39 protein-coding genes and 6 pseudogenes are annotated in these 45,421 nt (G+C 41.2%); 4 read left to right on the top strand and 41 right to left on the bottom strand.

Going from position 1 to position 45,421, the window contains the following annotated elements; all coding sequences use genetic code 11:
* Positions 1 to 821 precede the first annotated feature (821 nt).
* The 16 genes and pseudogenes from KTG12_RS17275 to KTG12_RS17345 all read right to left on the bottom strand — a co-directional run bounded on the left by KTG12_RS17275 (position 822) and on the right by KTG12_RS17345 (position 14,764).
* Positions 822 to 1,796 (bottom strand): NAD-dependent epimerase/dehydratase family protein, encoded by a 975-nt coding sequence (locus KTG12_RS17275; RefSeq protein ID WP_173022540.1) that lies wholly within the window; start codon positions 1,794 to 1,796, stop codon positions 822 to 824.
* 8 nt (positions 1,797 to 1,804) lie between these two features.
* Positions 1,805 to 3,607, bottom strand: coding sequence for an ATP-grasp fold amidoligase family protein (locus KTG12_RS17280; RefSeq protein WP_149935947.1), 1,803 nt, complete (start codon positions 3,605 to 3,607; stop codon positions 1,805 to 1,807).
* The gene (locus tag KTG12_RS17285) at positions 3,604 to 4,590 is read right to left on the bottom strand and encodes a glycosyltransferase family 2 protein (RefSeq protein ID WP_117945674.1); all 987 of its coding nucleotides are present in this window, start codon (positions 4,588 to 4,590) and stop codon (positions 3,604 to 3,606) included. The genes KTG12_RS17280 and KTG12_RS17285 overlap by 4 nt, the downstream gene beginning before the upstream one ends.
* A gap of 9 nt (positions 4,591 to 4,599) precedes the next feature.
* Entirely contained in the window at positions 4,600 to 5,556 is a 957-nt protein-coding gene (locus KTG12_RS17290) for a TIGR02452 family protein (RefSeq protein ID WP_173022541.1), read from the bottom strand.
* A gap of 16 nt (positions 5,557 to 5,572) precedes the next feature.
* Entirely contained in the window at positions 5,573 to 5,971 is a 399-nt protein-coding gene (locus KTG12_RS17295) for a hypothetical protein (RefSeq protein ID WP_117945672.1), read from the bottom strand.
* Positions 5,972 to 5,981: 10 nt separating this feature from the next.
* On the bottom strand, positions 5,982 to 7,061 hold the full coding sequence (locus KTG12_RS17300) for a glycosyltransferase (RefSeq protein WP_119962098.1): 1,080 nt from the start codon (positions 7,059 to 7,061) through the stop codon (positions 5,982 to 5,984).
* Positions 7,058 to 8,815, bottom strand: coding sequence for a polysaccharide deacetylase family protein (locus tag KTG12_RS17305; protein ID WP_117945670.1), 1,758 nt, complete (start codon positions 8,813 to 8,815; stop codon positions 7,058 to 7,060). Before KTG12_RS17305 ends, KTG12_RS17300 begins: the two co-directional genes overlap by 4 nt.
* On the bottom strand, positions 8,812 to 9,450 hold the full coding sequence (locus tag KTG12_RS17310) for a dimethyladenosine transferase (RefSeq protein WP_122115791.1): 639 nt from the start codon (positions 9,448 to 9,450) through the stop codon (positions 8,812 to 8,814). The genes KTG12_RS17305 and KTG12_RS17310 overlap by 4 nt, the downstream gene beginning before the upstream one ends.
* Positions 9,426 to 10,295, bottom strand: a complete 870-nt coding sequence (locus KTG12_RS17315) for a radical SAM protein (RefSeq protein WP_155144180.1) — start codon at positions 10,293 to 10,295, stop codon at positions 9,426 to 9,428. The genes KTG12_RS17310 and KTG12_RS17315 overlap by 25 nt, the downstream gene beginning before the upstream one ends.
* On the bottom strand, positions 10,292 to 11,407 hold the full coding sequence (locus KTG12_RS17320) for a radical SAM protein (protein ID WP_122115790.1): 1,116 nt from the start codon (positions 11,405 to 11,407) through the stop codon (positions 10,292 to 10,294). The genes KTG12_RS17315 and KTG12_RS17320 overlap by 4 nt, the downstream gene beginning before the upstream one ends.
* A 1-nt stretch (position 11,408) precedes the next feature.
* Entirely contained in the window at positions 11,409 to 12,221 is an 813-nt protein-coding gene (locus tag KTG12_RS17325; RefSeq protein ID WP_227225950.1) for a radical SAM protein, read from the bottom strand.
* A gap of 892 nt (positions 12,222 to 13,113) precedes the next feature.
* Positions 13,114 to 13,425: a helix-turn-helix domain-containing protein gene (locus tag KTG12_RS17330; protein ID WP_004295270.1), complete on the bottom strand. Its 312-nt coding sequence runs from the start codon at positions 13,423 to 13,425 to the stop codon at positions 13,114 to 13,116.
* 8 nt (positions 13,426 to 13,433) lie between these two features.
* Positions 13,434 to 13,898, bottom strand: a complete 465-nt coding sequence (locus KTG12_RS17335; RefSeq protein ID WP_005650024.1) for an IS5 family transposase — start codon at positions 13,896 to 13,898, stop codon at positions 13,434 to 13,436.
* The gene (locus KTG12_RS21865; RefSeq protein ID WP_226769917.1) at positions 13,852 to 14,139 is read right to left on the bottom strand and encodes a transposase; all 288 of its coding nucleotides are present in this window, start codon (positions 14,137 to 14,139) and stop codon (positions 13,852 to 13,854) included. Before KTG12_RS21865 ends, KTG12_RS17335 begins: the two co-directional genes overlap by 47 nt.
* Positions 14,075 to 14,329, bottom strand: a complete 255-nt coding sequence (locus tag KTG12_RS21870) for a hypothetical protein (protein ID WP_005650026.1) — start codon at positions 14,327 to 14,329, stop codon at positions 14,075 to 14,077. Before KTG12_RS21870 ends, KTG12_RS21865 begins: the two co-directional genes overlap by 65 nt.
* A 118-nt stretch (positions 14,330 to 14,447) precedes the next feature.
* Positions 14,448 to 14,764, bottom strand: a pseudogene (locus KTG12_RS17345) (helix-turn-helix domain-containing protein).
* A 73-nt stretch (positions 14,765 to 14,837) separates the two neighbouring features.
* On the opposite strand from KTG12_RS17345, the pseudogene KTG12_RS17350 reads away from it, so the two are divergent.
* Positions 14,838 to 15,014 (top strand): annotated as a pseudogene (locus tag KTG12_RS17350) (Ppx/GppA family phosphatase); the annotation flags it as partial.
* Positions 15,015 to 15,142: 128 nt separating this feature from the next.
* Positions 15,143 to 15,271: pseudogene (locus KTG12_RS17355) on the top strand (transposase); the annotation flags it as partial.
* A gap of 210 nt (positions 15,272 to 15,481) precedes the next feature.
* Here the strand turns inward: KTG12_RS17355 and KTG12_RS17360 are convergent.
* The 14 genes and pseudogenes from KTG12_RS17360 to KTG12_RS22335 all read right to left on the bottom strand — a co-directional run bounded on the left by KTG12_RS17360 (position 15,482) and on the right by KTG12_RS22335 (position 27,772).
* On the bottom strand, positions 15,482 to 16,018 hold the full coding sequence (locus KTG12_RS17360; RefSeq protein ID WP_004295275.1) for a methylglyoxal synthase: 537 nt from the start codon (positions 16,016 to 16,018) through the stop codon (positions 15,482 to 15,484).
* A 54-nt stretch (positions 16,019 to 16,072) separates the two neighbouring features.
* Positions 16,073 to 16,882 (bottom strand): arginase family protein, encoded by an 810-nt coding sequence (locus KTG12_RS17365; protein ID WP_004295276.1) that lies wholly within the window; start codon positions 16,880 to 16,882, stop codon positions 16,073 to 16,075.
* A gap of 16 nt (positions 16,883 to 16,898) precedes the next feature.
* Positions 16,899 to 19,457, bottom strand: a complete 2,559-nt coding sequence (gene glgP / locus KTG12_RS17370) for an alpha-glucan family phosphorylase (protein ID WP_004295277.1) — start codon at positions 19,455 to 19,457, stop codon at positions 16,899 to 16,901.
* A gap of 21 nt (positions 19,458 to 19,478) precedes the next feature.
* Entirely contained in the window at positions 19,479 to 21,725 is a 2,247-nt protein-coding gene (locus tag KTG12_RS17375) for a cation:proton antiporter (protein WP_216945491.1), read from the bottom strand.
* 13 nt (positions 21,726 to 21,738) lie between these two features.
* Positions 21,739 to 22,722 (bottom strand): 6-phosphofructokinase, encoded by a 984-nt coding sequence (gene pfkA / locus KTG12_RS17380; RefSeq protein WP_004295279.1) that lies wholly within the window; start codon positions 22,720 to 22,722, stop codon positions 21,739 to 21,741.
* Positions 22,723 to 22,747: 25 nt separating this feature from the next.
* A pseudogene (locus KTG12_RS22330) lies at positions 22,748 to 22,822 on the bottom strand (RNA polymerase sigma factor); the annotation flags it as partial.
* A complete protein-coding gene (locus tag KTG12_RS17385; protein WP_005641942.1) occupies positions 22,788 to 23,243 on the bottom strand; it encodes an RNA polymerase sigma factor in 456 nt (151 codons plus the stop codon). The pseudogene KTG12_RS22330 and the gene KTG12_RS17385, both read right to left, overlap by 35 nt.
* Before the next feature lie 85 nt (positions 23,244 to 23,328).
* Positions 23,329 to 23,757, bottom strand: a complete 429-nt coding sequence (locus KTG12_RS17390) for an Hsp20/alpha crystallin family protein (protein ID WP_004295281.1) — start codon at positions 23,755 to 23,757, stop codon at positions 23,329 to 23,331.
* Positions 23,758 to 23,824: 67 nt separating this feature from the next.
* Positions 23,825 to 24,574 (bottom strand): 2,3-diphosphoglycerate-dependent phosphoglycerate mutase, encoded by a 750-nt coding sequence (gene gpmA, locus KTG12_RS17395; RefSeq protein ID WP_004295282.1) that lies wholly within the window; start codon positions 24,572 to 24,574, stop codon positions 23,825 to 23,827.
* Between the two features lie 13 nt (positions 24,575 to 24,587).
* Positions 24,588 to 25,637, bottom strand: coding sequence for a class I fructose-bisphosphate aldolase (locus KTG12_RS17400; RefSeq protein ID WP_004295283.1), 1,050 nt, complete (start codon positions 25,635 to 25,637; stop codon positions 24,588 to 24,590).
* Between the two features lie 28 nt (positions 25,638 to 25,665).
* Positions 25,666 to 26,148 (bottom strand): ferritin, encoded by a 483-nt coding sequence (locus KTG12_RS17405; protein ID WP_004295284.1) that lies wholly within the window; start codon positions 26,146 to 26,148, stop codon positions 25,666 to 25,668.
* 50 nt (positions 26,149 to 26,198) lie between these two features.
* On the bottom strand, positions 26,199 to 26,846 hold the full coding sequence (locus KTG12_RS17410) for a MarC family protein (protein WP_005650034.1): 648 nt from the start codon (positions 26,844 to 26,846) through the stop codon (positions 26,199 to 26,201).
* Positions 26,847 to 26,948: 102 nt separating this feature from the next.
* On the bottom strand, positions 26,949 to 27,401 hold the full coding sequence (locus tag KTG12_RS17415) for a ferritin-like domain-containing protein (RefSeq protein ID WP_005641945.1): 453 nt from the start codon (positions 27,399 to 27,401) through the stop codon (positions 26,949 to 26,951).
* 161 nt (positions 27,402 to 27,562) lie between these two features.
* A complete protein-coding gene (locus KTG12_RS22335; RefSeq protein WP_004295287.1) occupies positions 27,563 to 27,772 on the bottom strand; it encodes a hypothetical protein in 210 nt (69 codons plus the stop codon).
* A gap of 1,379 nt (positions 27,773 to 29,151) precedes the next feature.
* Here KTG12_RS22335 and KTG12_RS17420 point away from each other — a divergent pair.
* Positions 29,152 to 30,174: pseudogene (locus KTG12_RS17420) on the top strand (site-specific integrase); the annotation flags it as partial.
* A 68-nt stretch (positions 30,175 to 30,242) separates the two neighbouring features.
* Here the strand turns inward: KTG12_RS17420 and KTG12_RS17425 are convergent.
* The 9 genes and pseudogenes from KTG12_RS17425 to KTG12_RS17465 form a co-directional block, all read right to left on the bottom strand.
* On the bottom strand, positions 30,243 to 30,782 hold the full coding sequence (locus tag KTG12_RS17425) for a flavodoxin (protein WP_004295290.1): 540 nt from the start codon (positions 30,780 to 30,782) through the stop codon (positions 30,243 to 30,245).
* A 42-nt stretch (positions 30,783 to 30,824) separates the two neighbouring features.
* On the bottom strand, positions 30,825 to 31,856 hold the full coding sequence (locus KTG12_RS17430) for an alpha/beta fold hydrolase (protein WP_005641952.1): 1,032 nt from the start codon (positions 31,854 to 31,856) through the stop codon (positions 30,825 to 30,827).
* A 7-nt stretch (positions 31,857 to 31,863) separates the two neighbouring features.
* Complete coding sequence (locus KTG12_RS17435) at positions 31,864 to 33,036, bottom strand: aldo/keto reductase (RefSeq protein ID WP_216945492.1); 1,173 nt, start codon at positions 33,034 to 33,036, stop codon at positions 31,864 to 31,866.
* A 126-nt stretch (positions 33,037 to 33,162) separates the two neighbouring features.
* A complete protein-coding gene (locus tag KTG12_RS17440; protein ID WP_005641953.1) occupies positions 33,163 to 33,720 on the bottom strand; it encodes a PPC domain-containing DNA-binding protein in 558 nt (185 codons plus the stop codon).
* 97 nt (positions 33,721 to 33,817) lie between these two features.
* Positions 33,818 to 34,183 carry a Crp/Fnr family transcriptional regulator gene (locus KTG12_RS17445; RefSeq protein WP_016270714.1) on the bottom strand — a complete coding sequence of 122 codons (366 nt, stop codon included), beginning with the start codon at positions 34,181 to 34,183 and terminating at the stop codon, positions 33,818 to 33,820.
* Positions 34,184 to 34,192: 9 nt separating this feature from the next.
* Positions 34,193 to 35,809, bottom strand: a complete 1,617-nt coding sequence (locus KTG12_RS17450) for a RagB/SusD family nutrient uptake outer membrane protein (RefSeq protein WP_005641955.1) — start codon at positions 35,807 to 35,809, stop codon at positions 34,193 to 34,195.
* A gap of 12 nt (positions 35,810 to 35,821) precedes the next feature.
* A pseudogene (locus KTG12_RS17455) lies at positions 35,822 to 38,520 on the bottom strand (SusC/RagA family TonB-linked outer membrane protein).
* Between the two features lie 1,169 nt (positions 38,521 to 39,689).
* The gene (locus KTG12_RS17460) at positions 39,690 to 41,297 is read right to left on the bottom strand and encodes a carboxymuconolactone decarboxylase family protein (protein WP_008765338.1); all 1,608 of its coding nucleotides are present in this window, start codon (positions 41,295 to 41,297) and stop codon (positions 39,690 to 39,692) included.
* A 24-nt stretch (positions 41,298 to 41,321) separates the two neighbouring features.
* A complete protein-coding gene (locus KTG12_RS17465) occupies positions 41,322 to 42,476 on the bottom strand; it encodes a lactonase family protein (RefSeq protein ID WP_016270711.1) in 1,155 nt (384 codons plus the stop codon).
* Between the two features lie 279 nt (positions 42,477 to 42,755).
* Between KTG12_RS17465 and KTG12_RS17470 the strand changes: the two genes are divergently transcribed.
* Positions 42,756 to 43,676 (top strand): AraC family transcriptional regulator, encoded by a 921-nt coding sequence (locus tag KTG12_RS17470; RefSeq protein ID WP_128576956.1) that lies wholly within the window; start codon positions 42,756 to 42,758, stop codon positions 43,674 to 43,676.
* Positions 43,677 to 43,744: 68 nt separating this feature from the next.
* On the opposite strand, the gene KTG12_RS17475 is transcribed toward KTG12_RS17470, so the two are convergent.
* Complete coding sequence (locus KTG12_RS17475; RefSeq protein ID WP_155144183.1) at positions 43,745 to 44,671, bottom strand: site-specific integrase; 927 nt, start codon at positions 44,669 to 44,671, stop codon at positions 43,745 to 43,747.
* A 7-nt stretch (positions 44,672 to 44,678) separates the two neighbouring features.
* On the bottom strand, positions 44,679 to 45,421 hold a 743-nt coding region (locus tag KTG12_RS17480), incomplete at its 5' end, for a hypothetical protein (RefSeq protein WP_254189046.1).

The raw sequence follows: 45,421 nt of genomic DNA on the forward strand, positions 1-45,421 counted from the left end.
ATTTGAAAGAGATCGCTGACATATGCGGTATCAATAAACCACTGAGCACGCATGTTGCGAAACATTATATATTCGCTATTTAATTGAAAATCAAATAGTTACTTCTATTAAATTAATAACAGGTAACGATTTAGAAACGAGCGAATTACAAAATTCTGTTTTCTTTTGCCTCTGTCAAAGAACGATTCTTTCAATGCAAATATACACTTTACTTGTGACAAAAGCAATCCTTTTCCACATTTAATCGACTTACAGTCAATCCTAAAGAGGGTATCTGATCTCATTCCACCTCTCTTCCTCAAAAATAATATAGCAGTCTAAATTGGTTTATGTATGGGATAGGTCTTGTTCATTCGATCCGGTAGACTACTGTACATGAAAGTATAAAGGCGAGATACGACAAGGAGATGCCCTACTTTTGTGTAAGGGGAATCTCTCTTAGCTTATCGTAGACCATGTATAGCCAGGTGTTTTTTCGGGCACCCGAAATATTTCCAGCGCCCCAAAACTACTTGCTAAAACCTTTCCCTCCAAAGTTGGGGAAATAGATTGAAAATTGGTTATCAAATCGTATCGAAAATAGATACAATCCAGATTGCCTCAAAGAAATCCAAGGAAACAACATAAAACGATTCTTATGGACTAAACCGTCTTCATTTATCATTGACTACACACTATAGGAATAATTCTGTAACCCGTTAACTTAGAATGAGGAGACACAAGACTGTCATAGAAACATTTTCTATCGTGTTCCCATGTCCATATCGCTAAATCTCTAATTACAAGCTCCGACCATAATGCTTTGTATTAAATTTTAAAAATTAGAACAGATACTCTTTTATCCATTTGCAAAACAATGATATACCTTCCGAGAAGTTAGTTGCGGGAGGTAATGTATAATTTTTCCGAATTAGGTCTGTTGATGCACATGTGTATTTGACATCACCTTCAAGTGCTTTTGAAGAAATATAGTTAGCTTTTATGCCTAATTTATGTTCTATAGTATGGAGTAATGTAATTACCGAATGTGGATTTGATGAACCAACATTATAAATTGAATAATTTTTGTCAATATCTTGCTCCAACACTGCGGTTATTGCAGAGGTTACATCATCAATATATGTGAAATCACGAATCATTTTACCTTCATCGTATAAGGTGATTACCTTATTTTCAAGAATGGATTGTGCAAAAATCCATGGAGCCATATCAATCCGTCCAAATGGACCATATACTGAGAACAAGCGTAATCCGATTGTCTTGATACCAAATGCGGAGGAATATACATATGCTAGTAATTCGTTAGATTTCTTAGTCATTGAATAAACACTCTGTGGATGATTTGTATCCATATCTTCAGTTAATGGTATGATTGCCCCATTTGTAATCACATCCCCATAAACACTACTTGAACTTGCATAAATAAATTTACCTATTCTAGCACAATGACAAAGATCAATAACATTCGCAAAGGCGTGAATATTATTTTGCATATATGGCTCAGGTGTTTTCATTGATTGTCGTACACCAGGAGAAGCAGCTAAGTGAATTACAACATCGGCTTGTGAAAACACATCTATTAAGTTATTATTCATTAGCGAGAGATCTACATTCACAAACTTGAATGCCTTGTACTCCTGAAGAATTTCAAGCCTACGTTGTTTTAAGCGTAGGTTTTCTCCAGACCCAAACATTGCATCTATTCCGATAATTGAATATCTTTTATTAAGTAGTTTATCAGCTAAAGAATAACCGATGAACCCTGCTACTCCAGTAATAATAATAATGTTATTCATATTTAGCATTAAATATTCTTACCAATTAAACATAGCAACTCTTGAGAAAAGTTGTTGATTCTTCCTGCTGCTGGCATTAATGTCATTTCGCTGAAATACACACGTCCATGATATTCATATAAGTCCACACGACAAAATGAAATCTCAGACGAGAGTCTTTCTACCACCTCCAACATCTTCATTAAAGAAGTTGGTTGCGGTATCTTCATCCGTCCTTCATTTTTAAGAATATATCCGGGACATTGAATCCAACCATTGGTCTCATATATTTGAGATTTCTGCTCATCATAACATTCAGTGTCATAAATGACTTGACAAAATTTGACCTTCCCATGAACTGAGAAAAATTTATAAGAAACAAGTCCTGATGAGAACTGCTTGTCATTCTCAAGCAACTCTTCAGCAAAAACAAAGGGCTTGATGCCCAGATAATGCGGCTCTGCAGTTTCAATGCCGAAAGGTAGCGATAGTTTTCGGCGATAAAAGTCTTCAATGAATGACTTATCTACAGAAAACTTATCATACACAAGAATAGTAGAACCGTTATCGTGATTGCACTTTAAGACAAATGAATTTGGTAGTGATGAAAAATCAATAACCCCAACATTATCCCAATATTTATAAACGGTCAGCAGTATATCTGCACATCCTTTAGATTTTACAAATTTTCTTACAGCCAATTTATCCGCAAGAGTTGTCCATATATCAACTGGATTAAAGAATGCAAGATTAAAAAGCTTTCGATTTAGAGAATTAATAGGCTCATTTTCTATAGAATAACCAAATTTTTCTTTAAATAGTATTTTTGCTAATGACATAGGATTGAACTTTCCAATAATGATATTTCTATAATGATTGTATAGTTCCTTAAATGTAGTTATTTGTGGCTGAAATATCCCATCTTGCATCTTAACAATCACATAGGCTGAACGCGCATCTTCATAGTCCCTGGACAGATTAAAATTGGCATCAATATTTGTTGACAGCAATAAATTAGAAGGTATTGTTCTATGCCAATTTTCCAAATACCATTGCATCTCGTCGATGTCTAATCCTCGTTCTTTAATCTTGTACAAAAATTCTCTTCGTGCGAGATTATTAACAGGCATATTTTTTTTAGAACAGAAATGGAGAATTTTGGCATTAGCTAAATATAATGCACCAAATCGAATTTGACAATTCCATATGCCATTCATTTCACAAATGATTCCGCCCAACTCCTCATTGGTTTTAGCCAGCGGTGGTTCGTCAAGTTTAACTCCTGATTTCAAAGATTCCAGATAATTATTATACCAATGAGCATAGAAATCATGAGAAGATTCATCATCCTTTGAATACATGACACCTCCACTATAATATGAAAGGACTTCATCAAAATTATAGTTGAGATGTTGATTCTGTTTCTTAAAATATGAACGCATTGGATGGGACTTAAGCGGTTGATGCCCATCCAAAACAGCTCCTATCGAAAAAGTAAAATTATCAATTTCTGATAAGTCATTTACAATTATCGTATCACAATCTATGTATAGGAAATCTCCTTCAACATATTTTCGGAGATTCACTTTCATTAATCTAGATCTTTCGACCTTATTTACTGGCCTTTCAAATTGTATGGATTTCAATTCATTGATTAGCAACTTAATATCTTGTCGATTACCATTTAGTGAACTTTCAGTCGTGTCGTCACAAACAAGAACGACATATGCTTCTGGATTATATTTCCTAAGGAATTTTAGTGAAATAAGACATTGCTCAAGAAAATAATCTTCTTGAGAACTTGCGAGAACATATACAATTTTAGTTTTCATTTGCGTTGATGATTATATAATTCTCTTATACTGCTGTCATTAAGAAGCCAATCATGTTCCTTGTTACCGAAGAATTGTTCTATTACATTCATTTTAAGATCACTTATGGCCTCTATGAAAGCATCAATTTCTGTTTCTGTCAATTTGCTTAAGTAATTCTTGTACTTTCTCAATACTTTAAGATAGTATGACGAAAGATGATTTTTAATGTTTGGAGATGCATGCTTTTCTAATAGAAATTGAAGGGATTGAGTGCAAAAGCGAATAGTATCAGCGTATTTCTTTCCGCTCTGAACGCCCCTCATGTCCGAATTGGGGGTCTGAATATAGATGTATCCGATAACCGGGTGATAAATAACTGTATCAGCAAGATAAAATGCTTTTAAAGTGTGGACTACATCCTCCCAGAAAACACCTTCCTCATAAAAGAGATTATTGCATAACAGATATTCTCGGCGAAACCATTTGGACCATGATGCTCTGATTCTGTTTGAATAGGCATTCATTGCTTCAAATTCCAAATAGTCAATTCCTGACATAGGCCCAATTGGCTTTTCCCAATAAGGTTCAATGACGATGTTATTGGATTGGTCTTTCGATGCCGCATGGAACTGAAATATATCAGGGGTAGAACTAAGTTCTGATGAATGTAGATATTTTAGGATTCCATCGCCAATAGAATCATCGATATCAACAAACCACACATAATCTCCATTAGCAACACGCAATCCAGTATTACGGGCTGCCCCTTGTTTCCTATTAGTGTGATGACATATCACTTTGCCATTACTTAGATTAAGATGATTGAAATATTCTAAAGTTCGTTCTATTGTATTATCAGATGAGCAATCATCTACAATGATTATCTCATATTCTGATTGAGATATTCCTGACCTGATAGCTTCATTATTTATGGACAATAAACACCTCTCAACATATTGAGCAGCATTGTATGCCGGGATTATTATGCTAAGTCTAATCATATTGGTATATTATTTGTCAAATAATTCTTTAAACGGCAACAGATTTCCGTCATCTTTCTTTCTACTCAAAGATATAGAATCATCAAGAATCGCAAATACTACTTTTTTATATTTATTAAAAAACTCTTCTTCTAAAAAGACCTCTTTGAATAATCTAGCAATATCTCGTGGTGGGTTATGAAATATGCCACAACCCCATGCCCCGAGAACTAAAGCGTCATGAGAATTTATCAATCCAAGGCGTAGGATTGTCCGGATTTTATCCTTCGCTATAATGATATCTCTTTTATTGAGCATTCCGTCATTTAAAATTGGTTCTCTGATTGCCGGAACAGAAATAAAAGACATATTAAACGGATTTTGAAGCAGTTCATATCCTTTATTTTCGGCTTCCCTGAAAATAACAGCATCTCTTACGTATATGCCGTCAAAATTGCCATTTAGCGGATATTGAGGATGTTTAGACTGCAAGTTACACTCTAAGGCATGGGGCGAATAAGGATAAAGATACACATAAAGATTACTGCGTCTAAAAAGGCTTTCCTCTTGACCATAGCATCCTCCAATTACCCCACCTCCAGGACCGTCCTCACATGCCATATTTAAAACAGCTGGATGATAGCCCTCTTCTTGAAGCATCTTACCTGCATCTATACAATCCATATTCAAAACTCCGAATATGGTTTCTGCTTCAATTCTTCTAATATGATTAACAGTTATCGGTTGCTTATATATTTTATCATATGATTGAAAAATCGGCATATTTACCAATCCTTGATGAGTAACATAATTGCCTTTATTGAGAATAAACTTATTCGCCGCAAAAACTATGGCCCTTAGTTTTCTCATAGATCTTTTACGAGAATCGCCATCAGTCATATTTTTAACATCCTCCATTAACCGAGACCATTTCTCTGCATTCCAAGAGTTTGTAATAGAAAATTCAGATATAAAATTGTCTATCATATCGATAATGTTATTGTTATCTAATATTAAACATTGCAAATATGTCGTCAGTTGTTGCATCTTCAATTTTGAAACACCCAAGTTGAGACGGATCTATATAAATATAGCCTATACAAGAAAGTTTGCTATATTCATCACAAAATTCCGGGAACTTATTTCGCACCAACGTTTCGGTATTCGCATCAATCTCTTCTCTATGAGAAATAATCTCACATTGTATTAGCCCCGCATTATCCCTTTTATTGGAGTTGCTTGTAAATAATCTAGTACCTCTTGGAATGCTTATAATAATAGAATCTGTACATGCAGACACAAAAGCATATGTTATAGAAGCCTGCACTTCAATACTGCTTTTTGCTGTTAGCACAATAAAGGGAGCATGCAACTGAAATAGAGGTTGTGACAACTCGTTCATAATGTTGTGGTTATTTAGTCGGCATTGATGATGTATTGTTAAGAAGAATCTCCATTGCTATTGCATTCCCTGGAATAAAACTTCCAATTTTATCACTTTCTTTAGGTATGTTAAGCCGTTTTATTAGTCGTACGAGTTCATCTTTTGTCCAATTGGACTCAGCCATAAGGCAACAATCATCATGAAGCAAGTTTACATTTTGTCTCTGTTCTACTACTCTGTACCTATCGCCAGTCACAAACGTAATTGCAGGAATATCAAGATATTTAATCTCGCTCAATGTATTTCTCCCAGAACGGGTAATAATGAGTGAGGCATGCGCATAATAGTACTGAGGGCTAATGATATCCTTATATAGGAATACATTGTCCGTGATACTCATTCTGTACAGAGCATCATATATATTTGCACTTGAACAAACGATATGCATTCGATATTCTGATAACTCCTCGGCAACTTTGATACATAATTCCCCAATACGTATTGAAGATTCGGTAAATTGACAACTCACATTAACGGTCCCGCCTCCTAAAATGCAATAAATATCTTTGGACGGGATATTTTTGAGTTTAAGAATCTCCCTGCGCAGAATCGTGTTAAGTGAATAGAACTGTTTATAATCGTAAAACAATGGCTTTCTGATTTTCCGAAGCCCATGAACGATGGCAACATCTGCCATAGAATATAATGAATTAAAGTAGTCCATCGCTTCTTTGTCATTATATGAATTGTCGACATCAGAAGGATTTAATAACACTACAATTTTCATTCTCGGGAAAGACAATTTAATGGAATGAACTATCAAGGGCTCACCATCTATCAATATTAAATCCGGGGTATATTCTTTAATTGTGGTATGAATGTATGCTCCCATCTTATTTGTCGGGACTAAGCCAATCGAACAATAGTCCATGGGGGTGGCTTCGTGCAAATCTGCATAGCCCTTGGACTTAAGATATTCATTACCTTGAAGATAACTAATCATACGAATATTAGCTCCGTATTGATCTCGAAGTTCCTCCAATAAGGAGACTCCTGCTACAACTCTCCCAAGTCCGGGAAAACCGCGAAATATTCCAAGAATCCTCATAAACCGTTTATTATTTGATTAATCTCCGAGATGTAATATCTATGAATTTTATGCGCATCTGTGTTCAAAAACACTCCGCCTTGCGTTAAAAGGAACGCATAATCGTAGTATTTTTTCACCTGTGTCTCAATGTAGGGGCTTATATCTCCATAAGGGTAAGCATAAGATATTACCGGACCGAAAAGCTCTTCAAGAATCTTTTTGGATTCTTTTAACTGCCATTCTATATCGGCATCATCCAAACGTAACAGAGACTCGTGAGTTACTCCATGCGAACCGATTTCCCAACCGGCACAAATTAATTCCTTAAGTTCTTCTACATTCAGATGCATTCGTCGAGACTTATCCTTAAAATTCCAATCATTGGATTTTCCCAAATAATCTGTACATACATAGACCGAAGCGGTAAAACCGTATTTGTTTAGAATAGGTAAAGCATTATCAAGTAACCCTGTATAACCATCATCAAAAGTGCAGACAATCCACCTTTCTCTTTCATCTATCGATTTCTGTACATAAGACTTCATAGAGCATAAACCAAGTCCCTTCTGATGGACTCGATCTACAAAAGATTCAAAGACTTCTACTGGCGTTGTGATATTATCATGCTTATCACCACTTACATCGTGCAATGTAAGAGATAAAACCGCGCTAGGTTTATACTCAAAATTCGTTTTGGGGGTATCGCATTCAAGAAATTGTTTCCATCGAGAAGCAATCTTGGAGGGTGTTATTCCTGAGAAGAACATTGAATAGAAATTTCCATATCTAAAATCCCTATCTTTAAGACTAACTAGTATCGAAAGTTCATCTGCCATACTATGTGGATTCAGAGAACTAAATACAATTTGAGGAAAATGTTCTTGCGCAGCTTCTGCTACATAACCGGTATTGGATATCATAATAGGCAACCCCATAGACATTGCATCAACTACAGAGTTACCCATTCCTTCGCAAACAGAAGTTTGAACGTACATGTCCCAAGTCATTTGTCTATTTCTAAATTCATCTCGGCTCAACCTACCTAAAAAGTTCACATCACTTGAAATGCACAATTCATCCATCTTTGCTTTATACAGTTCCTTTACATCATTGTCTATGTGGCCAACGAGTTCAAGCGAAAGATGTAAATCTTTCATTGTTCTATTTACAACAGCGACCATTTCCAAAAGATGTGAGATTCCTTTCTTTTCATTGAGATGTGTCGCGCCAGTTCCTAATGTAATATGCCTACTGGATATAGACTTGATTTGCTCGGATTTCCTACTAGCAGAATTGGGAATAACATGAATATCAAGTTTGTTCGATGAAAACAATTGAACATTATCTGCAATTTCCTTAGATAGAGCGAAAATTTCAGAGGCGCAATCAACCACGAATTTATTATAATAAGATTCAATAGGATTCCATTTGCTGATATTAGCATCTGAACCTCGGAACATTAGCCATAATTTAAGTCTCGATTTGGACGCCAAAAGAGCGGCATAGTAGGCGTTAAAACCACCTCCAAACGATACAATAAGCCCACCAGAGGCAAGTGATTTAATATTCTCTTTGAGCTTTTCCTCCATTGCTAGTTCATATCCAAGAGATGGCTTATATCCTCCGGATATAATAGATTCTGATGGAACAGAACTAGAAATAATTGTGATATCATGTCCTACTTGTTCCAGCATATTCACAAAAGCATGACAACTGTAAGCTAAGCCGCCACCTTCAATACTATATTCGTTTGTAACTATATAAATGTTCATCTTTTCTCAATTACATATAGGCGCTTAGTCCTCTTGTTTTTTGGATATTTATATGTTAGATAAGACGATATTTTTGACATCGGAAACATTGATTCAACATCTTGTGGATTTAGTCTAATACATACAGGGAAATCCAAATCTTCGCAAGTATAAGAAGCATCTATTACTTCGAGTATAACCAACTTTGGTTTTCCCGCTTTGTTATAGAAAGAAACAAGTCTTGAAAGATATTCTTCTTTAGTTGTGCAACCATCTGCATAAGCACAATTCACCATGATAAGAATATCTGCACATTCATCCTTGAGATCTACCTTTGCGAAATCTTGCTTTTCTATGATTGATATTCTGTGAAATAAGTCGGAAATCTTAGCTTCAGCTATATTAGCAGCCTCAATGTTTCGTTCATATGCAGAGATGAAATTAAACCCTAAATAACAAGCTATAGCTGTAACATCTCCTTGTCCAGCACCAATTTCGATTATACGTTTTTCTCTATCTATAAATTGCAACACTTTGTATGTAATCTCCCAATACGAGGGGAAAGTAGGCTGTAAAAATTGCTTGCTCCAGGATGTCCTCATATCCGTAGGAATATTGGCATTATAAGTGGTTAGCATGTCGTGAAGCCGTTCCATAATTGTGCTAATTGATTAAGTATGTATTCGTCGCCTTTAGAAAGATCTAATCGTATTTCAGGCTCTTTAAGTATGCAGGGCTGTGCATACATACCTGGAAGTATTCTTAATTCACCAAATGCACGACAGGTTTCGATATCGTTACTGAAACAGGGCGAATCGATATAAAGAACGCGAGTCCTATGCCCATTTTTTTCGACATTCCAGGCTGTAGCTCCAGTTCCTTTATCGCAAATGGTTGTAGCATATCTATTAAGAATGGGGTATATTTGATCCTTAAACTTATCGCTACCTTCCAAGCCTATTTGAGGAAGGAGTTTTAAAGGTAACTCGTTTTGAATCGCGAATTCAATCATTTCTATTATCGCTTCAATCTTCCGTGATTGGATAACAGTGTTAAGTCCAATCTTTATTCCAGCCTCCTTTACAGCCTTAATGTTAGACTTGATTTTGCTAAGAAAACCATTTCCTGTACTTTTAATGAATGCAGATTCATTTATGTATGGGAATTGGATATTGAATTTCAATCTTGTATTAGCAAGCTTTTCAATCATATTGGTAGTAATCAATGAAAGATTTGTTGCACAGCTAATATCTCCTGTCAACTTATTGTTGGCATATAAAATCATATCCACAATTTCCGGATTGAGTAATGGTTCTCCTCCACTAAAGTTAATCTCGCTGATGTGCAGATTGGCTATAATATCGACGAAACTCCGGAAGTCATCAAATGTCATTTGTTCTTGAACAATGGACTTATCCTGTCCCTCGTTATGACAAAAAGGACAATGATAATTACAACGATTTGTAACTAATATGCGAAATTTATTCCAACCAATATTCATCCCAATATAATTTTAGCTCCGTAATATTTTTCGAGTTCACTCATAGGCTCACCAAGTAAATCAAGACCGTCAGCATTGTACATTTCATTCGGTAGAAACATATAATCATTTCTATCTGGATTGAATTGCTCTCTAATATCTTTGTGGTTCAAGAGCCCAGCCACAGACACTGATCCTCCATATAGATGATTCAGTATAAGGTTGGTCTTTACGTTGTGCATACCCTTAAATGCTTCTGTAAAGTAATCATATCCAGATAAGGGACAGATAAGATTCACCATCGCATCTGAAGGGAGACTGTTTATGATTTCTTTTTGTCTCGCTATGCGTTTGTCAGCATCAATGAAGTATTCATTGTTACCACCGCGAAAAACGTCCTTTAATATGGGGACAGTGTAAATAACGCCTGGATAATTTTCTTTTATCCAAGTTATACATTCTTCATAATGCTCTATGCATTGTGTTGACAATTCTTTCAGTTGACGTTGACTTGTTTTAGTGTGTTCCATCCTTCGAACAAGAATTTGTCTGACCTTTTTATCAACGCCAAGTCCATAAAGCAATTCGAGATCTTTCTGGATATCATAAATAGAACCGGTGAACATAAGTGTACACTTATTTAACGGTGCATACTTCAACAAAGTCATTGTTCTTTCACGTTCAGATCTTGGTATGATAGCCTCCCTCTTACCTTGCATAGTGATGAGTGATAAATCTATACCAAAATTCGGAATAGAATTAAGGAAATCCAATTTGTCTTCTCTGATATATGCACCGGTAGTAACGGTTGTTATCTTTTTTGTCGGGAAATATTCCGATGCAATTTTGATAAAATCATATATCTGAGGATGAAGAAATGGGTCTGTATGAGGTGCGACCAATACACCAGCACCCAGCCTTACGTAGTTAACATTCGGGTTGATAAAAGCAAAGCCTTTTATAAGGTCTTCCTTATCAATCATTGGAATCTTTGGATAGTGTCCCAAATAGGAATCTGTGTGCACTTTACAAAATACACACCCTATACCACAGTACTGGCTTAAGATCGGAATATTGCCGAATGTAGCAATCTCCATTCTGAATGCATCGAATTGTTCTTGATTAAGTACCATCTTACACTTTATTAATCCAACTTGTGTCGGGTTCTACATACTTTACCTTGTTTGAAAAGATTAGCTCCTTCCATTTAGTTCCACAATAGTTCCATGTTTGAAATTCTGGATGCTCATTCGCATACATTTTATAATTTTCTATAGCATATGTACATAGAGAACACACGTCATTCTTAAAATTTTCTCTTATAAACATTGAAACATCTTTTGGAAATTCATGCAAAAAATATTTATGATTTGATTGTTTCGCCATTATACAAGGGAAACAAGGAGCTGTATATGAAAAACCATAGACGGTATAATGAATACCACAAATATTGATTCTATCGCAGATTTTATAGTCTGCGCCAATGTCTTCCGGAGATAATGTTATATTTCTGTGCTTTATATTCTTGATTGAATATATTTCGTTCTTAGTCAATGGCCTACCTTTGTCTTCTATCATTTGACCTACAATTTGTGGCGCAAATACAATGTATGGAGAACAATAAGCAGGAATAGGCAATGTACCGTTGGTCACAATATTGATATTAGAAATATAGCCTTCGTCTTTCAGTAATTCAAAAGCTTGAACCGCCGGCTCTAATATCTTTGACAATAATGGCTCGCCTCCAAGTATTCGGATGGTTTCTATACTTCCTTTACGAATCGATTTAATCTCACGACACAGATAGTCTATATGCCGCATATCCATATCCAAAGAATTCCTAACTATTGCATACTGATTCTCAGCATTACAAAGACGATTACAATGTCGACAAATAAGATTGCAACGATGTGTAATATCCACTTCTATGATTAACTTTTCCATCATCGTAGTGCTGGTGCGATATATTCATTATACTTCTGTAATCCCTCAATTGAAAGTGGACAAGATAGTACTTTAAATTCTTATCAATTTGATGGATTAATTTGAAAGACAAACGCTTATGGAAGTTCTGAAAAGTCTAAGGTAACGATTTGGAGATTGTGCTAATTTCAGTACTTTACAGTCTCATACTTATGAACAACTTTTATAGGACAAAGATACTATTTTTTTTGAATAAGAGAATAATTTCACAGGAAAAATAGAAATTTTATGGGGAAGTGTTCTGATAGCATGTCGTTGTAGATTGTAGGGAGGGGATGTAAAACGGCAGGCACATAGAATTTCCGATATTCAGAAAGCCGTATTCCCAAAATAGAGATTATTTTTGAAAGAATCACATAATCCGCTAAGAATAAAAGTTTATGCGGATCATCAAAAAACGAGGTAACGAGTTGGCAACCGTTCTGGTTTCTACATACTTGCATCAATTGCGTTGATGTGCAACTCACTTTATGTAAAGGTACGATTTTTTACGGAACATGCAAAACACCTTTGATTTTTCTTTTTTAGCAACCGTCAAAAACAATCTTTCGGTTTCATATCCCGGTCACAAAGGCGGTACAGTCTCTTTATGAAAAGTAAACAAAGGTCAGGCAGGATTGAAACAGACTGTTACGAGAACAGTCAGAAAAGGATTGCATACAGGAATTACAGTCTGATACCGGGCAGGGGACGACTTTGTGCCAAAGTCCAAAAAGAGGTTCTTTTTCCAGACGGCAAACTCCCTCACCTCTAAAAAACAGTCTGTGGCTGGCGCACGCAAACGTCCAGCCTTTATGCGGACAGTCTTAATGCCCGCAGCCTGTACAAGTGCGTAAAAAACAGGTAAATGGAATCTTCATCCGCTTCCCCGCGCCTTGCCGACACTCCTATATTCCCGTTCCAACACCTGCTCGATCTCGCTCCTCTTGTACAAGACCTTGCCACCAAGTACATAGTAAGGCAGCGTGCCGTTGCTCCGATACTCGCCCAATGTCCTGCGGCTGACTTTCAGCATACACGCCACCTCACTGTCGCACAGGTACACGTCTTCTTTTGGCGGAACCGCGCCATCTCCGAAAATGCCGTCAATCATCGCCGACAGCCGGTCGATACGCTCGTGGATGGACTGCATCCACGCATCGTCTTTCGTTTTCAATTCATTAAACATTATATAGATTAATTTGTTATATGACTCATTTTGTGACTGATTCTGAAGTTGTGTAATCCACAAGCAATAAGAATCACCATATCTTCGAAACCGAATTTATGGCATCTGAATCGTTCTTTGACAATACGGCATTTTTTCATACCACCTATGGCATGCTCCACTTTAATCCTAACTCCGGAAATCCGCTTGTTCTCTTGTTTTTCAACACAAGTAAGCTCTTTCCCTTTAGGTTTCTTTTTGGGCATGCATATTTCAACTCCATCCGGTTTGTGTCCGATGAAACCTGTATCCTGCCAGAGCCTAATACCTTTGGGAAGTAGAAGAGGTTCTTCATCACAAATCTTTTTGTCATGGACATGACCTTTGTATGTGGAGCTCAACCATACAATCCGAAGATTGTTAGTACATAACAGGTTATTCTTTATGCTATGAGTTTTTTTTACCACTATAGCATGCAGACTGCCAGTCTTCATCCAAAGGACGCTGAATAGGTCGCTCGGTTCCGTCCAACAAGACTTCTTCGCACCCTTGAAGAATGTGTATCAGACGTTTGGAGTTACGGTCAGGCAATTCACCAAGCGTTTTCAATGTACGCCGGAGAATCTCAGAAAGAAGGTGAATCCATCTATTGGCCTGGGGCTGGGTCATCTCAAACTGAATAGCATGGAGTTCCTGAAGGGGATTGGTCTTCAGATATACCAATATGAAGAACATTTTGTCCTGAATCAGAGACAACACTGTTGTAAGATATACGTTGGCGCACTTTACCTTCCAAGGTAAAATGGCTGTAATATTCATCCCAATGGTACTTGAAAGTTATTAGCAAAGCGTCAAACTCAGCAGGAGTTAATCCTGTCGCAGCAAGCACTTGGCTATGACGGTGGCGAATCTTGTCGTAATACATCAATTGAACTTTTTAGATCACAAAGATAAATCAAAGAACGCTTTAATCAATTATTCGATATAAACTCTATTATACATACTGCTCATTTGTCTTTTGTTGATACTTCAGTTCAATTCCTTCAAATGGTGTGCCCCCTGTAGCGTGCATCCTTGCGTCTGTCCTCCACTTTCGTGACGATACGCTCCACGTCTTCCGGCAGGTAATAGGTACGGTTGCCTATCTTGGTATAGGCGAGCGTGCCGTTATCCCGCAAGGTCTGCAAGGTGCGCTTGCTGATTTTCAGCTTCAGGCAGACATCCTGGTGGTCGAGCCAGCCAGCCGTCCTCTTCACGCCTTTCAAATCCAGATGGGGATTCCCTCCACCCTATGTATGAACCGTTCGATTTTCATGGCAAATTCCTCGAACGCCTTCCTTTCAAAACATACGGTTTCCATAACAATCCGATTTTATGTTGATACTTCAAATTCATACCATCCGGAGAAACGGTCACTCGTGGTGCCGGTATAACAGCGCATGGAAGAATTTAATCTGAAAACTGACCGTGCAGATGTTATTGTTCCCGCCGCTGAGATATTTCTGATAATTGCAGGTATTGTCAAAGCTGAGTATATCCATGTTCCGGTCATTGGCTTAGCAGATGGTATTATTGACAATTTGTATGCCATATACCTGAAAACGGAATAAAAGGAATTGTGCATAGCTGTTTTAACTAGGGGATATTCAGTAAATCCTATAAAATTAGCCAACTAATTCATACTAAAAGTATTGCGAATTAGTTGGCTTTTTGTATCTTTAGGTATTTCCCCTAAAATTTTGAAGAACGATTGACAAATGCTTCAGCGGAGTCGTTCAATGCTAAAATCAAAGCTCTTCGAAGCCAGTTTAGAGGGGTGGCTGATCTGAAATTCTTCATGTTCAGACTGACTAGGCTATACGCTTAAAGGAAAGCTTGCCAACCGGAAAAATCCGCTGCCCCTGGAAAAAGCAGCATAGCCAAAAGAAAATATAGCAGAACTGTAAAATATAAAAGAGTTTGTGCCAACGTTTTGACACAAACTTAGCAGATTACTATTCAGCTGATACCTATTCTGAAAGATGTAAACAACTTGTTTCTTAGATAGCCTTATAAATATTCTACTACTTATTACAGTTCATTTAGAAATGTTATTCTCACTTTTATTCCTCCGCTTTTTCACTTGCTCCACTGCTTCAGATATGATTCCCTTGTTTTCAAAACGCTGCGTGTAATTGGTGTAATCCGGGTGAATACGTTCGTAAGTTGGGTCAGTGAATAAGGGACTCGTAATAATGTGGTCCGCAGTCGAACGGTTACAGCAGAAAACAATATTTTCAACTCCAGCCAGTCTGGTCAATGCTTTCACATCCGTATCATGCGGCTGTAGTGTCATCGGATCTGTAAAAAAGAACAGATAGTCTATTTCTCCTTCTACGATCCGCGAACCAATTTGCTGGTCACCTCCTAAAGGACCAGATTTCAGGATTGTGATATCCCATTTGATTTCAGGATGTTTTTCTTCAAGGGCTTTTTTAATTAGTGTACCGGTTGTACCCGTACAATAGAATTTATGTCCTATCAGACGTTCCGAGTTCCAGAGAACCCACTCTATCATGTCTTTTTTCATTGCATCGTGTGCAACAAGTCCAATTCTACGAACAATTGTTTCCATAAAGCTAAATTATTTTATTTTTATATGATAATTATAATAACAAAAAAACTAATTCTATTGAAGGCCGGAGGATGACCGGATAAATCTGAGCAATTCTTTGTTTGCCTGGCTATCCATGACGGTTTCCCGTTTTTCTTCAAAAAGATTGAGTGTTGTGGAGCATTCCCCACAGATGTCAATGCCTACTACCTGTTCTTTCTGAAGAATAACAGCCAGCAGTTTCTCCAATTCCCATAAGCTGAGAGAACCTTGATCCCAGTTTGTTGCTGCCGAAGCCGGATTCAAGACATCCTTGTCTATGGAAATGTAAACCGGTCCGTTGATATGTCCGGAAGAAAAGTTCTGCCAACCCTCTTCGTGCATGAGCGTAGTTTCACTGTAAAACCGAACTTGTCTTTCATATCCTTTCGGCACAGCCTGTATCAGTTTGTCTGAAGAACCTACGATAATTACTTTCTTGCAGTTGTTGTTATGGTCCAATATATCCTTTACCCAACTTCCGCAAGAAAGTATGTTGTCAAACAACGGTGGCTGCATATCGGGATGGTGGTCGAACACAATCAGCGAAAACGGAGTTTCAAGTTTGTCTGTCCAGAATTTAGTCAAATAATGATAATTGCCTGAATCAATGAAATGGACTCCCTCCGCCGGATAATCAGCAATCATCCCCTTCAAAGCCAAAGCCCCCTCCCTGTCACAGTAGCCATCTGTACCATAAAGATGACGACAATCCAGCCATATAAATTTATTGTTCCGGGCAAACGCCTCGTAGTCATACACTCCCGTGAAGTTCATGATGATGATCGGCCATGCTATCCGTTTATCTGTTTTTTGATTTTGCCCGCTCATACGTTGTTTTTGCATATCCTTTTACTGTTCATTAAAACCATCGTACATAACAGAAATCTTGTCGGTGAGGTAACAAAGCATTCTTGGGATACATACGGAAGGCCTGCTTGAAGCTTCCAGCGTTGAAAATGCCGGATGTCGCCTTAAAGGTATATAAATTCCCATTCTTGGAAACCGGCAAAAGGGGAATAACCTCATATATGTGATCCTGACCGTCTTCACGCCTGATAATGACCGATTCTATTCCGATTGCGTCATCCAGGCCTTTCTCATCAACGACAACCGTCACCTCATATTCCTTTCCGGCTTCAACCGTGGCATTCAGCCCATTCCCTGCCTCTATGGATTTGATTTCTATGGCATCCCATCTGCTTCGGACGTTTGCTTTCCAGTCAGCCATCATTTTCGCCTTCGCAAAGTTGTCGGCTGCCAGAATGTGGAAATGCTCTGACAGTTTGTTATAGAACCTGTCATAGTAGTCGTCCAACTGTCTTTTCATGGTAAAATGGGGAGCGATTTGTGCGATTGAGTTCTTGATATACTTGACCCAGTCTTCCGAATAGTTCTTCCCCCCATGCTCGTAATACAGTGGCAGGATGTCATGCTCCAACAAATAATAGATGGCTTCGGCATCCAGCTGGTTTTGGTACTGTTCATTCTGATAAGTCCTTTTATCAGTCAGTGCCCATCCAGCATCCTTACGGTATCCTTCATACCACCAACCGTCCAGCACGGAGAAATTAAGCACACCGTTCATCAATGCCTTCTCGCCCGACGTACCCGAAGCTTCTGCCAACCGCGTAGGGGTGTTCATCCAAATATCCACCCCCGAGATAAGATGGCGTGCCAGGTCCATGTCGTAATTCTCCAAGAATATGATTTTACCTAAAAATTCCGGACGCCGGGATATTTCCACGATTTGCTTGATCAGCCCCTGCCCGGCACCGTCATTGGGATGGGCTTTGCCTGCAAAGATGAACTGTACCGGATATTTCGGATTATTCACAATCCTGGCAAGTCGGTCTATATCCGTGAACAGAAGATGAGCCCTCTTATATGTAGCAAAACGGCGTCCGAAGCCTATTAGAAGAGCATCGGGATTGAATCTCTCAAAAATGGAAACGCTCAATGCCGGATCAATCTGACTCCTGAGCCAGTCCTTGCTGCATTTGCTTTTGATATAGTCCAGCAATTTTGCTTTCTGTTTTAACCGGGTATTCCATATCTCTTCATCCGGGATGCCATAGACGGCCTCCCAGATTTTCTGATTGGACTGGTCGCAGAAAAAATTCTCATCAAAATTGTCCTTGAAAAGCTTTTTCCATTCTGCCGCACACCAGGTAGGCAGATGTACCCCGTTGGTTACATAACCCACATGGTTCTCTTCCGGGAAGTATCCCTTCCAGATCGGCGCAAACATTTGCTGGGATACCGATTTATGCAACTTGCTGACACCGTTTACCTCCTGGCAGGTCTTGCAGGCGAAGACAGACATGCAGAAACGTTCCTCCTTGTCTCCCGGATTGTGACGCCCGAGATCCATCAGGTTATCCCAGGTTATACCCAACTTGCCAGGATATCCCTTCATATATTTATTGAAAAGCCCTTCGTCAAAATAATCATGACCAGCGGGTACGGGAGTATGTACGGTATAAAGTGAGGAAGCACGTACCAGCTCCATGGCCTGCCCGAAATTCAAGCCGCCATTTATGTAATCACAAAGCCGCTGGATATTGATCAGTGCGGCATGCCCCTCATTACAGTGATATACATCTTTCGTTATACCTAAAGCTCTCAGCGTTATCATCCCGCCTATGCCAAGCAGTATTTCCTGTTTTAGCCGATTCTCCCAGTCGCCTCCATACAGATGGTGAGTGATAGGGCGGTCAAACTCGCTGTTGAGTTCATTGTCCGTATCCAGCAGATAAAGGGGAATACGCCCCACACTGGCTTTCCAGACATTGGCATGTACCACAAAACTGTCGGCATAGGGGACGTGGATTACCAGTTGTTTCCCATCCGGTTGCATTACCTTTTCAATCGGGAGCTGCCCGAAATTCTGCGCTTTATAATTGACTGTCTGCTGGCCGTCCATGGAAAGCGACTGGTCAAAATAACCGTAACGGTACAAAAGTCCTATGGCACAAAGGTCCACATTGCTGTCCGACGCCTCTTTCAGGTAATCCCCCGCCAACATTCCCAAACCGCCGGAATATATCTTAAGGACTTCATCCAAGCCGTATTCCATGCTGAAATAAGCTATTGACGGGCGCTGGTGATCCGGTTCCACATCTACGTATTTTTTGAAGGCGGAATAGACGGCATCCATTTTATAGACAAAGTTCTCATCATGTGCCAGCGCTACAAGCTTCTCATAATTTATCCGCTCCAGAAACAATACCGGATTCTGTTCCACCTCTTTCCAAAGTTCCGAATCCAAATCACAATACAGTTTCTTTGCGTCATCATTCCATGTCCACCAGAGATTATGTGCGATTTCTGCAAGTTTTCGCAGTTCTGCAGGAAGATGTGAACCTACTGTAATCTCCCTCCACTGAGGGGTATTTACATTATAACTTGAATATTCCATGACATTTTAATTAAATAAGTCCTAATCTTTATTCAGTCCTTTTATTATTTTTCGTTTACCGACAATCCATACCGTATCATTCTCCTTGAAAATTGTATCAGGGTCTGGATTCATAATATTCACGGTACTCCTCTCTATTCCGATAATGATGCTATCCGATATGTCTGCCTCCCGGATCGTCTTTCCGATCAATGGTGAACCTCCTTCGACAGGAAATTGCCCTATTTCCATCTCATCCTGCGAGGATGTTCCGTTCCCGTTCCTTTCTACCTTCTTTTGCTCCATGGATGTCCGGAAGCTTTCCAACTGTCGGTCCGTACCTACGACCGTAACCTTGTCATATGGATAGAGATGTTCTTCCCCTTGTGGTATATCTAGGCGTTTTTCTCCACGGGTGATTGAAATCACATTTATCTGAAACAAGGTGCGCAAGCTGCTTTCTTTTAATGTTCTGCCCACATATATGGAATCAGGGGATACTGTGAAATCCGCCAAATGTAATTCCTTGAACGGGATATTGCTGCCAAAGGTGGAGCCTGTATCACTTTCTGTAGAAAGTCCATTCCCGTCCGTCCCCTGAAAGTTTGCCATAAATTGTCTCTCTATAGTCAGCGACCGTTTCTTGATCCGCTTGGAAAAATAAATGACGGCAATGATAATGGAAGAGACTACCAACCCGGCTCCCAAGGCAACATTGAAAAGATGGGTAATGATACTCATCATGATAATCGTGCAGATCAGTATTTTGACAAGTACTATTGATACCAAAGGCCCTCTGTTGAACTTGTTGTCCGTCCAGAGTTTACGGAACTCGGTTGAATTGTTCCTTTTCATGATGATGGCCCATAGAAACGGGGATATGACAAGAAAGATGATGATGAAGCCCAACAAGTTCCCTTCCATTCCCGGCAGACTTTTCCTAATCAAAGGATGCACATAGGAAAAATATAAAGTGATGAAAAAAACGCATACGACCAGATAGAGTGTGACAGACACCAGCATAGACCGGATCAGTTTATGCCAAGTACCCTGGTGTTTTACAGTCATTGCCCCGGACGTATAGTGTACGAGATAATCTTTCAGGGATTCAGGCATGTGGATGTCTATAAACCGGTATGCTGGTTCCGAAAGCCGTATCATATAGGGGGTAAGAAAAGTCGTTATGACAGATACTGCCACTATGACCGGATAGAGATACTTGTCCGTAACATTCAGACTGACGCCTAAAGATGCGATGATGAATGCGAATTCACCGACCTGTGTCAGTGAAAAGCCGGACTGTATGGCAATTTTCAACGGCTGGCCGGAAAGCAAGACACCAAAGCTCCCGAACAGTACCTGACCGGACAGTACCAGCAATGTCAGGATGAGAATAGGGACGGCATATTCCCACATCATGGCAGGATCGATCATCATTCCTACCGACACGAAAAATATGGAAGCGAACAGGTCTTTTACCGGCTGTACGATATGTACGATTTTTTCCGCTTCAACGGTCTCTGCCAGCAGGGACCCCATGACAAAGGCTCCCAATGCGGCAGAAAATCCCGCTTTTGTCGCAATCATCACCATTCCCAGGCAAAGTTCCAGAGAGGTTATCAATAAAATCTCGTTGCTGGTGAAACGGCGTATCTTCTTCAGCAGGGTAGGTATCAGATAGATACCCAATGCCGACCAGAAAATCAGGAAAGCGGCCAGCTTCAATATACTTTCCAGCATCTCCTTCCCTTCAAAATGTTTGCCTACCGCCAACGTGGAAAGAACAACCATCATCACTACAGCCACCAGATCTTCGATAACAAGAATCCCCAAGACAATGCCAGTGAATTTCTGTTGGAGAAGTCCCATGTCATTGAAGGCCTTGAATACGATGGCCGTGGACGACATGGACAACATTCCACCCAGAAAAATACTGCTCATGTGGGAGAACCCCATTGCATTCCCCGCTGTATAACCTATGAACATCATGCCACATACAATAGTGACAGTGGCAACGATAGCCGTAATGCCCACATTTATCAATTTCTTGAACGAAAAGTCCAGTCCCATCGCGAACAGCAGAAAAATGACACCGATGTCCGCCCATATTTTGATATTGGCAGGATCGGAAACAGTCGGGACCAGAGAAACGGAAGGACCCGCCATAATACCGGCTACAATGTAGCCCAATATGACCGGTTGCTTCAGCCACTTGAAAATGACGGTTACAATACCGGCAATAATCAGAATTATGGCAAGATCCGATATTAAAGGAGCAACTTCTGACATATTAACGGTTATTTTAGATCGATAATTCGTTAAGGACCCGGATCAGGCTTTTGTCAATAGGCTTGTCCTTTTTGATTGCCTGGACAAAAGGAACATAAACAATCTCGTTGTTCCGTATGCCTATCATAACATTTCGCTGGCCTTCCATTAAGGCCTGGATTGCGGCTTCACCCAGCCGGCTTGCCAGTATACGGTCATTGGCACTCGGAGCACCACCCCGTTGCAGATGGCCCAGGATAGAAACCCTGACATCATACCCGGGATATTCCTTCTTTACCCGGTCGGCGTAATATATGGCACCTCCATTCTTGTTTTCAGGACTTTCGGTCACAATTACGATGCTGCTGTTTTTCGTCTTTCTGAATCCGCGCCCGATGAATGTTTCCAACTGGTCCACGTCCGTCCTGTCCTCCGGGATGATGGCCGCTTCAGCACCGGAAGCTATTGCGCTGTTTTGTGCCAGGAAGCCCGCATCACGCCCCATCACTTCGACAAAGAAGATACGGTCATGGGAGGTTGCCGTGTCCCTGATTTTATCCACGCATTCCACAATGGTGTTCAATGCCGTATCATATCCTATGGTAAAATCGGTACCATATAGGTCATTGTCAATGGTGCCGGGCAATCCTATGCACGTCACATCATACTCCTCCGCAAAGATACGGGCTCCCGTCAGGGAACCGTCTCCACCGATAATTATCAAAGCATTGATGTTCTCTTTCTGTATGACCTTATAAGCTTTCTTGCGTCCTTCGGGAGTGGTGAAAGTCTCGGAGCGAGCTGTTTTCAGTATGGTGCCTCCCCTCTGGATAATGCTACTTACATCTTCCGTCGTGAGTTCTTTCACTTCACCGGCAATCAGCCCCTCGTAACCTCTATAAATTCCTTTCACTTTAAATCCGTTAAAAATGGCGGCGCGGGTCACGGCACGGATAGCCGCGTTCATTCCTGAAGCATCCCCTCCGGAAGTCAGAATTCCAATATACTTGTTATCCATAATTTGTTTTTTATATTTTAATTAATCAGGCAAAATTAGAAAGCAACTGTTTTAGCCTTTTTCTGCTATAAAAGATACGGCTTTTTATCGTACTCAGTGACACTCCTATCTTTGCGGCTATTTCCCGATATTTGACTCCGGTACAACATAAAAACGACATAATGTGCTTTAGGCAATGTTTTAAGGGCTTCCCTTATCTCTTTTGCATCATGCCCGTTATCCACGAAAATGAAAGAGTCGTCCCTTAACAGGAAATGATATTCAGGTTCTGATAATACATATAAATTCCCTCGTATTTTCTTTGTCCGGCAATTATTGATAAATGCATTGCGCATGATGGTATACATCCAGCCTTTAAAATTCGTACCGGAATCAAACTTATCCTTATTATCCAACGTCCTCAACATTGTTTCCTGCAACAAGTTTTCTGCTTCATCCTTGTCAGCAGTCAGTTTATATGCAAAACAATGCAGTTCATTCTGAAGGGCTACCAGCGCTTTATCGAAATCAAATCCTCTCATTATATTTATTTTGGAATTCAAATATCCGGGTGAAGGCATTCCCTGATAATAAGAAATGCCTTCTGTAGAGTCTCATCAAGATATCTTATTTGACATCAATAGTTTTGGTGGTTTCCTGAACCTTCTTATCTACGACTTTGGGAATATCGATAAACAGGACCCCGTGTTCCACTTTGGCCGAAATTTTATCTTTTTCCACATTATCCGGCAGCAGGATACTCTGCTGGAATCGGGAATAGGAGAATTCACGGCGCAAGTATTTTCCGTCTTTCTTCTCCTCCTTTTTCTCGTCCTTTTTTTCCATGCAGATTACCAGATTGTTGCTTTCATCCACACTTACCTTAAAATCATTCTTGGTCATTCCCGGAGCTGCCAGTTCTACCTTGTAGTCCTTTTCATTCTCAATCACATTGATGGCTGGAGCCGTAGCGTTTGCTCTTGCCATCCATTCATTGTCAAAGAAATCGTTAAAAATACTCGGTAACCAATTCTGGTTTGTTTTTACAGGTACCATTTTTACCTCCTCTTTAAAAGTTAATAATTAAAACTTAAAAAAAAGCATCTGCTTGATAGACAGATTTTTATTTTTTAGCCATCCCTTGTTTGGCCACAGCTTCTGCCCGTTTCCGTATCTCTTCCGGGTTTCCAAGGTAGTAGTCCTTGACAAGAACCAGCCTGTCGTCAAATTCAAAGACATAAGGAACTGCCGTAGGCAGGTTCAGGTTGGAAATATCCGTATCGGAAATTCCTTTGAGATGCTTGATGATTCCGCGCAGGCTGTTACCATGGGCGACTACCAGCAGGCTGTCCTTATACATCAATGCGGGAAAGATGATGCATTTCCAGTAAGGCATGACACGCCCAATAGTATCTTTCAGGGATTCCGTACGGGGAAGTTCGCTATCTGGTACACCGGCATAGCGGATATCCATGCCCGGATTACGGGGATCATCTTTGCCTACCGGAGCGGGAGCCACGTCATAGCTTCTTCGCCAGATGTGTACTTGTTCTTCACCATATTGGACCGCTGTTTCACTCTTATTCAGTCCCTGAAGCATGCCGTAATGCTTCTCGTTCAGCCGCCAGGTCTTTTCAACCGGAATCCAGTCTTTATCCAGCCGGTCCAAGACACAGTTCAACGTTTTTACGGCACGTTTCAAGTAAGAAGTGTAAGCTGCCTCAAAAGAAAATCCAGCCTCCCGTAATGCATCGCCTGCCTTGCAGGCTTCTTCAACTCCTTTCTCGCTTAAATCCACGTCCGTCCATCCAGTAAAACGGTTTTCTTTGTTCCATAGACTTTCGCCATGACGTAATAACACTATTCTTTTCATGGATACTTCTTCTTTATGCAATGGTTATTGAAGAATCCAGATATACGTCCTGAATGGTGTTCAGAAGTTGAATTCCGTCTTTCATCGGTTTCTGGAAAGCCTTACGACCGCTGATCAGCCCCATACCACCTGCACGCTTATTTACTACTGCCGTTACGACAGCATCATGCAGGTCGGATTCCCCATGGGATTCACCGCCCGAGTTAATCAATCCGACACGTCCCATATAGCCATTCGCCACCTGATAACGGCAAAGGTCTATCGGATGGTCAGTGGTCAGTTCCGAATACATACACTCGTTTGTCTTTCCGAATCCGATAGCCTTGAAACCGCCGTTATTGGATGGAAGCTTCTGCTTCACGATATCGGCTTTAATGGTAACCCCGATATGGTTGGCTTGTCCTGTCAAGTCGGCAGCGGCATGATAGTCGGTACCATCCTTTTTGAAGCTGCTGTTTCTCAAATAGCACCACAGAATAGTAGCCATTCCCAGTTCGTGGGCATATTCAAAAGCCTGTGACACTTCCACTATCTGGCGGCGGCTTTGTTCCGAACCGAAATAAATGGTAGCACCGACAGCTACGGCTCCCATGTTCCATGCCTCTTTCACCGTACCGAACATTACCTGGTCGTAGCTGTTCGGATAAGTCAGCAACTCATTATGGTTCAGCTTGACGATAAAAGGTATCTTGTGTGCATATTTGCGTGCCACGGCGCCCAACACACCGAATGTGGATGCCACGGCATTACACCCTCCTTCAATGGCCAGCTTTATGATGTTTTCGGGATCGAAATAAAGCGGATTGGGGGCGAAAGACGCTCCTGCAGAATGTTCTATGCCCTGGTCTACAGGCAGAATGGATACATAGCCCGTATTGGCCAGACGTCCATGTCCGTATAAAGCCTGCAAACTTTCCAATGTACGGATATTCCTGTCGGAATTCATCCATACCTTATCTATCATATCCGGTCCCGGAATATGGATAAGTTGTTTGTCTATCGTCTTACATGTATGGTTCAGGTAGTACTCAGCCTTTCCTCCCAATAAATCTACTATTTTCATTTTATTTATTTTTATTGATTATTCTGGTTTATGACTCCCGTTCACCCAGTTTTGCATCCATAAAAAGGATAGCACAGTCTCCGGCTTTCCTCAGATGACTAACAATATTGAGTACATTCGCTTCATCTTCTACTTGCTCACGAACAAATTGCCACAAGAAGTCCTGAGTGGCATTGTCTTTCTCTTCGGATGCTACCTGTACCAACTCATCAATCAGTTTGGAAACATGTTTTTCATGCTCCAAAGCATGCTCGAATACTTCAACAGGGTTACCCCAACCTTGTGGAACCACATCGACCTTGTCTACTTTCGGGGTTGCCTCACGCTTAATCATGTACCCGGCAATGGCATATGCATGCCCGGTCTCTTCTGCAGACTGTTTCTGCATCCAGCGAGCCATTCCGGAAAAGCCCTCTCTTTCCAGATAAAAAGACATTGATAAATACAGGTTGGCAGACCATAATTCTGCTGTGATTTGCTCATTCAGAGCATTTTGCAATTTTTCAGTCATGATGAATCAAACTTTTAATGTTAATAATAAATCCAAATTATCTCTCTTCTTTAAGAACAAGCATGGGCTTGTTTCAAGATTTCAATTAATACCGGACGTATCCCGCTGATAAAACATTCCACGGCGATCACCATTAGAATAAGTCCCATCAGTCTCATCATCACATTGTTTCCCGTCTCTCCCAAGATTTTTAAAAGCTGGGTGGACGCGCACAGAATAAAGAAGGAAAGAATGCAGACCAAAGCGATTACGCCAAGCAATACTATTTTGAAAGTATATTCCGAAGCATCTTCCATCAATGTTATTCCACTGGAAATCGCTCCCGGACCGCATAACATCGGAATGGCAAGAGGTGTGATGGTTATATCTTTGGAATATTCTTTTCGTTCAGTTTCATTCAGTTTCACATGGGTAAAATGTGCCTGCAACATATCATATCCGATTTTAAAGATGATGATACCTCCCACAATCCGGAATCCGTTTGTTGAGATGCCGAAAAAATGAAACAGAAACCTGCCCGATAATGTAAAAAGGACTAATATGATAAATGCAATGGTACATGCTTTCAAGGCGATATATCTGCGTTCTTTCGTATCCATTCCATCAGTCATTTGCAGGAATACCGGCATCACTCCAAGAGGGTCCATCAAGGTGAATAGCGAAGTGAAACACAATGTTAAATATACAAATATATCCATGATGACATATAGTTTATTATCGATTATTATATCGCAAAAAACATACCAGATAGCATTCTGCAATATTAAATTTTGCATAACATCAATCTTAAATCCATACCGTCAAAAATAAGGTAGTTTCCGTTCGTTTTCCTTGGCGAGGATACGTAACAATTCCATAAATGCCGTACTTACATATATACGGTCTGCATACAGCCCGCTGATGAAAGAATGGAAGGACATGCTTACATTCCAGCATAATATGAGAAATGTGTTTACCTGACGTGATATGTACTGCTCATGTTCAAGCAATTCATTCAAGGCATTCAATGGCGTTGTCCATTCATGTGTATCCCGTTTCATTTCATTGATTACAACACATCCTCCATCATGGCATATCCGATTCATCATCTGATAAACCTTGTTCATATTGTCCTGTGCTTGGGAGTTCAGCCAGGAGCTAAGTATTGGAAGCCGTTCATCTTCAAAATAAACCTGCAATGACAGGTATAAACCGGTTGACCATATTTCTGTATTGATCAACTCATTCATGGCGTTTTCTATTCGTTTATCCATTATCACTCTGAATATTGAAAATCCATTACTAATATCATGTGTTATTCTCAGTATATAAAAATTCCATTCGATTGTGGGTAACCCATAAAACGGAATTCTTAAACGAGGCTTAAATAATAGGATAACTTATCGGCGTAGACAAATTGTCATAAAAAATAGCACTATGATGTCTTTTTGTCTTGCCTCCCTTGCAGAATATCCAATAAGACATCCAGTTCTCTTTCTATTCCTTCAATCTTATCGGAAATACAGTCCAAAGTATTATGGTGCAGACTAGCTTTACACTCCTGCAACTCTCTTGACAGAGAAAGTATCTGTAACCAAAGTTCTTCCTCTATGTGATAGGGGGAGTTACTATTATCTAGTACCATAGCAGGAGAAGGCAGAAAAGTGCTTTGGCATGTAATTTGTATGATAATGAACGGTATGTTCCGAAAGAGACAGGAATGGAAATGAAAGGATAGAATATTCCACAAAAGACAGTAACAAACAAAGGGGGAAAGTCGTTGGAGACAGTTGTCTCGCTTTTAAAACAAGTTGCTTTCATAATGTTTATTATAAGCCAACCCTGTTCCCTGGAGTTGTGTTTATATAAAGTTAAGCGTGGGAACTTTGGTATTACCGTTCAGAAGTATCCCCATACTCAACAACATATAATACACAAAGCCCCACGCCTATATATAACAAAAATCCATATAGATAGAACGTGGAGCGTCCAATGTATTATCCAATTGTTGTTTCGAAATTGGGGATTTCCTGAACTTGGATAATGCCTTAACGCTTTACTATAAATCTTCTATTTTCAAAAGACTAATACAAATGTAATAAAAGAAATGAATTCTTTGAAAGGAAATATCTCTTTTTTTTAAGGGGTGGCTTAATTTTTCTTTATTTAAAGTCTTAGAATTACTGCCCACCAAAGCCCGTCACGAATGTTTTGAAATCCTCAAGCTGTACATTAAGCTCTATATAGTATAGCAGAATAGCAGAAAAACAGACCATGATACCGCAGGTATATAGGTCATAACCCACTCTTCCGTAAGTATCTTATCTATTTGACAATAATAAAAATGTAAAGGAGGATAATGACATGGACAATATTCGTATCCCAATACATATAGGTTAACATATAAGGGAGAATGGTCACGGAGTCCACAAACCATAGAATGAAAAAATATATTTCCATCGTGTACGGTTTATGTCTCTATCCGGATATTTGACCGGTGCCGCAAATGCGCAATGCATACTCCACAAAAAAACACCAGGGAGGAAAAATAAGTCATACTGAATAACGCCTGTCTGTAATGGGCCATGGATACAAATGAACTACAGATAATAGCTGCAATAGATATAACGATACAAGCACAAAATAATGTACGAACGTGTCCATCAGTTGCATTTGGATGAAACAGTACCACTTTATGCAATGTTTGGTTAGATTGAGTCTGAACATAGGACCTTAAAAATTAGACGGATATAAATTTACTAAAAATCTGTGGAAAAGAGGAATAGAAAGGCGGAAATGTTTTTAAAACGGCTATGAATAAAGCGTTTGTGAGGACAAATGAGGACAAAGGCATAAAACGAGGTAACGCAAAAAAAAGTAAATTTATGAAGTAGAAAGGTTGCTAAATCATTACCCCGTGAAAGGTGGTTTTTGATACTCCGTGCTGAATTTTTCTCCGTATGGCTTCGGTTGGTTTACAAGGCATAACTCATTGATACTTAATTTTAAACTTAAAAAACGAGTATGGCAAGAAGTACATTCAAAGTGCTGTTCTACGTGAACGGCAACAAGGAGAAAAACGATATTGTCCGCATCATAGGACGGGTAACGATTAACGGGATTGTGACGCAGTTCAGCTATAAGTAGAGTATCCCGAAAACGCTTTGGGACGTGAAAGGGAACAGGGCGAAAGGCAAGAGTGCGGAAGTACGTGATATCAACCTTGCCCTTGACAACATCAAGGCTCAAATCATCAAGCACTACCTGCGTATATTCGACCGTGAAGCGTTCGTGACGGCTGAAATGGTGAGCAATGCTTATCAGGGTATCGGCAGTGAGTATGAGACACTGCTCAAAGCGTCCGGACGTGAGAACGAAGTATTCAAGAAGCGTGTCGGAAAAGACAGGGTAATGGCAACCACCGTTCACGGGTGGTGGCAAGAAACCATGTGGCAGCGTTCATCAAGTCTTTTTACAGACGGACGGATATGTTCATGCTGGAGATTAAGCCCGACTTCATCAAGGGGTTTGCAGCCTACCTATCAACGAAAGCGGGACTTCACAACGGGACGATATGGGAAAAATGCATGTGGCTGAAAGGCGTTGTCATGTGTGTGCACTTTAACGGACTAATACCGAAAAAAACGTTTGCCCAATTCCACATCAGCCCTAATGTGACGGAACGTGAGTTCCTGACGGAAGATGAACTGAAAACGTTGATGACGCACGAGTTGGGGATGTCCAACTGTTCTATATTCGTGACATTTTTGTTTTCGCCAGCTTCACTGCCCTCTCTTTCGTGGACATCAAGGAACTAACCAATAGCAACATCGTAGAAGTGAATGGTGAGAAGTGGATATTGTCCAAACGGTACAAGACAAAAGTGCCGTTCCAAGTGAAACTGTTGGATACTCCTTTGCAGATTATCGAGCGTTACCGACCCTGTCAGGAAGACAATCTCATATTCCCTAATCTCAACTACTGGTCTATCTGCAAATCTCTGAAAAAGGGGATGAAAGAGTGCGGATAACAAAGGATATTTCATTTCAGTATTAAAACTATTAAACGGGCGTAATTTAATTCGACAGAAAATCCGGCTTCTGACAGCCATTTTTTCACTTCATTCCGAGAGTTTGCAGTTTGACTGCCATAAACAGCAATATTTCAGCATGGGGACATAGTTTGCGGATATTATCCACACTTTGTGCTGTTCCGCTTCCTCCATGTGTACAGAATGGGAGTATCTTTTTCCCGGACAAATCATAACCGGACAGGAAACTTTTTACAGGAGAAGACAGAAGACCACCCCAAATAGGACTACCGATAATCAATGTATCATAATCATCCATATTCTCTACTTTTGTACGCAGAGCTGGAAGAATATGATTGTCTCTTTCATTTTTGAAACGGTCAACCACTTCATTATATTCATCAGAATAGGGTTCTTCCGGTTCAATCTCCACCATGTCGCATCCAATAAGTTCATGGATAATGTTGGCTACAGTTTGCGTATGTCCGCTCCATGAGAAATAGACTATCAATGTTTTCCCCGGCTCTGAGTGAGGCAACGAATCTATCTTATCTTCAACAGCCGGAGTGTTGCTGCACGAAAGGAAGGTTAAGAGCAGCATTGCCAATAAGCACTTCAGTTTCATAACTATTTTTATTTAGGTTTTGGGGTTATCCTCTGTTAATTTCTATCTGTCCAGCTGTTTCTCATACAGCCACTTCGACAGCAGGTCAGCTACTTCCACATTGTTCAAATCCGACATCGGGAAGTGCGTATTCCCATGCAGACCGACATCGGGCAGATGAATGACCGTCACGTCACCGCCCAGCTTATTGAGCATTTCGGCCCACTTGCGCATGAGATGCAGACGGCGTGTCCATTCGTAAAGTTCCGGATGTTCGTCTGTTTCGGGCAGGTTATCCCCATAGTAAATGATGATGGGAATTTCCATGTATCTCTTGAAAACTGCCATAGGGACTTCTATTCCTTCTGTTTTTTTAGACCGTGTCAAGACTTTGCCTTCTTCGGGAACTTGACCGGTTGGGAAGGGTACACTTCCACCGGGTTCGTATGCTACAATGGCTTTGATGTTCTTCGTTTTGAGCAAAGTAAACCAACCCACCGGACCGCCTTGTGAATGAGTGACAAATATGGCCGGACCGATTTTGTCAAAAAGAGCAGCATAGGCATCGGAATAGACATCGAAGTCCAAAGGTCCGATGGTCGGCGTCATCTGCCGGAAGTACTGGTTTAAGGCTTCCCGGTCGCGACTGAACTGTACACCCTCGAAATAATCAGGATAGATTCCCACACGGAAACGGTTGAACCATTCTTCTTCATCGAATACCGGTTCCAGTGTGACAGCTTCCGTACTCCGTCCGGCATTTCCCCGGCGAGGCTGGTCGACAAGATAGGTGGAGAAACCTTTGCGAAGAAATATATTCTGAAACCCTTCGCGTCCGTCAGGAGTGGTCTCCCATGTTTTGGAAAACTGGCCGACACCATGTGCAAAAACAAGCGGATATTTCCGTGCATCAACCGGTTTCTGATAAAATACATAAGCATGGTCGCCGTGGTATTTGTGTCCCAATGAATCGGTCAGTACGGTGCCACCTACGGCAAAACTGCCTTGTTCCTCTATTTGCAGAATATTCCCTTTGTAACAATTACAGCCCGACAGTAAAGCGATGAACGTCATGTAAAATATCTGTTTCTTCATACACGGATTATTTTGGGATTTTAGACTCCTGCAAGGCATCGTAGCGGCTACCCACCACAGGAATGGCAGCTACGGCTGTTTCCAGTTCTTCTATCTCTTCTGCCGTGAAACGGATGTCGCAGGCACGAAGGTTCTCTTCCAGATGAGAGAGTTTGGTGGTGCCCGGAATAGGCACGATAAAAGGCTTCTTGTTCATCAGCCAGGCCAAAGCTATCTGTGCCGGGGTAATGCCTCTTGTACGGCCGAAAGCGTTAAGAACTTCCACAATACGATAGTTGGCGCGTATGGCTTCGGGCTGGAAGCGTGGCAAGGTCTGCCGGTTGTCGTTGGTAACATCAAACTTGGTATATTCATTGATCATACCGCCCAAAAAACCACGGTTCAGCGGACTGTATGGAACGAAACCGATGCCCAAATCCTCGCACAGCTCCAACACTCCGTTCGTCTCTACCATGCGGTGCATCAAGTGATATTCGCTTTGGATTGCCGTAACCGGACATATCTTGTGCGCACAGCGGATGGTATCAACGTTTACTTCACACATGCCCCAATGCAGGATTTTACCTTCCTTGATGAGTTTGCTGCATGTTTCAGCCACCGCTTCAATCGGTGTGTTCGGGTCTATGCGGTGCTGGTAGAACATGCCCAATGTTTCAACTCCGAGATTGCGCAACGAGTTTTCACAAACCCGGCGGATGTTGGCCGGAGTGCTGTCCTCTTCGGTTTTAATCTGCACACCGTTTACAAACTTATGTCCGAACTTCGATGACACAAATACCCGGTCGGTATATCCTTTCAAGGCTTCGCCGACCAATTTTTCATTGATGTGGTAGCCGTAGCTTTCGGCTGTATCGAAAAGGGTCACCCCACGTTCAACAGCTTCATGCACCAGGGCGATTTCTTTTTCCCTGCTCGGGTACTGGCTGCGGTTATGGTTCAAGCCCATACAGCCATATCCCATTGCAGAAACAGTGAATGCCGTATTTCCGTGTCCCAATGTTCGCCGAGTGCGCACCGCCGCCATGCCTGCAGGGATGTTGTTTGCAACTTGTTGTTTCCCCATCCATACCCGTTCTGCTGCCGTTACCTTGTTCAAGGTAGGCCCGACACACATGGCAGCTCCTGTCAATGCCGCCATTTTAAGGAATCTCCGGCGGCTCATATCCTTGTCTTTATCCATATTTGATAGTCTTTAAATTATTTCTGTTGCAAAGTTAACGTGACAGAATTGATAAACTTTTTTTGATATATATCATCTAAGCTGAATGATGTATTATCCTGTATTCCAAGCGATATTTATAGGCAACTATCTTTCAAAATCGTATATATTCAGTCCTAAATCCGGATTATATGTGCGACTTATCCGCTCGCTATAATCTTCCACCACGAACTCCCCTGCACCATTCTGTATTGCGGAAAGTAGATGTCCGGCTAAAGCGGAATAGTCGCTCCTGCCGACGGTTATATGCAAATGAAGATATACCTGCTCATTCATAGATGATATATTCCCTGTAAGGTTGGATATTTCCATTTGCTCCCGGAATGTCTTATCATCATATGCTTTTGTCTTGGGATTGAAGAAACGGAGGGTCAGCTCTCCGATAGCACCAATCCCGTTGATAGAACCCGACAGAATTCCTTTCTCCTTGCAGAAAGCATTCAGGGCTTTCACAATTTCAGTATGATTGTTAATGCTGACAATATACTTGTTGCCAATTTTCTTGTACGAATACATATTCTTTTCGTTTTGTGCGTTTGCCGGAGCAATCAGTACCCCGACAAACAGCAAGATAAACAATAATTTCTTTATAAAATGCCCCATCAGTACACTTATGACTGTCTCTGTTTTGATTAATCTTACCATAATAGATAAAATTATCCCACATCAGTGCTTTCCACTTTTGTTTTTAATCTGCACACCGTTTACGAACGTTACCTTGTTCAAAGTTGGCTCTTCCTTCTTATTTTCCATATTCTTCCATTATATCACGCGGAATTTCCCATAAAACACTGTTTTCTACAGCATCCATCATAAGATGTGTTGGCTCTCGGTTAAAATAGCTGTCAATACACCAGACAACATCTTTTTCACATGCTAAATGTTCTATCACATCCTTATCATGCTTTAGGTAGTGCTGTCTAATAAATCCCTTTTCTATATAAAATAGGCAATTACAGATATCACCTTCATTTAGAATTATATCACCTTTTTGATATTTCTTAGGCTGAATAATATCTGCAAAAAGGCGAATATTCTCCAACTTAAGTTTGCGATTAGGGCATGTTTCAGCTATAATCTGTTTTGCAATGTCAAATTGAATACTCATAGGCTAAAGTTATTTATATCCAACATTTTGTTTCAATTTTGGGTTCAAGTCTATACTTTTTTGTGGAATAGGAAAAACTGTGGTATACCCATTTTTCTCATCAGCCAGTTGGACTCGCTGATCGTATGATTTGTGATAAACTCCAAAACGCACCATATCTTGTCGTCGCCAGCCTTCCCATACTAACTCCAACAAACGCTCTTTCAATATGTTCTCAAGCGTAGCTTCTCGATATGGCATACCAACACGACCTCGGACTTCGTTCAACTCCAACGAGCCATCCTCACCATTACGTACCTTTGCCTCGGACTTCATCAGGAGAGCATCGGCATAGCGGAATAGCACGATGTCGTTATCCGGTTGTCTACCGTCGGAATGTGAGGTCCTATCAACCTCATATTTTGCCATACGAGCACCAGCTGTCTTGACATAGGAGCTTCCCGTAAGATTCAACTTTAGCTCCAATGGGAAATACTCCAACTGCTGTCCATTGTCCATCATTACAGGCTTTCCATCAACCTCTACGATGCCGGCATAGAAGTTCTTTTCAAAGCGAGCATCTACATCATCTGTGCCGTATCCGTTGGCTAAGACTGTTGAGATATTGGCACTGGTACCATTTTCCGATGAGCCACCCAACGCACCGCCATGGTTGTAGTGTCGTGATCGGAAGAGATACCAGAACTGCGCAGCATAGAGGTTCTTATCCAACGGAATGGTGAATATGTTTTCGTTGGAGTTCTCGTTATGCACAGAGAAATTATAGCTATAATCGTCCTCCAACCGATAACCTACCTCGGCAAGTTTATTGCAATATTTGATACAGGTCTGCCAAGCGTTGAGTTTCTCACCATCGACGGTGAAAAATATCTCTTTACCGTTCCGTGGAACGCCATCAGTCCAATTATCATCACAATATATCTCGGCATTAAGAGCCAACTTAGCCAAAAGGAAATTAGCTACAGGTGTTGTTATACGACCATAGTAGTTACCCATCTTATTACTACGCTCATTTGGCAACAACTCGGCAACCTCCTGCAACTCATTCACGATAAAACGGAAAACCTCGCTACGCTCGCTCTGCACAACTTCATCCTGCGGTTGTTCATAGGATGTTACGATGGGCACTCTGCCATACATATCCATAATGTAGTAGTAGAAAAGTGCTCTCAGAGCTCGCACCTCAGCTTCGTAGGCCACTCTCTGCTCCTCAGATAGGTTATGGCTATACTTATCGATGATATGCAGAGATTTGTTCGATAACACAACAACCTTGTAGAGGTATTTCCAAGTATTGTAGAGTGGTAAATCATTAGGACTCCACTTATGCTGATACATATTCGTCCACAAACCTCCATCGTACCAGTCGCCACCACGAATAGGTATCATGGCTTCGTCTGTAGTAAGTGTGTTATAGTCATAAATCCCACGACAGGTCCCCTGTAAACCCTCACTGTCTGCACTGCCACCAATGTAATTGTAGAGCACAGCCACTGCATTAATATATATGTTGTTGGCATTGTTGTAAATGTCTTCTTCATAAAGTTGATCTCTAGGGTCTTCAGTAAGACAAGAGGTCATCATCGTTGCCAAAGCAACCATCAATATGTTTATATATCTTTTCATAACTGTAAGCGGTTAGAATTGAATACTAAGACCTAACGAATAGGTACGATATAAAGGATAGGTGCGTTTGTCGTCAATGCCCAAAGTGTTGCTTACTACATAACTGTTTATCATTGGAGTAAGACCGCTATAGCCTGTGATTGTTGCAAGGTTTTGCTAATGCCTGCCGAAAGACGCAATGACTTCACAGCCTTGGATTTCATTGGAATATTGTAGCCTATGGTAATATGTTCAATATTTACATAGTCACCTTTTTCCAACCAATAGTCTGAAACATTCTGATCAATAATATTTTTTTCAGGAGCACCCTTCAATACATTGTAGTCAGGGAATATAGACATATTGGTATAAGCCAAGCCCGTGCCATTGAATATCTTATGACCGAAAGCACCATTTATCTGCATGGCAATATCAAAGGACTTGTAACGGAAACTGATGTTTGATCCAATAGTTACCTTGGGGGTTGCCTGACCTGCTATATACCTGTCTCCGCCATCGCTAAAATCAATCTCGCCATCATCATTCAAATCTTCAATATCGTAACTGTAGCCACCAAGTTCATTTTCTTTAAGCCCTTTGCAGTGAGGTAGATAGAATACCCCCAATGGCTGACCTACAATCTGATATACTACATTATTGTCTCCACCGTTCTGACCTGCACCATAAAGCGAGCCAATCGGAGTAATATCTGAAGCTGTCATATGCATACCATTATACTCTCCACTAAGCGAAAGTAACTTATTCTTCTGGTAGGACATATTGAAGTTGATATTCATCTCCATATCCTTTCGTTGAATGGGAACTACCGAGATTCCTAGTTCGACACCCTGGTTAGACATCGAGCCGATATTTGCCATCAGTTTATCGAACGCAAAGGTCGGAACGGGAACATCATACTCATAGAGCATATCCGTTGTCTTTGAGTAATATAATTCCGAGGTAAGCATCAACCGATTATCCCATATACCTAAGTCAAAACCGATATTAAATGTTGAACGAGTCTCCCACTTAAGGTCCGGATTCGTGTTGCGTATACTTCCCATTGTTACGGTAGGTGCACCGTTGATGGATACGATACCATTCTCCTTTACGGTATTAAGTGTTGTATAGGATGTTATACCTCCAAGATTTCCTGACCGACCATATCCGGTTCTTAGTTTCAACATTGTTATAAAGTCAGTATCAGAGAGGAAGCCTTCTTTTTTTACATCCCAACCCAGTGATACTGATGGGAAGAATCCGAAAGTATTGTTATCGCTTACCATTGAAGAGCCATCTCCACGGAGTGCTGCCGCAATAGAATATCTATCCTTGTAACTATATGTGACACTACCCATTATTGAAGCAAGTGACGGGTCTTCATAGCTACTGCTCGTACCACCGAAAGGACGCGATGATGTTGCTCCGATGTTATTATAGGAGAAATCATTTGTTGTTATTCCTTTTGCCTGCACCCATAAACCAGTCCTTACCTGTTTAAGATATTCTGCGCCAACAACAGCATCAAGGTGTGAGTCTCCCCAAGCATTGTTATATGAGAGGGACACATTTGTAAAGTAGTCTTCACCCTTGAACTCTCCACGATAAACATTGCCTTGCGCCCACACCCATGTAGGACAAAATTGAGCATTTCCCGTAGATGAATATGAATAAGAGCCGAAAGCCGACAATATCAAATTGTCAAGGATATTAAATTTCAGCCCCAAATGTGTATTGAAATTCCGTTCTTCGGAGTCATTTTTCTCATAGAGGAGTGCTCCGGGGTGGTTGATGTGTGATGCAGCCGAGTTCTTCACCCAGTTGCCATTAACATCAGTTCCTGCTGGATATGTAGGATTCTGTGCAGCTGCCGAGTAAAACAGTATTCGTGTATCGAAAATGTCGTGTATCTTTGACGAGTAGCCATATACACCAAAATCGCCAACTAAGCGACCATCGAAAGCCTTTTGTGTAGCATCAAGTTTTACCACTAAATTTCGGTAATCGTTAACTTTGACAATTGTATTATGATCCATAAAACCGAACGATGCTCGATAGTTTGAGTTTTCCGAACCACCGCTAAAAGCCAAGTGATGCTGATGTATCAAGCCCGTACGAGTAATTACATCGTGAAAATTGGTGTTGTAGCCACCATTATTGTAATCTAATCCAAGTGCCTCTGCTGTAGCTATATACTCCGGGCCGTTGAGCATTTGCAGATGTTTATACATTGACTCGAATCCGTAGTTGCCATCATATGATATTTCGAAACCTCGCCCCGTTCCTTTCTTGGTCTTAATCTCAATTACACCTGAAGCACCACGGGAACCGTACATTGCCGTTTCGGTAGCATTCTTCAAAATAGTGAAACTCTCGATGTCTGCGGGATATATGGTAGATAGCGTAGCGATGTCAGATGTCACTCCGTCAATAATTACTAACGGGTCATTGCCACCCATAATGGATGTGGTACCACGCACACGGATACTATTCAGCATAGCGAGCCTGTCAGTCCCATTAGTGGTGACGTTCACACCGGCAGACTGACCACTCAATACATCCAAAGCATTATTCAATGGTCCCTTCTTGATATTCTCGGGCCTGATATGCTCTAATGATTTAGTCGCCGAAATGGTATCTTGTTTCTCTCTGATATTCTGTACTTGTGCATCAATTTTTTGAGCACTACAGATGAAGAACATTATGACAAGACAAAGACTGACTCTTCCCATCTTGATTCGTTAAATCTCTGTAGATTCCCCAGACCAGACAGTTAATAAATCTTATACGCAATGTATTATAAAGAGGGGGATTGGGAATCTGTACTATTTCCCTGCCTGTCCGTCCGCTTAGCCATTGTATATTTTTTTTTGTTATTTCATATCAGTGATGCTGATAATCCAAACAAGAACAGAGTAAACATCTACCTCTTTTATACATAAATCCTTTCCAAGGACTTTATAAGCGCAACCATTAACTACATTACATTACAAATGTAACAATAATTTGTCATTTGAAGAAATTTAGAAAAAAGAAAAAGTCATTATGCGTGATATTTTTTATTTAATTACGACATTTATCAAATACAAAAAATCATAGAAGGACAAAAATCTTTAAATGATTTGATTATAAACAAACTTTAAATAGTTAAATTGCAATAATACTATACCATGGTTGTTCTTTACCTTAATGTAATACTACTGTTATATATCTGGTCATTTATCTCCTTTTGTCGGATGCAAAGGTTGCCAAACCTCTTTTAGAAAACGAAAAGTTCAAGCGGTAAACCATTTGGAGCAGTTTCGTCCTCCGTTGGAGAGTAAACAGCTCCAAAACCTTTTCTTATTCATCGGCTTGGCTGAAAACTGCATCCGGCAACGGAGATAAACGACTGACGAAATAATAGCATAAAACAGCATAGCCCCCCCTTAATAAGGCAATTTTATCAATGCTGTTTTCATTCTTTTCAGAGGACTATTATTTTCGACAGAGAGAAATTTGGCAAGCGGCAGATTTCACTCCCTCAAAAATAATAGATTTGAATTGCTGTCCTCTTGCCTTTATTGGAAATTGTAGTACCTTTGTAGTGGCTTGTGCGAACGAGCCAAGCAATGTGGAAAGATGGGAACATCGAACCATCAATAAAGTACCGAAAAGAGGGAAAATACCCTCTACCACCGCTCTTTGAGTGTTAAGAAATAATAAAAAGGTTAAATCTTCACCTTTTAGAATGTACCCCTAAAGGTTATGCCCATATTTCTGACTTATAACTCACAAAATATTGAGTAATAACTGGTTGCAAATACTATAATCTTTAAATTGTTTCTGTTGCAAAGTTACCCTCCTGCGTATTCGCTTTGCTGTATCATAATCACGGATAGCATTACCATTTTCATCTGAATTACCGCAAAGCATACCAGAAGAATTCCGAAATTTTTTCGAACGGTATCTTATCCATCCGGTCATACAAGTCTACATGATTGGCTCCGGGAACGATATACAGTTCTTTCGGTTCGCTGGCTTCTTGATAGGCATCCTCACTGAAATAGCGCGAATGTGCATGCTCGCCTGCAATGAATAGCACGGGGCGTGGTGAAATCTCTTTAATCATGGCAAACGGATAGAAGTTCATCAATGCCGCCTGACTGGTAAAGCGTATACCTTGATAGCGCGGATGATAGCCACGCAAGGGGTTGCGATAGTAATCGAAAAACTCCTTCTGCACGGCATTGGCATTTCCCAGCAGTTTCTCCGGTGTGCCAAAGCGGATACGTGCTTCTCCCGTTTCTGCTTCCTTCCAACGTTGTTCGGCAACTTCATCCAACAGTTTGCGTCTTTGTTCATCCGTCATCGAATCCCCCAAACCGTTACGGGTGGCACGCCCCATATCATACATGCTCACGGTTGCCAATGCCTTGATGCGGGGGTCGAGAGAAGCCGCACAGACAGAGAACCCGCCGCTTCCGCAGATGCCAATCACACCGATACGGTTGCGGTCAATAAACGGTTGTAGTCCGAGCCAGTCTACAGAAGCACTGAAGTCTTCCACCAATGCGTCGGGCGATACCGTGTGACGCGGTTCTCCTCCACTTTCGCCTTGATAGGAAGCATCAAAAGCCAGAGTCACGTAGCCTCGCCGTGCCATTTCCTGTGCATAGAGTCCGCTACACTGTTCTTTCACAGCCCCGAACGGGTGTCCGATGATGAGGGCTGCATAGTGTTGCGCTTCATTGAAATCCTTCGGGAGGTACATTTCGGCGCAAAGCATGATATCATACCTGTTTTTATAAAAGACCTTACGGACAGTAATTGTCGGATCTGTTTGAAAAGTCTTTGCCGGTTCATCGGATTCAGAAAGCACCATTCCGTTCCGACAGCGTGCCGCCATGATAAGTACTTCGTCTATCTGAGCCTGTGTCACGCCGTTGTGCTTGGCATGGGCAATGTGAGTATTCAACTCATTCTTCACGCCGTCCAACACCGACAAGGCAGCCACAGTAGACAGTTCACGGGTACGCCAGTCGAGATTGTCACGGCTGAATATGTCACCGAACAGATGAGCTTTCAGAAATTGGTCCAATGCCGGAGCAAATGTCAGCACTTCTCCTAGTGCCGGACGACCGAACAGTTTCAGCTGGTTTTGTCCACCGACAACAAACATATCCGAACTCTTTACCGGAGAAGGCTCCCGTCCGGCTTCATCCTTTATGCCTTGTGCTGCACGCTCTTTGGTGAGATTCATCAGCGTAACCAATGCACCCATGCTGCGTGGAAAGCCGCAATAGGCATAGAGCTGGGTAAGTACTTCTTTTTCTTCGCTCACGGTCAGCCCACAGTCAAGTCCTCTGGCAAGGATCACTTTGAGGCTGTCCTGATTGCCACGTGCGGCATACATACTGATGGCGGCAATACTTTGTTCTTTCTTGCTTAACATATTGTTCTTGTTTTGTGCCTGCGTATAAACGATACAGCATATCAGGCAGGCGATGGTTGTAATTAACTTGTTCATATTGCTTTCTGTTTAGTGATGAATTTATAAGAACTTGACAAACGCCGGTCTTTCCAGTCGGATATTTTTTCCCGTATTCTTCAGTAACCCCGTATTTCGGTTTCTTTCGAATATCTGTATGCAGTTGGCATCCCTGCAAACCACTGCCAAATAGCAACCATCCGGAGAGATGGCAAAACTTCGCGGATAAAGACCTGTTGGCTGAAATCCTATTTGAACCAATGTTCCTTTTTGGGAATCAATGGAATAAACAATTATGCCATCTTCTTTCAAGTGCTTGGAAGCATAGAGGAATTTGCCATCGGATGAAACATGGATATCTGCATTTCCCTCTGCAACGAAAGGGTCGCAGACAATTGTTTGTAAACGTTCCAACTTGCCTTCATTATAGGAGAATACAGTTATTTTACCCGAGAGTTCACTGATGAGATAAGCAAATCTGCCATTCGGGTGAAAACATATATGTCGAGGTCCTGAGCCGGAATCCATCTGTATGCGGACTACTCTTGATTCATCCAACAGAGAATGAGCCTTACCTGCTTCCGGTCGTTTGCCTATCGGAAACAGATAGATACAATCTGTTCCCAAATCGGTAGCAAGAAGGAATTTGCCATCAGGTGTAAAGGTCACGCAATGCAGATGCGATTGTTCCTGCCTTTTTTTATTCGGCCCATTTCCAGCAAAACGAATTATTTTTGTATCACGTTGCAACTTTCCTTTCTTATCCTGTGAGAATACCGTGATGCTGCCACCCTTATAATTTGCTGTCAGAACAAAGTATTCCTTTGGACTGAGAGTAATATAAATAGGAAGTTCACCGTCTGTAGATTGCGAGTTAAGCAGAGACAGCAGACCACTTTCCTTATCAAAAAGCAAAGCATTGGCAGTCGAACTTTTCCCTTCATCATCGCCTATGGCATAAATTCGATTACCAGTGCTATCAGATGTAAGGAAAGCAGGATTTGAAATCCCTCTCAGCCCACACGGATAGTCGACATCGGCAGTTTGTCCGTCAAACCGGTACATTCTGACACCTTCTTCGTCTGACTTCATATAACATCCTACCAACAGAAATTTTGCATAAGTTCCCTTATCCGGGACATCTTCGGTTGACCGCGCTTGAATCGTAGTGAAGCTAAGCCATAAGATTAACATGACAAATAAAGCTTTTGGTTTCATCTTATTTACCTTTTTGGTTTCACTTGCAAAATTACAGCATTCACATACTGAAGATTAGACCTCAATCACTGATAAAATTACCACTTTCATCGGGCTTGGACCGGGTTAAATGTTATCTGTGAAAATGGTAAGACAGTCTGTGATTAGGGTTATATGTTCGTTGATTGAATGAACTAACTTTGTCGTCATGGAATAAAATAAATAAGGGATAGAAAAGAAACAGCTGTTCCTCAGACAGCAATGTCAATATAAATACTTATTTTTGTAAAAAACAAAAGGATGGTTATGGGAGATATAACAAGAATAGATACAGTTCAGCAGTACTGCGACCTTTTCGAAGTCGAAGCTCTGCACCCGTTGGTCAGCGTTGTGAATTGTTACGAGGTGCAGCCCATCAGACACTCAAAGAAACTGTACAACATTTATGCTGTGTTGCTGAAAGATACTGACTGCGGTACGATGAATTATGGACGGAGCCTCTATGACTATGAAAAAGGCTCCATGCTGTTTATCGCTCCGGGGCAGGTAATGGGTTCTGACGATGATGGCAGTCTGCACCAGCCGGCCGGATGGGCCCTGATGTTCCATCCCGAACTATTGCGCGGTACTTCCCTTGCACATATAATAAAAGAGTATTCTTATTTCTCATATAATGCCAACGAAGCACTGCACCTGTCAGAACAGGAGCGCAAAGTAGTCATTGAATGTATAAACAATGTAGCAGAAGAATTGAGGCATCCTATTGACAAGCACAGCCGTTCTTTGATTATTGATACCATGAAGCTTCTCTTTGACCGCTGCATCCGCTTTTATGACCGCCAGTTCATTACAAGGGAAAATGCCAACAACGATTTGTTGGCGCGTTTTGAATTGTTGCTCAATAATTACTATCATTCTGCCTTGCCAACGAGTAAAGGTATTCCGACGGTACAGTATTGCGCTGACCAACTGTGTCTTTCCACCAATTATTTCAGTGACCTGGTAAAAAAGGAAACCGGTATGTCAGCAATCAAGCATATCCAGCAAAAAATTATGGATATAGCCAAAGAGCGCATCATGAACACGCAAAAAAGTATCAGTCAAATCTCAGATGAAATGGGTTTCCAATACCCGCAACATTTCACACGTTGGTTCAAGAAGATGGAAGGTTGCACACCGAACGAATATCGCAATGAAATTATAAAACAAGCGATAAACTAACTGGTCTTATCATCATTTATTCGTAGAGTCTCTTACAAATAATACTCTGGATATAACCAACAAAGCAATTAATGAACAACTTTGAAATCTTGAACCGATAAACAAAAAAGTTTGATGATCTCCTGCATACACTTTTCCCATCGGATGAACAGCTGTTGTCCGGTCTTTTTCCTGCGGTAAGTCAGGATTCCGTTCGCAATGTCTCCCTTTTTCAGATAAGCCATGTCCACAAAGGACATCCCCCGTGTGTAAAAGCAGAGCAGGAACATGTCACGTGCGAAATCAAGGTGGGGTTTCAGGGACAAGTCCAGTCTTTTGATACGCCTGATATCATTTAAATGAATGGCCCGTTTCAAGGTCTTTTCCACACCTGTATAAACAGACTTGAACAGGTTCCGCTGTCCGGTCAGTCCGTTCTCCACCGCACGGTTGTAGACCGCTTTCAGAATGCGCATGTAGAACGAGATTGTATTGGGTGAGTTCCCCCTGTTTTTCAGATAAGCCTCGTATTCCATGAGCAAGTCAGAGCTAAGTTCGCCAAACAGTATATCGCTACCTTTCATAAAACTGCTGAAACTTTTGAGCGCGGCTGTATAGGTTTCAGAGGTCCGTATCTTTCCCAAACGTTTCAGCCTTACTATCTGTTGCCGGATATAGTCGTTAAACGAAGGTTCTTGTCCGCTGTCATGGAAACGTATGACGATATCATCCGCTGTAAACGGACCGGATTGGCTTAATGTCCTGATAGCCTTTTCCAGTCGGATTTTGTCCCGTCTTATCCGTTCCCCTACCGATAGAAGATAATTGTCCCGTTCCATCCCTGCAGGATGTTGACAGGGAATGACCGCTTCGGAACGTTGGTCCCATTCCGAAGCGAAAAGTTTGTATCCGGTACTGATCTGCCTGACCACACGGTTATGAATCACCTGATAATACAGTGCGCCCTCCCTGCCTTCCGCGGACGAGGACCTGAATTTGGTTCTGATTGTTGCCATAGTGCAGTCATTTTGAATTGGGATTGTCCAGTTGCTTCCTGATTTCCTGTGCCTCCCTGAACAGCCGGTGCGCCAGACTGTCCTTGTAGGCTGCCATTTCATGGTTACGGATGCGGTTCCTGACCGAGTCCTCAAAAGCGGTCACCAGCCTTTCCACACGCCGGATCTTTTCCTCGTCCCGCTTGATGGTGAAATGCTTCTCAAGGAAGGCGATGTCGGGATCATCCCCCGGCAGGCAGATCCTGATGGCTCGGTATTTCAAATCGGCATCTTTCAAAAGCCGGTTCGTGCGGTACTGGTTGCAGTTGGTCCAGACGGAAATGATCAGTGCCAGGATCAGTGCTGAAGCTGTCGTTACCACTGCCTTGGATGCGCTTTCCAGACGGTAGGTCACCAGTCTGCGCTCCGGTTCCTTTTTCAGCAGGACCATTCTCTCATCCAGCCGTCTCACTGTCTCCTTTACAGCTTGGCAGTCTTGACTCAGGCAGTATCTAATCTTTTCCATCTCCCCGGCAAACGTTTCGGCAGACAACGGCCAGCCTTCCGACAACCGGACGGTATGGTTACGTACCGCTGCTATTTCCAAGCCGTTTTTCTCCACCGCGGATTGCAGGCGTTCCAGACGGATTTTCAGTTCCGCAATCCCTTCCGGGGAACTGGTCCGGTTTCCAACTGCGGGGCTTGTGCCTTCCACGGGCAGCGTCTCCACTTTCTTCTCGATCCTTTCAAGGCATCCGTAGATGCCTTCCA

The organism is Parabacteroides sp. MSK.9.14 (assembly GCF_019041495.1).
Classification (GTDB): domain Bacteria; phylum Bacteroidota; class Bacteroidia; order Bacteroidales; family Tannerellaceae; genus Parabacteroides; species Parabacteroides merdae.

What these genes read in the sequence shown, in the direction of transcription:
- KTG12_RS17275 (WP_173022540.1), bottom strand. Translation starts at nt 1,796, where the DNA reads ATGAATAACATTATTATTATTACTGGAGTAGCAGGGTTCATCGGTTAT.
- KTG12_RS17280 (WP_149935947.1), bottom strand. Translation starts at nt 3,607, where the DNA reads ATGAAAACTAAAATTGTATATGTTCTCGCAAGTTCTCAAGAAGATTAT.
- KTG12_RS17285 (WP_117945674.1), bottom strand. Translation starts at nt 4,590, where the DNA reads ATGATTAGACTTAGCATAATAATCCCGGCATACAATGCTGCTCAATAT.
- KTG12_RS17290 (WP_173022541.1), bottom strand. Translation starts at nt 5,556, where the DNA reads ATGATAGACAATTTTATATCTGAATTTTCTATTACAAACTCTTGGAAT.
- KTG12_RS17295 (WP_117945672.1), bottom strand. Translation starts at nt 5,971, where the DNA reads ATGAACGAGTTGTCACAACCTCTATTTCAGTTGCATGCTCCCTTTATT.
- KTG12_RS17300 (WP_119962098.1), bottom strand. Translation starts at nt 7,061, where the DNA reads ATGAGGATTCTTGGAATATTTCGCGGTTTTCCCGGACTTGGGAGAGTT.
- KTG12_RS17305 (WP_117945670.1), bottom strand. Translation starts at nt 8,815, where the DNA reads ATGAACATTTATATAGTTACAAACGAATATAGTATTGAAGGTGGCGGC.
- KTG12_RS17310 (WP_122115791.1), bottom strand. Translation starts at nt 9,450, where the DNA reads ATGGAACGGCTTCACGACATGCTAACCACTTATAATGCCAATATTCCT.
- KTG12_RS17315 (WP_155144180.1), bottom strand. Translation starts at nt 10,295, where the DNA reads ATGAATATTGGTTGGAATAAATTTCGCATATTAGTTACAAATCGTTGT.
- KTG12_RS17320 (WP_122115790.1), bottom strand. Translation starts at nt 11,407, where the DNA reads ATGGTACTTAATCAAGAACAATTCGATGCATTCAGAATGGAGATTGCT.
- KTG12_RS17325 (WP_227225950.1), bottom strand. Translation starts at nt 12,221, where the DNA reads ATGATGGAAAAGTTAATCATAGAAGTGGATATTACACATCGTTGCAAT.
- KTG12_RS17330 (WP_004295270.1), bottom strand. Translation starts at nt 13,425, where the DNA reads ATGTTTAATGAATTGAAAACGAAAGACGATGCGTGGATGCAGTCCATC.
- KTG12_RS17335 (WP_005650024.1), bottom strand. Translation starts at nt 13,898, where the DNA reads ATGAAGACTGGCAGTCTGCATGCTATAGTGGTAAAAAAAACTCATAGC.
- KTG12_RS21865 (WP_226769917.1), bottom strand. Translation starts at nt 14,139, where the DNA reads ATGTTCTTCATATTGGTATATCTGAAGACCAATCCCCTTCAGGAACTC.
- KTG12_RS21870 (WP_005650026.1), bottom strand. Translation starts at nt 14,329, where the DNA reads ATGTATTACGACAAGATTCGCCACCGTCATAGCCAAGTGCTTGCTGCG.
- KTG12_RS17360 (WP_004295275.1), bottom strand. Translation starts at nt 16,018, where the DNA reads ATGGAAACAATTGTTCGTAGAATTGGACTTGTTGCACACGATGCAATG.
- KTG12_RS17365 (WP_004295276.1), bottom strand. Translation starts at nt 16,882, where the DNA reads ATGCAAAAACAACGTATGAGCGGGCAAAATCAAAAAACAGATAAACGG.
- glgP (WP_004295277.1), bottom strand. Translation starts at nt 19,457, where the DNA reads ATGGAATATTCAAGTTATAATGTAAATACCCCTCAGTGGAGGGAGATT.
- KTG12_RS17375 (WP_216945491.1), bottom strand. Translation starts at nt 21,725, where the DNA reads ATGTCAGAAGTTGCTCCTTTAATATCGGATCTTGCCATAATTCTGATT.
- pfkA (WP_004295279.1), bottom strand. Translation starts at nt 22,722, where the DNA reads ATGGATAACAAGTATATTGGAATTCTGACTTCCGGAGGGGATGCTTCA.
- KTG12_RS17385 (WP_005641942.1), bottom strand. Translation starts at nt 23,243, where the DNA reads ATGAGAGGATTTGATTTCGATAAAGCGCTGGTAGCCCTTCAGAATGAA.
- KTG12_RS17390 (WP_004295281.1), bottom strand. Translation starts at nt 23,757, where the DNA reads ATGGTACCTGTAAAAACAAACCAGAATTGGTTACCGAGTATTTTTAAC.
- gpmA (WP_004295282.1), bottom strand. Translation starts at nt 24,574, where the DNA reads ATGAAAAGAATAGTGTTATTACGTCATGGCGAAAGTCTATGGAACAAA.
- KTG12_RS17400 (WP_004295283.1), bottom strand. Translation starts at nt 25,637, where the DNA reads ATGAAAATAGTAGATTTATTGGGAGGAAAGGCTGAGTACTACCTGAAC.
- KTG12_RS17405 (WP_004295284.1), bottom strand. Translation starts at nt 26,148, where the DNA reads ATGACTGAAAAATTGCAAAATGCTCTGAATGAGCAAATCACAGCAGAA.
- KTG12_RS17410 (WP_005650034.1), bottom strand. Translation starts at nt 26,846, where the DNA reads ATGGATATATTTGTATATTTAACATTGTGTTTCACTTCGCTATTCACC.
- KTG12_RS17415 (WP_005641945.1), bottom strand. Translation starts at nt 27,401, where the DNA reads ATGGATAAACGAATAGAAAACGCCATGAATGAGTTGATCAATACAGAA.
- KTG12_RS22335 (WP_004295287.1), bottom strand. Translation starts at nt 27,772, where the DNA reads ATGGTACTAGATAATAGTAACTCCCCCTATCACATAGAGGAAGAACTT.
- KTG12_RS17425 (WP_004295290.1), bottom strand. Translation starts at nt 30,782, where the DNA reads ATGAAACTGAAGTGCTTATTGGCAATGCTGCTCTTAACCTTCCTTTCG.
- KTG12_RS17430 (WP_005641952.1), bottom strand. Translation starts at nt 31,856, where the DNA reads ATGAAGAAACAGATATTTTACATGACGTTCATCGCTTTACTGTCGGGC.
- KTG12_RS17435 (WP_216945492.1), bottom strand. Translation starts at nt 33,036, where the DNA reads ATGGATAAAGACAAGGATATGAGCCGCCGGAGATTCCTTAAAATGGCG.
- KTG12_RS17440 (WP_005641953.1), bottom strand. Translation starts at nt 33,720, where the DNA reads ATGGTAAGATTAATCAAAACAGAGACAGTCATAAGTGTACTGATGGGG.
- KTG12_RS17445 (WP_016270714.1), bottom strand. Translation starts at nt 34,183, where the DNA reads ATGAGTATTCAATTTGACATTGCAAAACAGATTATAGCTGAAACATGC.
- KTG12_RS17450 (WP_005641955.1), bottom strand. Translation starts at nt 35,809, where the DNA reads ATGAAAAGATATATAAACATATTGATGGTTGCTTTGGCAACGATGATG.
- KTG12_RS17460 (WP_008765338.1), bottom strand. Translation starts at nt 41,297, where the DNA reads ATGAACAAGTTAATTACAACCATCGCCTGCCTGATATGCTGTATCGTT.
- KTG12_RS17465 (WP_016270711.1), bottom strand. Translation starts at nt 42,476, where the DNA reads ATGAAACCAAAAGCTTTATTTGTCATGTTAATCTTATGGCTTAGCTTC.
- KTG12_RS17470 (WP_128576956.1), top strand. Translation starts at nt 42,756, where the DNA reads ATGGTTATGGGAGATATAACAAGAATAGATACAGTTCAGCAGTACTGC.
- KTG12_RS17475 (WP_155144183.1), bottom strand. Translation starts at nt 44,671, where the DNA reads ATGGCAACAATCAGAACCAAATTCAGGTCCTCGTCCGCGGAAGGCAGG.